The organism is Nonomuraea sp. NPDC049750 (assembly GCF_040659625.1).
In the GTDB taxonomy this organism is placed as follows: domain Bacteria; phylum Actinomycetota; class Actinomycetes; order Streptosporangiales; family Streptosporangiaceae; genus Nonomuraea.
Genome location: NZ_JBFANB010000050.1, coordinates 1 through 57,671 on the forward strand (window position 1 = coordinate 1; position 57,671 = coordinate 57,671).

Below are 57,671 nucleotides of genomic sequence, written 5' to 3' on the forward strand. Positions count from 1 at the left end.
CCGCGAAGTCTTCCCCATCATCACTGATGCACTCTCACCTGCGAAAACCTCGCCCACTGGAGCTTGACAAGCATAGGGGCGTCATCACGCTCGTCTTCCAGCTCGGCGCGTTCCTTCTCCCAGGCCGCCTTCTCCTTGGCGTGCTGCCGGGCGAGCTCAGCCTTCTCCCGCCGCAGCCGGGCCAGTTCCTCCTGCTCGGACTCCGTCAGCTTCCCGCTCCCACCGCCGTTGCCACCGACCTGGCCGCTGGCATGCCGATCCATCTGCATCCAGTTGTGCAGTGTGTACTCGTTGATACCAAGGTCCCGCGCGACATGCGAGACGGGCTTGCCGGTCTCCTTGACGATGCGCACCGCACCGGCTCGGAACTCCGGGTCAAACCGGCGCCTGGTCACTCCCACGACCCAACCTCACCTCAGGTTCGGTCTCCACGGTATGAGGGGAAGCGCACAAGCAAGGTCGGTGACCTGTGCAAAGCCATCGCCATCTTTCAAAACCAGAGCCTCGCACGGGCATCACGCGGACGAAAAGGGTCCGTGGCCGAACATGATGCTCCAGTACGGGGCGATTCAGGTTAAGGTCGGTAACCGTTTTCGGTCGCGTTGACAGCCATATTTTTCGTCAGTCCGTATATAAGCCTGCCATCTTCAATCTGAGCGATTGGAGAATCTGGGTGGATCGGTCCAGCGAGCCACCTAGCTGTGATGCGAGACGATTAGAGAGGAGGATGCTGGGTCTATAGCGGTTTTAATTAGCAGCGGAGTGTCCATAGCCAAGCTCGTGGCGACCCTCTATCTCTGCCGGCCGGTGGGACGCTGGCCTCGCCTTTCTTAGAGATCTGTCGCAAGTAAGACATGCCCAGGTTAAGATCATCCCCATCCCTGGTAACCGAGAGGCCCCCCATGCATGTGTCGGTCCGCGTCCCCTGGCATGATTCCGGCTGGAGCGGCACGGTCTGCCGTAAACCGCTCGACAACGCCTCATGCATCCTGTTGCCTAACATAGGCAAGAAACGCGACGATCAGTATGAAGTCGAGCACGCTGGCAAGTCACTGGACGAGCTGGACGCCCGCCGGATCGCCTGCGTGGGCGAGCGCGGGACCTTCCTGAGTTCCCGGCCGTACCCGGTCGTGCTGCAGCATCCGTACCGGCACAATCCAGCATTGCGCAACTTGCGGCCGACCACCATCGTCGTCCCTGCCTTCGGCGCGCAGGCGATCCCTTACTACTGGCTGCTCCGCGAGAGCATTGCAGAGGTAAGTCGCGAATACGATGTCGCGGACTTTGACGAGGAGCGAGAAGCGCTGGTCGATCGCGAGTTGGGATTCGCCCCCAACTGGGTGATCCACGGCGACAACCAGAAGGCATTGATCAGTCGGTTCTTCGACGATGTCGAGCCGAAGGAATCCCTGATCTTCTTCTACGCCAAACACTCACCGTTCGACGACCTCAAGACCGAGGGGCACCTACTGGTGGGCGCGGCCCGGATCACTAATCTCCAGCTGCCACGACCCTGGCAGACTGATGGCCCCACCCCATTTCCGAACTACATGTGGGAGACGGCCGTATCGCACACGCTACGCCCAGACGGCGCCGGAGGCATCCTGCTGCCGGTCACCGAACTGGCTGAACGACACGCACGGGGTGAGGACGTGCAGGACCTGCTGGCCTGGGCGCCGGAAAACGGTGGCCGCGAGTTCCGCTACGCGGCAGAACACGTCTCGCATGACAGCGCCATCGACGCGCTGGAGCGGCTCTTCCGCTCGGCCGAGCAGTGTCGGGAGGCTGGCATCGATGTGCCGCAAACCTCAATGGAGTGGGTGAGCGAATGCATCGGCGAGCTCTGGACCATGCGGGGCCCGGCTCCCGGCCTCGGCGCCGTCCTCGGAGCGCTCCAATTCCGCCACAGCAAGGTCCTGGCCAGGGAGATCGCCCGGGTCACTCCGGATGGCGCCGATCCATGGGAGGTCCTGACGGATGCGGTTTCCCATCCGCAGCGGTACTCGCGGGCCGTCTCCCGGCTGATCACTGACACGCATCGTAAGATCTGGCCCGGGTTCACGGCCGATAAGCTGCGGGTACTGCGGCTGCTCTCCCGGCTCCAGCTCACCAGCGATCAGGCAACCATCCTGTTCCGCAACCAGGGGATCAATCTGGAGCACGAGGACCTTCTGGCCGACCCCTATCTAGCTCACATCTGCACGGTGGGGACTGCCGCGCCGGTGCCGTTCGGCACCGTTGACCGCGGATGCTTCCCGCACGCGGACATCCGGGCACGGTTCCCCATGGCCGAGCCGACCGCCGTCACCGACCCCGACGATTCCCGACGGCTGCAGGCGCTGCTGGTGGAAACGCTGGAAGCGGCGGCACAAGAGGGTGACACCGTGATGCCGATGTCCGTCGCGATTCAGCGAATCGCGGACAGGCCACTGACGGAAGCATGCGGGATCACGGAGGAGAAGCTCAACGCACACGACCTCCACCCTGACAAGTTGACCTTCTCGATCGAATCGCCCTTTTGGCCGCCCCTGGTGGGTACCCGGCTGGCTGATGGTAGTCCCGCCTATAAGCTCGCCCGGCTGGAGCTTGTCGCGCACGTCATCCGCAGCGTGGTGGACGGTCAGTTCGCTCGGCCCCGACAGCCAGTTCCAAAGGATCTCGCAGATGCGCTCGACCGCGTGCTGGCCGAGTACGAATCGGAAACCGACCCCGAAGCCGAGGAGAGAGGACGCTCGGAGAAGAAGGCCGCGCTTGCTGAGCTCTTCTCAGCCCCGTTGAGCGTGCTGAACGGGCGGGCGGGAACTGGGAAGACCACCCTGATCAGGGCGTTGGCAGCGCATGAGAAGATCCGTTCCCGAGGCGTGCTGCTGCTGGCTCCGACCGGCAAGGCTCGCGTGCAGTTGCAGACCAAGGCCCGACACCCCGCGCAGACCATCGCCCAGTTTCTGACCAGGCATGGACGCTATCGCGATGACACCCGTTCCTATGTCCTGGCGCCGGACAAACCCAAGGCCCAGCTGTACGGGACTGTTGTCGTCGATGAGGCATCCATGCTCACGGAGGAGCAAATGGCGGCCCTGCTGGACGCGCTTCCCATTCCTGACCGGTTGATCCTAGTCGGGGATCCTCGCCAGCTTCCGCCCATCGGCGCCGGACGGCCCTTCGCCGATTTGATCCACCGTCTGGCGCCGCCTCCGGGCAGCGTCAGCTTCCCCCGCGTGGCACCTGGATATACCGAACTCACCGAGCTGCGCCGCCAGCGTGGGCAGGTCCGGGACGACCTCATGCTCGCCGCATGGTTCTCCGGCGATCCCATTCCTCCCGGTTTCGACGAGGTCTGGGAGCGTCTGCGTGCCGGGACACCGCTGGAAACCCTGGCGGCGGTCCCGTGGACCGCGTCGCGCGCTCTGGATGTCCTTGACCGCACACTGGCGGAGGAGCAGAGCATTGCTGATTCCAAGAGCTTCGAGATCTCCTATGGAGGCGAACTCAATGGGCCATGGGTCAACTTTCGCAAGGGCGCTGCGGCATCCTGTGAAAACTGGCAGATCCTCACACCGACGCGGGTGCACGGTTGGGGAACCGCTGAGATCAACCGGCATCTGAAGCAGGCCTTCCGCGACAAAGCCCTCAAGGATGCCTTGCGCCCGGTTCGGGAACGATGGGTTCCCAAACCCCTCGGGGCGGAGCAGGTCGTGCTCGGGGACAAGGTGCTCAACAACACCAACAGCCGGCGTAAGCCGTACCCCGAAGACACCGGACTGGGCTACGTGGCTAACGGCGAGATCGGCGTCGTGGTGGGGCAGGTGGGCAAGAAGGGAAGCAATCCCCGGCGAACGCAGGTCGAGTTCTCGTCGCAGGCGGGAACGGTCTACACCTATAAGGGTGCGGCGGAGGAGGACCCACCGCTGGAGCTGGCCTGGGCGATCACGATCCACAAGTCGCAGGGATCGGAGTTCCAGAAGGTCATAGTGGTGCTCCCGGGGACAGTGCGCAAGCTCTCTCGGGAGATGATCTACACCGCGTTGACGCGCCAGCAGGACAAGGTGATCCTGCTGCACGAATGCTCGATCGACGACCTGCGCGAGCTGACCGTCTCCACGAGCTCGGAAACCGCCCGGAGGCTGACCGACCTCTTCACGCCGCCTGCGCCACGCGAACTGTTCTTTCCAGATGGTGCATCTGCCGGCATCCTCGACGCAAAGAGAGTGCACATCACGGCACGGGGAGTGCTCGTCCGAAGTCACAGCGAGGTCATCATCGCAGACCTCCTGGATCGGATCGCTCCCAATCGATGGGGTTACGACCAGCCGCTCACCATCGACGGGGAGACCAAGCGCCCCGACTTCACGATCGTCGGGTCGGATGGACAGCTGATCCACTGGGAGCACCTGGAGATGTTCGGCAAGAAAGTCGATCACAGGTGGTGGGAAGAGCGCAAACGCTGGTACAGACAGGGTGACGTGCTGCCCCTCGCAGAGAGAGGCGGACTCGGTGACATCCTCCTCCGCACGGACGATAAGGACGGGGTGAACGAGCCCGCGTGGACCGAACTCGCGCGCCAGGCGATCGGGATCCTTCCCACCGGCCCGGTGATCCCCACTCCGGCGAAGGTTCGGCGCACTCCTCCCGGGAAGCGGGGGTGAAGGACGAGCTTGCTGCATGCGGCTTCGCGGTCATGGACGGCGAAGCCGTACCGGAGATTGCGGGGAGATGGGGGAACCCGCAGGCGATCGTCTCGCGGGAGCGAGACGACTCCTGGAGTCTGTCCGGGACGTACGGGCTGGAGGCGTTTCCGTGGCACACCGACGGGGCCATCTCGTCGCGGCCGCCCCGTTGGATCGTGCTTCGAGCCTTATCGATTCCCCAGACCACGCATACGGAGCTCCTCGATCCGGACCCGTCCCTGCTGGCCGGGCTGCGCCGCACCGTCCTGCGGGCTGTCGACAGTACAGGACGGGCGCGCCATTTGCCTGCGGCGGTGCCCGAGGAGGGGCGGTGGCGGGTGCGGTGGGATCCACGCGTCTGTGCCCCGCAGATCGGGCTGAGCCTGGATGAGGTGGACGCCCGAGCTCCCACGGCGATCATCGAATGGCGAGAAGGGCGTGTCGTGGTCCTCGACAATGCGCGCCTGCTGCATCGGCGTCCCGCCGTTCTAGCGGGCCGCGTCCTGGAGCGAACCTATGTGTGGAGCGAATGATGTGGGAGTACGACGGGTTCATTGCCAAGGCGCAGCTGTACTTCGCCAGGGCTGCTGACCATCGCACTGCAGAGAACGGCGTCCTCGCTCATTGGCTCCTCCTCGGACTAGAGTTCCTGCTACGCGCGCCACTCGCGAAGGTCCACCCGACGCTACTCGCTGACATGAACGGCGAGTCGATCATGGCTGCGGCCGGATATCCGAAACCCAACGGCCATCCGACATCTATTGCGCTCAAGACCGTCGTGGAACGGCTGGGAGTGATCGTTCCTGCATTCACGAAGGAGCGTGCGGCGGATGTCACCTATCTGGCGGGCTTGCGGAACGCGGAGGCACACAGCAGCTCGTCGCCATACGAGCAAGGGGTTGAACTGTGGTTGCCGCACTTCACGCGAGTAGTCGAGGTTGTGTGCGATCACCTCGAGTTGGAGCCGGCGGACATACTCGGCGACGCCCTGCTTGACCATGGACGAGCCTTGGTCGACGCTGCGGACAAGCGGCTGATCCACGAGGTGACGCAGCGGATCAAAGCAGCTGCCATGATCCGGAACAGCCTGTCCAACGAGGAGCTTATTGTCCGGCGGGCTCGTATCGGCACCATCTTTCGGGGACGGGCTGGACTCAACCTCATCGATGAGGCTGTGGAGCAGGTGCGATGCCCTGCCTGCGCCGAGGACATCCCATTGGAGCTAAGGTCCGTGCGCAGCACGAATGAGCGCATCGAGGACGACTGCATCTATCGCGACGTCGTCTACGTGGCGACGGGATTGTCCTGTCCGGTCTGCACTTTAAGGTTGGAAGGTACTGCCGAGATCCACGCAGCCGGGATTCAGCAACAGTACCTGCGTACCGAGCAGGAGTTGCTCGAGGATCGCTATGTAGGCTACGGCGAGCCCGAATACGGCAACGACTGACTAAGGTGCCGATCAGATTCCGGACAGTCAGCTACATAAGCTGACAGAAGTCTGGAAGAGGTAGGTGCGTGACGAGGCGCCATAGGCAGTTCTCGCCGGAGTTCAAGGAAGCCATCGGCATGGTGCTGGCGGGCGAGTGGACGGTCGCATCGGCGGCACACGAGTTCGGGGTCAATGCGAGCGCTCTGGGCAACTGGGTGAGCAGGCGTCATGGAGCGACCAGGCAGTCTATGGTGGCGTGAGCCCAGAGGCGGCGGCGCGGGCACTGGCTGAGATAGCGGACTGTCTCGGTGCGTCCATCGCGGAGTCGCCATCACGCACGGCCGAGGTCGTGCCGACCTCTATCGGCAGTGTCGTCGACGCAGATCGCTCGCGCGAGCCTTCTAGGCACTGGCGCTGATCACGGAGACCTGTCGTCTCAATCGACGCTTACAAACATTGGGCGCGTCGTGCAATATTGGGCCAAAAAACACTATATGTGATTGCTGCACCGTTCTTGATCCTAGATCTCGGCATCCTAGAGAGCCGGGTGCAATTACGGTCCTCAATGTCCGATTTCGATGGTGTGGAGAGAGTTCTCTTGGGGTACGCGTGAACCAGGGAATAGGGTTCACCGAATGCTGCCCGCGAGGTATCTTCGGTCCCATATGATGTTGATCACCCGATGAGGCGTGATGTGTCCGCACCCGGGGCGACGGGCAGGCGGCTGCGGATGACGGAGGGTGCGCCGATGGAGCCTTGGCAGCCTTTACAGGCCGGGGATCCGGACGAGTGTGGGGGGTTTCGCCTAACTCACCGCCTCGGGCAGGGTGGCTTCGGCGTGGTCTACCTCGGCTCCCGACGCGACATCGGGGATCCTGCAGCGGTGAAGATCTTCAAACCGGACTATGCGAAGTCTTCCATCTGGAGGCAGCGTTTTCTCCGTGAGATCGAGGCCATAAGAAAGATGGCAGGCGTGCACACTGCGGCGCTGCTTGATGCGGACGGCAGTGGCGACCCGGCCTGGCTCGCGACCAGGTACCTGCATGCCCCGTCCTTGGACCGTCTGATCGGCGGAGGTTTTGGCTATTTCGACGAACTCTGCGGGTGGTGGCTGGCGGCTGGACTCGGTGAGGCGCTGACGGAGATCCACGCGAAGGGCATACTGCATCGTGACCTCAAGCCGCAGAACATCCTGGTGGACCAGACTGGCCTGAAGATCATTGATTTCGGGATCTCGAAGTTCACCGAGGAACCCGGTATCACTATGGACGCGTCCTTCTTTGGATCGCGTCAGTTCACGGCCAACGAGCACATCCTTGATCCACGGAAGGCCACAGAGGAATCCGATGTGTTCTCGCTCGGCTCCGTGGTCGTATACGCGATGATCGGCCAGACTCCCTTTCATGGCATCGACGAGAGTCAGCGCATTCGCGGCTGTGAGCCGAACCTTGATGGACTCCCTGACGGGATGCGCTCATGGGTGAAGAAACTCCTGTCCAGCGAGCCGAAGGAGCGGCCAACGGCTATGACCGTGTTCCGCGAGGCGTTCGACAAGCTGGCAGATTACGCCGTGCCGCTCACTAGCGAATCGGGCCTGCCTCTACTGTCGGAGATCCGGGATTACATCGACCAATGGACCTTGCAACCAGTGCCCATGCCGGACCGGGCACTGGTCATGACGGGGAGCCCAAGCTCAGGAACAGACAGTTCCGGTAGTTCCCCCGGAGCCGGCAAGTCTCCTGGGGTTGAACCGCCGCCGGGAAGACCCCCGAAGCCTGAGTTCGGCGACGTTTGGCTGGCCAGATGGCACGAGGCTGCGGAGCACAGACGGGGCAGTTACGGCAGGTGAGACCTGCGAGGCGGTATAGATCGGCAGTAGGTCCTCGTTTTCCGAGAACGTGCACGTCATGGATTGGGTGAGTCGATGGACAGCGGTGAGTCGAAGGGTGAACAGCGGTTCGCCGCGGGGATGACCGTTCTCATCCGTGGTGAGGAGTGGTTGGTCACGGAGATCAAAGAGATCGAGGGAGAGCAAGTTGGGGGCTCGGAGATGGAGAAGCGGGTCACTCGACTGACCGTGATCGGCACGTCCCCGCTTGTTCGTGACCAGACCGCGGTGTTCTTCAACGCCGAGGGCCTCGACCGGGTCGAGCCTTTGCTCCCCGAGGACACCGAGCTCGTCACCGATCCCAGTCCAGGGTTCCGTCGATCCCGACTGTTCATCGAGGCTTTGCTTCGCAAGACCCCCCTCCCGCAGGGAGAGCAGCGGCTCGCCACCGTCAACACTCATCTCGTGGATGACCTGGTCTATCAGCGTGAGCCGTCACGACTGGCATTCGCAAACCTCCGCCCTAGGCTGCTGATCGCCGACGCGGTTGGGTTAGGCAAGACCCTGGAGATCGGCCTGCTGCTCTCAGAACTGATCCGCAGAGGTCGGGGCGACCGGATCTTGGTGGTTACCCCCCGGCACATCCTGGAGCAGTTCCAGCATGAACTGTGGACTCGGTTCGCGATCCCCCTGGTCGCGTTGGACTCAACTGGAATCGCCCGAATGCAGCAGCGTCTTCCAGCTGGGAGGAATCCCTTCGACTACTACAAGCGGGTCATCGCCTCGATCGACACCCTCAAGAGCGCTCGCTATCGCGAGCAGCTCCGCAGCGTCGAGTGGGATGCGGTTGTCATGGACGAGTCGCACAAGCTGATCAGCAAGACAGCGCTGAACAACCAGCTCGCTCGGGTCCTCGCGCCGACCACACACGCATTCGTCCTCGCCTCAGCAACCCCGCACAACGGCAACGACGAGTCCTTCAACGAGCTGATCAGCCTGATCGATCCGACAGCGATCGTAGACACGAAGCGACCCGCCACCCGGGAGGAACTCCAGCATCTCTACGTCCGGCGGCACAAGACGAGCCCTGATGTCGCTGCGCAGATCGGTGCAGAGTGGGCTGAGCGGGCTCACCCGATCTTCGTGGATTGTATGGCTACCGCCGTGGAGGAGAAGGTCCTCAACGAGCTGTACGCGACCTGGATCAAACCTGGAGAGGGGCGATCCGTTCCCATTATCGGACAGGGCAGCAGTCTATTCCCGATGACGCTACTCAAGGCGTTCCTCTCCTCCCATGAAGCGCTTCTCTCGACTGTCAGGGAGCGTGTCAAGAAGGTCAACAAGGAAATTGAGAAGAAGCCTCAGACAGCCGCAGAACACGCCCCTGAGCTGACAGCCCTCAGGCGGCTCCAGGAATTAGCCGAGCAGGTACGGACGGAGGACTCGGCGAAGCTCGGCGCGCTGGTGTGCGAGCTGAAGAAGATCGTTGTCGAGCCGAAGTCGCCATCTCGGGTGGTGGTCTTCTCCGAGCGGCAGGCGACCATCAACTGGCTTTACGAAGAGCTGCCTGCCCGGCTGGGCTTCAAGAAGCCCACTGCGGAGAAGATCGGAGAGAAGGGGATCACCGGTCCAATCAGAATCCTTCACGGCGGCCAGTCGGACACAGCTCAGCAGAGCATCGTGAAGGATTTCTCCATTGAGAGCAGCGATGTGCGGATCCTGCTGACCAGCGACATCGCCGCTGAGGGGGTGAACCTGCACCGCCAGTGCCACGACCTCATCCATTACGACATCCCCTGGTCGCTGATCACGATCGAGCAGCGCAACGGCCGAATCGACCGATATGGGCAGCGGGTCCCCCCCCAGATCCGGGTGCTGATCCACCGCTCGGCGGACAAGGACCATGACGCAGACGAGACCGTGTCAAGAGCGCTTGCGAAGAAGGAAGACTCGGCCCACCGCACACTCGGCGAGGCCGGAGCGCTGATGGGGCTTCGAGACGAACAGCTGGAGACGGACCGCATCGAGCAGGCCTACCTTGACGGCAGAGACCTCGATGAGGTCATCCCCGACGAGCCTGACGATGACGATCTCTTCATGACCGGCAGAGGGTTCGGCGACGACGAGGGGAACAGCGAGGACGAGGCCAAGACCGACCACAACGACGTGCTGCGTCAGCCTCGCTTGTTTGGATCGACCAAGGAGTTCATCAAGGAAGCCTTCGAGGAGGCGTACGGCAATCCGGCTGCGCGTATCGGTCTGACCTGGCGAGATCCGTCTGACTACCCCGACACTTTTACCTTCGAGCTGAACCGGGAGAGCTGCCGTTTGGCGGACCTGCAGCGTCGGCTCAGAGTGCTGCCGCAGTCCTACCTGGACGAGCGAGACGTCCTCAAGGAGCTGACGCTGACCTTTTCTCCAGAGGTCGCGCAAAAGCGCCTGGAACTGGCCCGGAAGTACAGCGGGGAGAAGACTAAACGGAAGACCATCAGCGTCAAGGGCCATACTTGCGAAGACCAGGCCGGCAAGAAGCCGCTGGTCAAGGAACGGGTCACCAGGGAGCAACGCTCCCAGGAATCCGGCTGGCCCGACATCTCTTATCTCACAGACCAACACCCGGTTACCGAGTGGCTGGTCGACAAGGTTCTGGCCCGCAGTGCGACCGAAAACACCACCACTCGCCGTCTGACCGCGCCGGTTATCACCGCCGACGTCACCGAACCGGTATTCCTGCTGAACGGCCGCTACTCCAACCGGCAGGGCAAGCCAACCATTATGGCTTGGCTGGCGTTCCGAATCCTGCCCACCGGCCCGGAACTCGATCCACGAGAGTTCGTCCAGGTGCTTCACGAGGCGCACGTCAACAAGGAGATGCACCAGCGCCCGGGCGGGGATCTTGCCGTGCTTCAGCCGATGATCCCCGAGGTGATTGAGGCGGCCCGCGTCGAGATGAGCAAACGTCGGATAGTCGAGGACGATCGGCTGATGGCTCCGTTAGAGGAATATGAGCGACGGCTCATCTTGTGGCAGAGGCAGCAGGAGACCCGTTTCGAACAGCTCACCCTGACCAACGTTCGCACCACCGCGCAGAAGCGCGTTCACAAGACGGCCACAGACATCGGCAGGCTGCTTAAGGAGCTGAGCACCGACGGGGAGCCGATGCTCCGCCTGGTCGCAGTGCTCGTCCCTGCACAGAAGGGGGCGTGACGACCACCATGGCGTTCAACTCGATCACCAACCAGGGTGAGTACATTTCCTCGCATTACCTGGCCGCGCTGATGAAGAACGACCTCGAAGGGCTGCGCAAGCGCTGGCGTCAGGCCGAGAAGACGGGCCTCAACACAGGTGGGACCGGGCCGTTCAGCTCGGCGCAGGGTCTCAAGGCGCTCGGCCAGCGGTTCTTCGCCCGGCGGGACCGGATCGTTGAGCAGCTCGGTGAGAACCCGTCATGGGAGGAGCTGACCGATCCGCAAATCACGGGCCGGGTTCGCGAGTTGAACGACGAGGTGCTCCGCGCTCTCGGTTACACCGGCCTGGGCGATGAAGAGGGGACCTGGCTGCGCCGCGCCGACCTCGACGTTGTTTTCCTCGACCAGCACCGGCAGGTTCCAGTCGCACTCGCGGTGACCGGATCGGGCGGGCTGGAGCTCGTCGCGCTGGACGCCACCTGGGCAGCCGGCCCTGACGGGATCGCCGACGAGGCCGGTCCTCTCCTGGCTCGACCAATCAAGCTTGACGGCAAGCAGATCATTGACAATGCGGGCAAGGCGATCGAGTTCCTCTTCGGCTGCGAGGAGGCCCCCCGCTATGTGCTGCTGCTAGCTGGCAACGTCGTGCTGCTTGCGGACGCCAAAGCCTGGCCGAAGGGTTTCATCGCGGTCGACCTGAGTCAGGCGCTGCATGCCCGCGACGATAAGCCCGGCGGCGAGCTGGAGACGATCGCTGCACTGTTTGGGGCCGAATCACTGATTAACCACGAGGGTCAGGCAGCACTCGCGGACCTGGTAGACAAGGGCCATAAGCACGCGGTCAGCGTCTCCAAGGAGCTGCGCGAAGCACTGCGCCAGTCCGTTGAGCTAGTTGCGCAGGAGATCCTCGACCGGGTCCATGAGCAGGGTGCCGATCACGAGGACCTCGGCGACGACCTGGCGCGGAGGCTCACCGAGCAGTCTCTGCGCTATCTCTACCGGATCCTCTTCCTCCTGTACGCCGAGGCACGGCCGGAGCTCGGTATTCTGCCGAGTAAGCACGAGGCCTACAAAGAGGGGTACGGCCTGGCCCGGCTCGGTGAGACGGTCAGCTATGACCTGCCCGAGGAGGCTGAGCAGGGACTGTATTTCCACAACTCACTCGGACTGCTGTTCACACTGGTCGATCAGGGGTATCGGCCGTCCGCTGCTACGCGGTCTGTCCTCGACGAGGAGGAAAACGAGATCGCTCTCGGCAGCGAGAACATCCGATTCGAGGCGCTGAAGTCCACCCTGTTCCGCCCTGACCGAACTCCGCTGATCGGCGAGCAGGTCAGAGTCGGGCCGAAGATCGTGGATACACGACTGCGGAACAAGTGTCTCTGGCAGGTGCTCAACCTGCTAATGATCAGCCCAGAGCAAGGCCGGGGCCGCGGCCGGAAGCAGGCGCAGCGCGGGTTCATCTCCTACGCCCAGCTCGGCATCAATCAGCTCGGCGCGGTCTACGAGGGCCTGATGTCCTACACTGGCTTCTTCGCTCCGGAGGACGTGCACGAGGTTGCTCAAACGGTCAAGAGCACGGGTCGCGGCGCGGACGGCGCAGAGAAGGAGAAGCCTGACCCGTCGAAGGGCACCTGGATTGTCCCGGTTACCCGATCCGGTGATTACGCGAAGTATCTTGTCCGGCGGACTGACCCGATCACCGGCGAGCAGAAGCCGATCATCCATGAGAAGGGCTCATTCGTCTATCGGCTCTCCGGACGGGAACGGCAGCGTTCCGCCTCTTACTACACGCCCGAAGTCCTCACCGCATGTACGGTCAAGCACGCCCTCGCTGAGCTGCTCACCGAGACGACGACGTCACGAGACATCCTCGATATCACCGTCTGCGAGCCTGCCCTGGGCTCCGGCGCGTTCCTCAACGAGGCGATCAACCAGCTCGCCGACAGATATATGGAGCTGGCCCAGCATGAGCGGGACGTCAAGCTCCTGCCGGAGCAGCTAGAGAAAGAGACCCAAAAGGTCAAGGCCTTCATCGCCCTGCACAACTGCTACGGCGTGGACCTCAACGCCACCGCCGTCGAGCTAGCCGAAGTTTCAGTCTGGCTCAACGTCATGCATGAGGGCCTCCAGGCACCCTGGTTCGGCCTACATCTACGCCGTGGGAACTCCCTGATCGGCGCCCGCCGCGCCGTATACCACGCCGACCAGCTCAAACTCGGTGCATGGCGTACCGCTCCGCCCACCGACCGGCCGCTCCTCTGCGACGGCGAGAACCGGGTAATCGACCAGCTCGACGAGAACGAAATCCACCACTTCCTGCTTCCCGCCCAGGGCTGGGGCGCAGTCGTCAACGCCCCGCAGGCCACAGAGCTAGCCAAAGAGGAACGGACGAAACTGATGGCCTGGCGGACGCAGATCCGCAAGTCCATCACCGACAAGGCTACTCAGAAGCGGCTCACCGCTCTGGGCCAACGCGTCGAGCGGCTCTGGGAGCTGACCCGCAAACGCATCGCGGCCTCCGAGACCGAGATACGCCGCCACATCGAGGTCTGGGGAGTCGATCCGACCCACCCACTGCCAGAACCCCCGGCGATCCCGACTTCCCAGGAGAAGATCGTCAACGAGCTGTACGAGGACGAGAAGTCACCCTACAACCGACTCAAAACGGTCATGGACGCCTGGTGCTCTCTCTGGTTCTGGCCGATAGGCCAGGGTACAGATATCGAGCCTCCGACCCTGAGCGAGTGGATCGACTTCTGCGAGGCCGTCCTGGGCATCGAACCGGAGAGGGCGAAGGCGGTAACTACTAAGGAGAAAAAACGCGGTAATCCGCACTTCGACGACCGCTACGGCCTGTTCGAGCCTGGCGCTGGTTTCGAGGCTAGGGCCGAGGACGACGCGAACGACCGGTTCATCGCACGATGTCTCCCAATGAGCCGGGTGGCGATCGACGAGCGCTTCGCCTGGTGGTCGGTCCTGACCGAGATCGCAAGGAACGAGGGCTTCTTCCACTGGGAGCTAGAGTTTGCCCAGGTCTTCGGCAATGGCGGCTTCGACCTCCAGGTCGGCAATCCACCCTGGCGCCGCCCTGAATGGAGTGAACCCCTGTTCCTTGCGGAGTACGAACCGCGGGCATCTCTGGAACTCTCCAAGAGTTCGCCCGAATTCGCACATTTGCGCACGAGTCTTTTGGGGAATGAAAATATTTGCAGAGAATTTCTGGCTGACCTGGGAAACAACGAAGCCGTCCGGGGCTTCTTGAATGATAAGAGCCTCTGGCCGAGCCTTGGAGGAGATCAGGCTAACCTCTATTTGTCTTTTATTGAGCTCACTTATTGGCACCGACGGCCGTCTGGAATCATCGGCCTGATTCACCAGGACGGCCACGTTGAAGGCATATCGACATCGACCTTTAGGAATACCTGTTATCGGCGACTCCGCAGGCATTTCGGCTTCGTAAATCAAGACTATCTATTCGAGGATCTTGGAAATACTGAAGAGTACTCTGTTAATGTGTATGGGGATTCCAGAAGTATCGGCTTCATTCATGTGTCCGGCATCCATCTGGTCGAGACCTTGGAAGGGTCCTTCTCCGACGCTGAGGGCATGGAAATCCCCGGCGTAAAACTCGTCAATGGAGACTGGGATCGGAGGCCTCACAGGAGTCGCCGCATCGTAGTCGATGAACAGCGGCTGTCCAATTGGGCGCGATTTCAAGGAATTGTTCAGCCTGGGCTATTTCCGGGACTTTTGCGTCCTGTTTCAACTTTTGATGCGCAGGTGATTGAACAATTCACGCGCCATGCGGGACGATGTGGCGATCTCGGGCTATCGGCAAGCAGTGGGTTCACTGAAACGTCGGCAAAAAATCGGAACTACATTCAGAAGCGCACTCATCGCCCGCAGAGTCTGGCGAAGGCAGTATTTCAGTCACCGTTTATTGGGATTGCGACTCCGTTTGCCAAGGAGCCCGGACCACTCGGCAAGAATCATCGCGACTATGCCCGGATTGACCTGAGCGTCATTACGCCGTCCTTCGTGCCTCGGACTAATTTCGAGGTACTAAATCGGGCTGCCGCCCGCCAAAGCCATGGGCCAGAAGATCGACCGGATATGTGGTGTAGTTGGCGTGTCTTGATCCGAGAATTCGTTGATGTAAACATGGAACGGACCCTCACTCCAGCCCTAATCCCGCCTCATGCGAGTCACGTGCACATGTGCCGGTCCCTTGCAGCATCGACTAATGAAAATACAGTTCTACTCGCCGGGCTTCTCTCCTCAATGCCGTACGACTTTGCCCTTCGGATTTCCGGCAGCGAGCATATAACAAAAGCGGATATTGCTCGACTGCCGCTCCCGGCGGATCTTAGGCTGGCTCTTCCTCTGAAGCTCAGATTGTTGCGGCTCAGTTGCCTGACGAAAGACTATGCCGAGCTTTGGGAAGAACTATTTAACCCAATTTGGGAAAATGATTCATGGACGCAAGTGAACAGCTCGAGTGCGGCTCTGGGCAACATTGGTCCTGCTTGGACACCTGATACGCCGCTCAGAATAGACTTTCTTCGGCGTCAAGCATGTCTAGAAATAGATGTTCTTGTCGCACTTATGATCGGCCTTGAGATAGATGATCTATGTGCGATGTATCGGACTCAATTCGGCCTTATGAGGCGCTACGAGAAAGGGATGCTGTTTGGTGAAGATGGCCACGCGATTGCGGCAGAGATATCTCCTTCGGGTGCTAGACAGACAGCGGACGAGGGAGAAATTGCTAAGAAATGGAAGGCTTTCCAGCTCGACAGCATGGACGAGCCGGTCGTCCCAGACGAGTGGGTCAAGCCCGATCGCGAGTCGGAGATGACGCGGGCGCATGTAGAGTTCCGACGGCGACTGGACGCGGGCGAATATCCCGAGGTGGTTGAGCCATGATTCCTTCGCTGGCAGTCGAGGACCTCAAGGGCAGCCTGGTTCAATACCTCACTACGGCTTTTGCACTCGCTGACGACGACGTCCAAGGAGAACTTAAAGAGTTTCTCAACGATGAAAAGACGGGCGTGTTCCGTGGGCCGTACCTACGGGTCCGGCCGGGGTTCAAGCCCGCGACCGGCGCGTACAAGCGGGCGCTCGGCTGGCATCCGGATGCGTTCACGCCGTTCCGGCACCAGGAGCGGGCCTGGCTGCGGCTCTCCTCAAAGGGCCAGGAACCCATGCCAACGATTGTGACAACCGGTACTGGTTCGGGCAAGACCGAGTCGTTCCTGATCCCGATCCTCGACCATTGCCAGCGCATGAAGCAGTCAGGCCAGAAAGGCGTCAAGGCGCTGCTGCTTTACCCAATGAACGCGCTCGCCGACGACCAAGCTCGTCGCCTGAACGACCTGCTGAATGCCTACGAAGGCCTCAAGGATGTGACCGCCGGGATCTACATCGGTGGCATCCCTGCGGATAAGCAGAGGGAGGGAGCTGGGCACCGTCAGGGGAGGATGGATCGGGAAGACAACCAAGACAGCCAAGGCGACGACGAGAGTCCCGGCTCCTACTCGCGGGACTACGGCTCGTCCAGCCTGATCGATGACGAGCGGATCAACCGGGTCGCCCGGGACCGGGACGATATCCGGGCGAACCCCCCGGATATCCTGCTCACCAATTACAAAATGCTGGACTTGTTGCTGCAGCGCGTCCCGGACGTGTCGCTCTGGCAGGGCGGCGGCCTACGGTATGTCGTGCTGGACGAGTTCCACACCTACGACGGCGCGCAGGGCACCGACGTCGCGATGCTGCTGCGCCGTCTCGGCGCAGCGACCCGGCTCAGTGAACCGGGTCGCCCGCTCGGCCCGATCACGCCAGTCGCCACCTCGGCAACGCTCGCCAGCGATCACGCGATAGACGTCGGACTAGCCGAGCAGGCCGCCGAACCGGACCGGGATAAGCTGCTGAAGTTCGCCAAAAACGTCTTCGGTGTGGCGTTCGGCCCGGATTCGTTGATCGGCGAGGACCGACTGACCTCGGCCGAGTTCTGTGGTGAGATCGACTTTGGGTTGCCGTTTCCCACGCCTGAGGAGCTGGCGGCGGTTGCCGATCCGCTCGGCAGGAAGGCTGACCTTGACGAGGCCGCGATGCTCACCGTCGGGATCGACACGCGTGACCCAGTAGAGCTTGGGAAGCTGCTCCGCTCGCACATCCTGGTAAAGGCACTGCTGGAATCAGCGTCCGACGCCCCGCTTACGATCGAGCAGATCGCGAAGCCGTTCGCGGTGCACGGCGGTGGCCCCGCTTGGGCGGCCCAGCGCAACGGCGTGCCGAAGCCATCCTTCGGCCCGGCGTTGATGCGCCTCCTCGCGCTGGTCTCGAAGGCCCGCAAACCCGACGGCTCCCCGCTGCTCAGGGTCGAGGCGCAGCTCTGGGTCCGGGAGGTCCGGCGAGTGATCCGCGCGGCCACTTATGAACCGCACTTCCGCTGGTTCGATGACGATGGCCCGACCGGAGACAGCAGGCCGAACCGGCTGAACCTGGCCGTATACCGGGCCAGGGAGCACGACGCAGCGGCAGAGGACACCGACGCCGACACTCAAGGGCCACCGCCGGCTTCGCTCCGCTGCCACTTGCCCGCGGTCTACTGCCGTCACTGCGGCCAGTCCGGCTGGGCCGCGCTCTCCAAGGACATGGACTGGCAGGAGCTCAAGACGCGGCCGTTGGAGATCTACCGGACGTCCGGGCGTCGGGACGGCAGGGTTCGCTGGATGCTACGGGCTTCCGATGACGAGCCGCAGGCACTCCACCTCGACGCCGAGGGCCGTAGGTTGCTCCGCAATCCCGGCGCGCGGACTGTCCCGGTCATCACCCATGACGGTCAGATCAAGCAGGTCGATGACGACACCTGCCCGTCCTGCGGTCTCGACGATGGCATGCGGTTCCTTGGCGCGGGGACTGCGACGCTCGCCTCGGTGACCACGACGCAGCTTTTCTCCCAGCGGCAATTGCAGCAGGACGAGCGGAAGTTGCTGGCTTTTACTGACTCGGTCCAGGACGCCACCCACCGGGCCGGGTTCATCGCGCATCGCTCGTTCGGCTTCACCTTCCGCGGACTGCTGACCTCTAATCTCCCCGAATCGGGCGCGGTAGCTGTACACGACCTGGCGCTGAACGCGGCGGAAGCCGCGGTCAAGGAGACGGCGAATGCCACCGGCAGAGAGCGGCTCGCCTCGCTGATCCCACCAGACCTGCGACAGCTCCCGGAGATGCTGCGGCTGCTTGACGGTGAGCCGTCGGAGGCCGCGATGGGCATGCTTCAGGATCGGTTGATCTTCGCGACGCAGTTGGAGTTCGGTCTCCGCTCCCGGCTTGGACGGACGCTGGAGCTGACCAGGACCGCTGCGGTCGAGATCCGCATCCCGGAGCCGGAAGAGCTCGCCGCGATGCTGAAGGAGGCGCATGGTCGGCTCTCCTCCGGGAAGGTCTCGCTCCTGGCGGACGACGAGGCGTATCTCACCTACGCCCGGGGTCTCCTGGAGAGGATGCGGATCCGCGGTGCGTTACACCATCCGTGGTTGGACGTGTACATCCAGCAGGCCGGCGCGCGACGCTGGCCGGTCTGGGGCGGTCGGAAGACCGGAATGCCCGCCTTCCCCCGTGGGCTCGCAGCCCCCGTCTTCCTCATCGACGGCACATACGGAACGACGAACTTCGACACGCTGGCGAAGGCTCGAACCGACACTTGGCTGACGGGCTGGGCGCAGCAGACGGTCACGGGGAGGGATGCCGACGAGGCAGCCCGGTTGAACCAGAGAGCGCTGAAGGTTCTCGCTCAACAAAAGATCGTCGAAGAGCATCGCTCGGATGGGGGAGCGAGTGTGTACGCACTCGCTCCCAGACATGTCCTGGTGCACTCGCTGGTTGGCAACGCGGCCGACGAGTGGGTGGAGATATGCGGGGTGCGCTGCTCAGTGTGCACCTGGCGGCAGACAGTTCCCCCTGGTCTCCTTGGCGCCTGGGTGAACATGCCCTGTCTGCGTTTCCGTTGTGAAGGCCGGTTCGAGGCTGACCCACGTCCGAAGGCACGGGACGACTTCTACCGGCGGCTCTATCACCGCGACCGACCGGGCGATGTTCTCACCGCCGAGCACACCGGCGCACTGTCCCGGAAAGACCGCGAGCGGGTCGAGACGGCTTTCAAGAACCGCAGTCACCCGTTCGATCCGAATGTGCTCACCTGTACCCCGACGCTTGAGCTCGGCATCGACATCGGCGACCTCTCTGCGGTGCTACTCACCTCGGTGCCGCCAGGACCAGCGCAGTACGCGCAGCGGATCGGCCGCGCCGGACGCGAGACAGGCAATGCGATGGTGGCTGCGTTTGTGCCCGGCGGCGCCCGGAACCAGTATTACCTGCAGCGGCCTACCGCGATGCTGGCCGGGCGAATCGTCCCACCAGCTTGTTATCTCGACGCGGTGGAGATCCTGCACCGACATTACCTGGCCTACTTGTTCGACCGCGCAGCAGACGGGGCGCTCTGGAAGGGCACTGCGATGCCATCGCGGCCGAGGCCCCGCTGGATCGGAGAGCTGTTCCAGAATGGCTGGCGAGAGGACCCCGGCGGATGGCTGCGCCGCTTGCTGGAGGTCTCCATCTCCCGACACAACGAGCTGTTTGCCGCATTCGTCGCGCTCTTCCCGGAGATGGACGCAGATTACCATAGGAGATTCCCGAAGAAGAGTAAGGAAGACGGTCCGGCACGGGAATCCCTGCGAAAGTTTGCGGCTGGCGGGATCGAGACCGCAGTTGGTAAGGCCGTACAGACTTGGCGACAGCAAAGGGAGGAACTGCAGGAGCGTCTCGCGTCGATCAACAAGGCGTTCGATGCCATCCCGCTCGACACTGCGGATGGTGACAAGCGTGAAGACCGGCGGGCGCTCTTCGCCGAGCTGCGTGCCGTGCGGCGACGCCTGGACACATTGGTCAAGGAGAACACGCTCAACGCGTTGGTCCGGCTTGGGCTACTGCCCAACTACACCTTGCATGACGAGGTGATGTGGCTCGACGCCGCTCTGTGGTGGAAGGACACGGACGGGGAGTTCAAGGAGGAGAAGTTCGAATACGGCCGTGGTGCTGGGCTTGCACTCACCGAACTCGCCCCCGGGAACACTTTCCACGCCGCCGGGTCGAAGTACATCGTCGATGGGCTGGACATCGGGACAGAACAGAGCGCGGCCTACACGGTCTGGCGCTTTTGCCGTGGCTGCGGATTTACACTCCCTGACGCGGCGGAATCCGTATTGGAGCGATGCCCGCGATGTGGCGACGGCGGTATCGCGGACGCGGCGGCATCCGGACTCAAAGTCCTGATGCCGGAGCGGACCCGAGCCAGGGAGCGACGCGAGGACGCACGCGTCGGCGACGACCGGGACGAACGCGAGCGGCGTCGCTATGAGACGCTCACCCTAGTCGACATCGACCCGACACAGCCGCAGGGGCTCCGCGCGTGGAAGGCGGGCAGGTTTTTCGGCGTCGAGTTCGCCAGGGAAGCAACGATCCGGAAGGTGAACTTCGGCCCGGAAAGTGTGCCAGGCACCGACTTTGAGGTCGCCGGCGCGACCGTCAAAATGCCGGGATTCGACACCTGCCCCAACTGCGGTTCAGTGCAAGGCGTCCATCCGCAAGCCTATGACCGCGATGCTCAGCGGGTCGGGACCCGGCATCTGCGCTGGTGCTCTCAGCGGGACAAGGGGGTGACTAAGGAGAGCACGGTTCGGCTGGTAACTGGGCACGAACTGCGCACGCAGGCGTTGCGGCTGCTGCTGCCCTTCTCTACCACGCTGGTGGAGAAGCGGCTCGTCTCGTTCAAGGCGGCGCTCAGGCTCGGCATCACCAAGCATTTCGGTGGCGAGCCGGACCATATCGATGTGGTGATGGCTAGCATGCCCGGGACCGACAAGGACGTTCCCCGACGGTTCCTGGTGCTCCACGACACGATGCCCGGTGGCACTGGTTACCTGGAGCATCTCGCGGAGAGAACCGTGATGGAGCGAGTGCTGAACCTTTCTTTGGCGCATATCCGGAGCTGCCCTTGCAGCAAGGAGGACAGGCAGCCGTGCCATCGCTGCCTGTTGCCGTTCGTCCGCTCGGGTGAGTACGAGCTGGCCTCCAAAGACACTGCCGCTGAGCTGCTCGCCGATATCATCGAGCACTGGGATGTCGTGGACGTTGACACCCTCGCAGACATTTCGCTCGATGCGCTGGCCGACAGCGAGCTGGAACGACTTTTCGTCGAGACACTGCGCACGAAGGCGGATAAAGCACAGGAGAATGAGGGGGAACGTGACCGGTTCTCTCTCATCCCCCGGGCAGGTTCGCGGGGGGTCGAGTTTGAGCTGAAGCTCAAGCCGCCGAGGGGCGAGGCGGTGCGTTGGCGGATGGAGAACCATCCGATCCACAATGTTGCGGTACGAAGCGAACCCGACTACCTGTTCACTTTGGAGGGCGGACAGAAGATCGCGGTTTTCCTCGACGGATACGCCTACCACGCGAGCAGGGTGAACAACGAGATTGCGATCGATGCGGCCAAACGCTCGGCCCTCCGCGACGCGGGAACCTGGGTCTGGCAGCTCACTTGGGAGGACGTCAAGACCTGGGCGAAAGCGGTAGAAGATGGCACGAAGGCACCGGAGGTCTCCTCTCAACTGCTCTCCGCCAAAGCTCTGGCCACGGCACGTGATCAGTACTTCAAGCAGACCTTAAAGAACGACCCTGAAGCTGGGCATCTGGACCTGGCCATGCTGAATCCGGTGGAGGCGCTGCTGGCCTTCATGGAGAACCCCGATCCAAAGGCTTGGGCACGCCGTGCTGTCGCCCTGCTCCACGGGTTGGGCTCAACGGGAAAAGCTGGTCCAATTGACCGGCAGGCCGTGGCCAGAGTCCTGGCAGGACTGATCTCGGGACAGACTCGGATGCCTGCTCCTGTTGAGGCTGCCGAAGCCAGCGGATTCACGGCGCTCACCCCTTCGGGTTGTCGCGTCGTTGGCTTCCGGGATGACCGGCCTGCCGCTGGTGGGAAGCGGGATCCGTTGGCCTGGTCCGTGTTCACCTGTCTCGACGACAGGATGGAGTCGATCGGGGAGCAGGGGCACCGGGCCCGCTGGGCCGAGTGGCTCGCCTGGTCCAACCTCCTGCAGTTCCTTTCCGGGCCGCGCCGTCACTTCGAGCAGACCGCGCTTTCCCAGGTCGGGATGGTGGACCCGCACCGGGTGCCGCTGCTGGCCGCCGCAGTGCAGCCAGATATCGAACCGGCGCTGCCAAAGGAATGGGCTCAAGCGATCGATCTCTCTGCGTCCGTGGTCGAAGGTGTGCTGCGTTCCCTCGCTGAGGCGAGGGCGCCGCTGCCCGATGTGGGCTACGAGCTCGGCGACGATGCCATGCTCGCCGAGCTGGCTTGGCCCGATGCACGTGTCGCAATTGTGGTGGATATCGATCCGGAGCGCGACGCCGCGTATGGGCTCGCTGGTTGGCGGCTCCACCATGCGGAGCCGGGCGGCGCTCCGGAGATGACATCGCTACTGGAAGAGTTGAGGTGCATCGGTGGCTAAGGCCAACGTCCTGTTCGCGGACAGTTTCGAGAAGGCATATCAGCACCTGGACGCGACGATTCAGCGTCGAGTCATCGACTTCATGCTGAAGCTCCGCAAGGACCCGGACAGTACCGGCCTGAACCTGAAGCAACCCCATGGAGCTAAGGACAAGAGGGTATGGACGGCCAGAGTTAACGACAACTTCCGGGCCGTCCTGCTCCGGCCGACCAGCGACACTTTCTACCTCGCGACCATCAAGTCGCACGACCACGCCTACGACTATGCGGCGCAGATCGTCTGGGATGTCAACAAGGTCACCGGCGGTCTCGACTTCTACAACTTGGGAGAGATCCGGGAGATCCTGGTGCGGACCGGCGACAGCGAGGTCGTGAGTGTCGGATTCTTCGACACGGTATCGGACTCGGACTTCGCCCACCTCGCTGTCGGCGCATCCCTGGTGCCCGTGCTGCGGGAAATTCGCAGCGAAGACGCACTGCTTGGCATTGCAGAGATCATCCCCAAGCTCGCTGGCCAGGTGATTCTCGCACTCGCCGATGGCAAGAGCGTCGACGACGTATGGAGCGAGATCGTCGCAGAGTCCGTGGCCGAGGATGAGGTCGATCCGAATGATCTCGATGCAGTCGCCAAACGACCGGCGACCCGGGAAACCTTCGCGGTGGTCACCGACGACTCCGAAGAGTTGGAGCGGATGCTGCTCAAGCCGATGTCCGAGTGGCGCGTATATCTCCACCCCGAGCAGCGCAAACTTGCCTACCGGGCAAAGCCGTACAACGGGCCGGCGCGGGTCTCTGGAGGACCCGGCACCGGCAAGACCGTCGTCGCGCTGCATCGTGTCAAAGCCCTGGCAGATCGGTACCTCCCAGGCTCCGGCAAGAAGATCCTTCTGACCACTTACACGAACGCGCTGTCCGAGCTGCTTGGACGGCTCCTCGACGATCTCGGTGGCCCCGAATTGACGGCCAAAGTCGAAGTGCTCAACATCGACAAAGTCGTACGCGAGGTGCTACGCGGAGATGCGGAGTCAGAGTGGTCCAGGGTCGAGGTTCTCGGCGACGCGGGGATCGCCTCCCGCTGGGACGACGTCGTCGCCTCCGCGACTCCCGGAAACCCATTCGACAAGCTCTTCCTTGTCGGGGAGTGGGAACAGGTCATCCTCGCGCAGAACGTTCGCACCCGAGATGAGTATTTTGCGGCGCGTCGTGCCGGGCGCGGTCGGCGGATCAACCGAGCCGAGCGCGACCAGGTGTGGAAATTGATCCAGGAGTTCGAGCGGCGGCTCGACCGGGACAAGGCCATGGGCTTCAAGCAGGCGGCGGCCCGGGCCAGCGACATCGCGGCGACATGGAGCGACGCAGAACGGCCATACCGGCACGTCGTCGTTGACGAGGCGCAAGACCTGCATGCCGCCCATTGGACCCTGCTGCGCGCGCTGGTCCCTGCCGGTCCAGATGACATGTTCATCGTCGGCGACGCTTTCCAACGAATCTACGACAACCGGGTGACCCTCGGAAAGCTCGGAGTCGATATACGTGGCAGGTCAAGCTGCCTAACTCTTAATTATCGGACCACTCGGCAAATCCTGCGGGACGCGTTGAAGATGATAGGAGAAGAGGTTCCAGACGACCTCGACGGCGGCTCGTCCACGTTGAAGGGCTACCGTTCGGTGTTGCGCGGGGGCAAGCCAGAGATGACGGGATTCCCGTCATCTGCTGCGGAGTTGTCCGCCCTTTCCGCACGAGTCCACGCCTGGAACAAGTCAGGGATAGCGCTCGATGAGATCGCAGTCTTTGCACGGACCACCGCCGCCGCCTCCGATGCAGTAGAGGTGCTAAAGGGGACGGGTATCGCGGCGTCCCTGGTGAAGTCCGGTACGACCCCGAAGCCGGAGTCGGGTGTGCAGGTGATGACGATGCACAGAGCTAAGGGCCTGGAGTTCCGCGCCGTCGCCATCGTCGACGCGGGATGTGTGCCGCTCGGTGTCGCGGTCACTCCCGAGACGGTTGACCACCTCGATCATCAGCGAGGTATTCAGCGCGAGCGATCACTGCTCTTCGTCTCGGTAACCCGCGCCCGCGAAGCCCTGTCGATTACCTGGTCTGGCCAACCTAGCCCGTTCCTCGCCGACGTGATCTCTTGACAACGGCCGACAAGTGGCGAGGTGAGCGATCGTCGCGGCCTTGATCACATCAAGACGAACAGGAGGCAGGCTGCCCGCGCCGACAGCTGCCTTCGCAGCGATTTTCCACCCCGTTCTCATCCACCGGGATATTGCGGTCTCCAGCGGAGCAGCCCTCCGTACTCGATCACTTCCTGTTCGACTCGCGCCCTCCCTATCTGGGTGCGCTGGCATCCCACGCAGGAGTGGGTGTTCCGCTGCAGCCGACGTGGCCGCGCCACCGCGTCTACCAGCTGCTAAAGCGTGTCCGCGCTCGGCAACTGCTTGAGATAACGGATAGATGTATGCGCAAGTCCGGCACCGGCAACTCTCCCGCGTAGCTACTGGGGAGCGCCCCTAGGCCATTTGGGGGGAAATCGGTGTCGCATTTGAAGCCAGAAGCTTCCTTCGGAGGCTTGGCTTTCAAGTTGTCGAGCAGCGCTCAGGATGACTTCAGAAGTCTTCATGGACTTCTTTAGAGTGTGTGCGTCGATGGGCGCTAGCGCGGTCTCGAACAGGCGATCTCCCCCTTTAGCCGCTGTCATCGTCGTTGCGTCTTGGTGTCTGGAAGTACGGCAAGAGAGTTGGAGGCATCATCGGCCGCTTATCTTTGAGCAATTCTTCGACGGTTATTATTTGAACTTTTGGATACTTCTTTCCGCCCAGGGGCCAAGTGTATATCCCCGCCCTCTGAGCGGTCTCGATCATTGTTTTGGTAGGCTTTCGCAGCGTAATGAAGACGCCCATTGCCGCTTTCTGTGAGATAACGGCTTTCACGAGATCTCGGACCTGCCACGGCGCGGCCATCTCTCCCTTCGCGGAAACAAGAATACGATCCGAACTGTCGCCGACATCAATGGGCACTCGAATCACGCCATCGACCTCCCCTTCGCCAACATTTCGATCATTCGGCCGGCCTTCCACCATCCTGACGCACCAACGCTTGAATTCGAACGGAGAGCGGGAGAGTAGGGCGCGGGCTCCAGCTATGTCCCGTGGGATGCCTAGTATCTCGTAGCTCGTTGTGATCCATTCACCATATGCGTGCCGGAGCCGCGCATCGATCAGATCAATAGCGAGAGTCGTGATGTCGACTCCAATCCATTTACGGCCAAGCTTCTGAGCAGCGTCAACGGCTGTACCGCACCCACAGAAAGGGTCCAGAATCAGATCGCCAGGATTGCTACTCGCCTCTAGGATGCGTTCTAAAAGCGCCAGTGGCTTCTGGGTGGGATAGCCCAGCCGCTCTCTTGCCTGTGAGTTGATGGGCGCTATGTCTGTCCATACATCCTGGAGTGGAACGCCCTCACCTTCGTTCAGATAACGTTTGAGGCGAGGAATGCAATCCCCAGACTTCCCCCAATCAAGCATTCCCTCCGCATCCAGTTCGTCAAGCTTACTGGGAGGGTAGCGCCAGTGCAATCCCTTCTCCGTTGGATTGATTCCTCTCCACATTCCCCCGGTGGCCCCTTTTCGGATTCCGGAGGGCATCAAAGTAACCGTTTGATACCGGCCGCGTTGATCCCAACGGCCGTACTTAGTCTTCAAATACTCCTCACGGTAACCGTGGAAGATGCGGTTCCAGGTGACGTCCGAAGAGGCAGAATAGTAGAGAATAACATCGTGGACTGGCGCATATCGCTTGGCTGCGCCATGAGCGCCCGTACGCTTCCAGATGACCTCACCGCGAAAATTAGCAGCGCCGAATAGTGAGTCGATTATGACCTTCAGATAATGGCTGGCCGTCGGATCGCAGTGTAGATACAAACTTCCTGTCATTTTCAAGACGCGGCGCAATTCAATGAGGCGAGCAGTCATCATCACCAAGTAGGCGAATACGTCATTATCGCCGAGCAGCTTCCGCATCGCCTCAAGGGCATCTTTTATCTTGTTTGGTGCGGAGCTTGCCGTCATCTCGGCGTACAGCACCTCAGCTTCGTGGCTCCATGTCCATGTGTCATCAAAGGCTTCAATTTGCGCAGGCGAATCTTCGCCTGACTTGTCCTTGAAGAGGACATTGTATGAGCGGTTCGAATTGAAGGGTGGGTCGAGATAAATTAAATCGGCGCTTTCGTCGGCGACGCACTCCCGCAGCACGTCTAAATTGTCCCCATAATAAAGTTTGTTCAACCACTCGCTGCTCGACTTCGCCATGATCGGAGCGTCACATAGATGTGAGCTGCTGTCAGGTCAGAATTTCACAGCCATGCTGCGTTCCTGCCCTATCGGTTTGGCGACATAGCCTAGATCTCCTGGCTCACCAAGGCTGTTCTTGCCGTTACGTGAGTACCAATTTGTGGCCTGCCGACCTGCCAGGACGCGTCAGCGTCAGCGGCGTCAGCATCACCTGCGACGACACTCAGATCAGCATCCAGGTCAGCGTCTGCTACCGGTCGCCGGCCGAGCGGTCCAGGTGCTCATCCGGCTGGCGAACGCGCTGGACAGCCGCATTCTTGCAAGTGCACGACCGCTGGCCGGGCCAGCGCGCCTTCTGGCTGACCGTGAACGGGATCGCCGCCGGGCTGCCTCGGCCGGGAGCTGAAGCTGATCTCCGGCATCGATGACCATTTGCGGTTCATCGTGATCGCGCAGCTGGTGAAGCGCGCGTCGGCGCGGGCGGTGTGTCGGGCCTTCGCCGGGGCGCTGCGGAGGTTCGGGGTGCCGGAGGAGGTGCTGAGCGACAACGGTAAGCAGTTCACCGGTCGGTTCACTCAGCCGCGGCCGAGTGAGGTGCTGTTCGAGCGGATCTGCCGGGAGAACGGCATCACCACACGAAGCACCAAGCCACGCTCGTCGACCGCCACCGGCAAGGTCGAACGCTGGCATCGCACGGTGCGAGAAGAGTTCCTGGACGTTCACCGACCATTCGACAGCCCGGAACAGGCGCAACTGGCACCTCGATGCCTGGATCGAGGACTACAACACGATGCGACCGTATCGGGCGCTGGACATGGCCACCCCGGCCAGCCAGTCACCGGCCGGGCAGTACAGGCCGACAAGCGCAGCAACGAAGAGCCGGCCTTGCGCCTGCCGGCCGACCTGGCGGCGCTGCCAGGCGCACCGGCCACGCCTGACCGCCCTGCTTGGGCACCGGAGGCGTCTGCCGGTCACGCCATGCCGACGGCAGCGGTGCCGGTAGCGGTGGAGTTCGAGCGCATAGTGCTGCCGAGCGGCAACCTGGGCGCGTGCGGGCGCCAGATCTGGCTCGGCCGGGCAAGGGCCGGGCAGCAGGTGACGATCTGGGCCAGCAGCACCACCATGCACGTCTTTGTCGGCGAGGAGCGGCTCAAGACACATCCGGTGACGCTCACCAGGGCCGATCTGGGCCGATTGATGGCCGACGGCGGGCGGGCGGGGCGGCCGTCTCCGGCGATGGCGCAGCCTGCCGGGCCATTGTCGGCCGATGTGGTAGTGGAGGTCGACCGGCAAGTCAACAACGCCGACTGCGTCGGGCTGGCGGGCGAACTGCTCAGCGTCGGCCTGCCGCTAGCCGGCAAGCGGGTGACGCTGCGCACCGACGCGCAGACCGTCCAGGTGATCGCCGATGGAGCGCTGGTGCGCACCAAAGCGAGCCCGCCAGCTCCGGCTTTGCGTGGCCGGCTGCACAGCGTCCGCTTGGCGAGCAAGCTCCCCGCAGCCCCCGATGACTTTCCGCAGGTGGAACGGGTGATGTCCAGTAATGGCAGCATCAAGGTGGTCGGCTGCAAGGTCCAGGTTGGCCAGGTGCACCGGGGCAAGGTCGTCACAGTCGTCCTGGTGAACACCCAGCTACGGGTGCTATTCGAGGGCGAGCTGCTGTCGGTGCACCCCCGCCCCATCATCAAGGAGGTCAACCGGCTGCAAGCGAGCGGCCACATCGACTACGAGATCTAGGCACCGTGTAAAGCATCAGGCCGATGCCAAACCGTCGAACATCAACAGAAGGTTGAGATCGATCATCGATCTTGTCCTGTCCCTATTGTCCTGTTCCAGGACATGCACGTCAGTCGTTCGCTGGCAGGCACAAGGAGGTGCATCGTAGCCTGAGAATGTCACCTTCCGGGAGGCAGGCTGTGGACGACGCCAACGGTTCCAGTGAACCGGTACGCACTATCGGCCAGCGCATTCAATATCTGCGTGAGCGTCGCGGCATGACCCGTGAAGTCCTCGCCGGCCTGGTCGGCAAGTCCGAGAGTTGGCTGAAGGCAGTCGAGCATGGCCGGCGTCAGCAGAATCCCCGGCTGCCGATCCTGCTGCAGCTCGCTGAGGCCTTGCGCGTTCGCGACCTGAGCGAGCTCACCGGCGACCAGTCCATACCTATGCGGATGTTCACCGGTTCCGGCCATCCGGCGCTGAGCGCTGTCCGGGAGGCCGTCAACGCCGTACCGATCCAGCCGCGCGGCACCGTGCAGCCGCTCACCAGCCTTCGGGCACGACTCGATGCGGCGTGGCGGATCAGGCATGCCTCTCCCGATCACCGCACTGCCCTCGGTGATTTGCTGCCCGACCTGATTCGCGATGCCCAGCTGGCCGCCTGGATGTACCGAGGTGAGCACCGGCGCACCGCTCAGGCGCTGCTCGCGGAGACCTATGGTCTGACTCAGATGTTCGTCGCTTACCAGCCCGCGTCGGACCTGTTGTGGCGGGTGGCCGACCGGGCGCTGGCCGCCGCGCGGGAGTCAGAGGATCCGCTGGCGTTGTCGTGTGCGTTGTGGTTCCTTGTTCAGGTGCATCGGGAGGCCGCCGATTTCGACACCGCGCATGAGATCAACAGGCAGGGAATGGCGGCCATCGGGTCGCACATGGACGACCCGGGCACGGACCTGCTCGCCATGTGGGGGGCGTTGTTGTTCGAGCTGGCGTTCACCGCGGCACGTACCGGCGACATTGGTGATGCGTGGCGGCATTGGGATGAGGCGGCGCGGGTCGCGGATCGGCTCCCTGACGATTATTACCAGCCGTGGACCTCGTTCTCACGGGTGATCATGCGTCCACACGCCGTCACCATCGCGGTTGAGCTCCATCAGGGTGGGGAGTCGGCGCGGCAGAGCGACCATGCCGAGTCCGTACCTATCCCGTCCCGTCCGCGACGTGGTCGGCATCTGATCGAGGTGGCCCGCGCCCACTTGCTGCAGCGAGATCACGCGGCGGTCCTCGGTACGCTGCAGCTCGCGCACCAAGCTGCACCGGAGACCATCCGCTACAACGGCTACGCGCGCCGGATGACCCTTGACCTGTGCGAGACGGGCCCGGCCGCTCTACGGCCGCAGGCACGGGAACTCGCGGACCATATCGGCCTGATGATCTGACAGGAGCGAAGGGATACAGAGTGTGTCTCTTCGCTTACGCTACGGTTTCTACGGTCGTCGCATGTCACCTGAACAGGGTTCTCACGAGCGCTACGACCTTGACGTTCTTCGAGCGGCGTTCCCGGCTTGGTCGCTGTTCTGTAGCGATGCGGGTGTGTTCTACGCGACCTTGCGTGGTGTCCGTCTCAGGGATGCCGATATCGACAGGGGTTTGCGGCAGACGGTGAGTGCGGACGATGCGGAGACTTTCGTGTCGTTGCTGCAGGATCAGACTCGGATGGCGGTGAGGTCATGAGCTGTCTGCCTCCGCAGTTTGACTATCACGGTCCGCATGTGGCGGCTCCGCAGGCAGGGGCCGTCGAAGTGGAGTGGACGCCGGTCCGGCCCCGCGCTGATCGCTTGCGGGTTCGCGGTCATACGTGCGCGTGTAGGTACCCGATGTTCGAGCTCTGCACGGCCGGCGGCCTGTGGTTCGTACGGCATTACCCGTTCGATGAGCCCGCGGACGTCCTTGAAAGTGCCTGGATGTCCGCTTGCGCTGCACGGACGCTGTGGATGCAGATCCTTACCGGTCAGGCACGGTGACTACGGGGTGGCCGCGCGCTGTTTGAAGAAGGTGCTGACAGTTTGCTCGGCGATCTCATGCGGGGTGGCCTTATCCGTGCGGAAGCGGCGGAAGAACAGGCCCTCGTCGTTGGCGCGGTGCTGCTGGCCTACTACGACGACCAGTGCCTTCATCACGTCATCGGTGACGACCTTCTCCGTGCGCTCGACCGAGAGCTCTTGCACAATCCTTAACTGCTCCCCGGCTTCTTTGAGCCGGTTGCTCGCGAACAGCACCCGGCCGAACACGTGGAGGGCCCGCAACTCGCTGCCGGCGTCGCCAATGCGCTTGGCGGTGGCCAGCACGGTCCGTGTGCCCTGATCGAACTCGGGGTGTGGGTGCCCGCGCCGACGACGCTGCTGCCGATTATCGAGATCAACCCCAAGCCATGTTGATCAAACTCAACATTTCAGCCGATGTCGCACGAAATCCGGATGAGTTTCGCCGACGTCGATGCCGTTCTCGTCGAGACTGTTGACGATCTGGAAGCGACTGCTATCGAAGACGAACTCCACGGCAACGGTGCCGTCCGCCAGGTCGAGGCTTGAAGGTCGCCACTCGAGCAGAGCGACCTGGGACAGTTCCTGACCGACGAACGACTCCAGTCGTTCGTCGGAGCACGACCACTCAGGCGTCAACTCCAGCCACTCCCAGCCTGTGATCGCCGCTGTGACGTCTATAGCGTCCCAGCCGATCGACAGCTCGTCGAGCTTCCAGTGGCAGATCTCTACCCGCATGCCGTCGAAGTCCAGGACGACCGGGCACTCGGCGAACCAATCCCCATCCTCGGCGAAACGTACGACCGCAAACCCTGTCAGACGACGCCCGGCAAGCGCAGCCAGCCGCGATCCGTGTTCTTCGCGGATCGCGGCGATCCCGACCAGGAAGGTCGGCTCGAAACCGTAGATGCCCATCCTCACGGCAGCCGATTCTCCCGATCTCTCGGTCTACTGGCCACCCGAAACTCGTCGGCGCGACTCCGTGCAGTTGCTGGACAAGGTCTACCACGTAGTGTGCGCGCCTGCCCGCGCCCCCGAGGCTTCGGGGCAGGAGGCTGATCCCATGGGTCAGGCCTGGTCGAGCCAGATCCAGTTGCCGCTGGGGTCACGGATCGCCGAGCAGCGGGGCATTCCTTCGGCGTCGTGCGGGGCAACGGCCTCGGTTGCGCCGGCGTCGATGGCGCGGGCGTGGTACGTGTCGATGTCCGCGGTCAGCAGCCCGAACGTCGACGTGCCGGGCTGGTCCATGCGCTCCTGGCCGGCGATGAGGTGTACCAGGAAGAAGTCGTCCTGACCGTATGTGCCGAACAGGAACGCGGAGTAATCCGCTTCCTGAGTGCGCCGAGCCACGTCGTAGCGGAAGTCGAACGCCTTGACGTAGAACGCGACCGCAGCGTCGAGGTCGTCAACGGCGATCTTGATCTGGACGGGCCGGCAACCGGCCTGGACTATGGGCATCGTGATTCCTTCCTGCAGGAAGCGGATGATGTCGCCGATCCTGGCGGTCAGCAGATCGTGCTGACGTTGCAGGCGGCGCTGGTGCCGGGCCAGGACTTGGCGGGTCGTGGCTCCGGTTGGGTCGTCGATGACCTGGCGGATCTCCTCGATCGGCAGGTCGTCCCATCGCAGCATGCGGATCTGCCGTGCCCGCTCGGCCTGCGCCATGCGGTACCGGCGGTACCCGGTGGCGGGATCCACCGATGCCGGCGACAGCAGGCCGACCTCGTCGTAGTGCCGCAGCGTGCCGACCGACAACCCGGTCAGCCGGGCGAACCGGCCGATTGTCATCAACTTGTCGTCGTCCACCACACCACCATCGGACCTCCGGTAACCCGAGAGTCAATCCGGTCCCTGGACGATCGTGATCGCGGGCCTACTTCGGCGGGATCGGTTCCTGGCCGTGGCGGTCAGTTGGGATGTTCCCGTCTCCTCCCCACCCCGAAGACAAGGCAAGCCCTGGCGGTCTAGATCGACGGCTCGGCTGACAGGAATACCGTTTCCGCCCGGCGGCATGACGCCGGGAATGGCGGCGTGGCAAAGTGAATCGGAGCGAATTTGAGACTTGAGGGGTGCGGCTTGCGTACCACTTCGGTGGGAGGTCTTCATGGCTACTCGTGCCGAGTTGATGAACGCGTTGCGCCGCGCGCAGGAAATTTCGGACCAGCACTGGCATTCCCTGGACCGGCCGCTGCTGCAAATGTCGAGCGGACGCACGTGGACGGGGCCGGTCGCCGACAGATTCGGCGCTGACCTGACTCATCAGCGTGCGGAGCTGTGGCGGGGGCTTCGCGGGGTCATCGAGCATCTCGACGAAACGATCTCCAATCTGACTGCGATGGGGCCGAGAGACGAATGACTTTCTCCTCGATTGACCCCAAAGAAATGCACCAGCTCGGATCCGGCGTACAAAATGCGGGAAAAGGTCTGGCCGAATGTGCCGCCCAGCTTCGGGCCATTCTGAACGAGGTCGAACTCACGCACCCCGGGGTGGCGGCGATCGGCCGGATAGGGCAGTGGCTGACCGAGCAGGCGCCCGACCTCTACCGGCGGCGCGATCTCGCGTACGAGGCCGAGAAGGTCGACGTAGACGTGTTCGGCAACCCGCTCCCCGGCGCGGTCGTCGCTCCTGGGCTGACCCGGATCGACGAGTCGAGAATGATCCCGGCCAAGGTACGTGCCGAGGCGGCGCTGGCGGCTCCACTGTTCGCCGCCACCGCACGCGGGGACGCGAGCGCGCTGCAGAAGCTCGCCGCTTACAAGTGGCGGCTGTCTGACCCGCAGTTCGCCACCGCCCTCATCGAGCAACTCGGCCCGCGGGGTCTCCTCACGATCCCCGCCGCCATGGGGACCCAGGTGCGCAAGGCGCTCAACGCCGATCGCGATTCGGCGGAGGCCATCCGGCGGCAGAACCGTGACGTCCTGTCCATGCTGAGCAAGGCGCTCGCCACAGCCACCGACGTGACCAAGAACGTGCATGTCGGCCGGAAATTTGCGGAGGAGCTGAAGCAGCAGGGACGCGCGGAGATAGCGGCTCCTGACATGGGCGGGCTAACGAACCCCGGATATTGGTCACTCGGCCAGATCCTCGCGGCGGCGCCGAAACAGGCCTACAGCGAGTGGTTCATGAAGACCATCGGCCAGGACATGATCCGCTGGGACCGCGATTACCTGAAAGAGCATCGCGCACGATTCCTGCCCAAGGACACCGACGCCTACAACCTGCCCGCTCCCATCGACACGCTGCCGTTCCAGGGCTCCACCGCCATCGGCGCCGCTGACCCAATCGCCGCGTTGATGACGGTCGCGAGCACGTCGCGTGAGCGCGCCCAGACCCTGCTCGACGACAAGGACTTGCTGAAGTACCTGATGAGCGACCGGCGCCCGCAGTGGGAGATGGGCGATCGCGGCGAATCGCTGGGTGAGGCCATGGAAGCCGCCATGAAGGGCACCGATGCCGACTCCAAGCGACTGGCCGCCAGAGCCACCCAAATACTCGCCGACGAGGTGAAGCCGCAGGTGTCGTTCAACGACGCCGGGGATATCGAGATTAAGAACCCGTCGGAACTCGATCGGCTCTCCGGCATCCGCGACAACATGGGCCGCATCCTGGCTGAGCACTCCGACGACGTCGTGTTCTCCTACTTCTGGAACCAGCAGCGGCCAGCCGACGACGAGCTCACGGGAAATGTCGAGGGGAAGAATACGGCGCGCTTCAGCCCGGCCGACCTCGATCTCGCCATGCTCGATGTGGCCTCCGACGACAAGGGTTACCAGGCCCTGCTTCGCGGGGAGATCGCGGACATGAGGGGCAAGGTCGATCAAGGGTTGGCCATGGGGGACGGGAAGAAGCTGAACAATGTGATTGCGCTCAACTCCACAGCGCTGGGGCATCTGGTGGAGGCACGCCGGATGGCACTCGTCGGCCGAGGCAAGGAGGCGGACGCCGCGGACGAGGAGTTGCGGAAGATGATCCAGGACGGGATCGGCCTCGTCCCAATCCCCTTCGCCGACAAAGTTGGCAAGGTGGGCCTCAAGGCGGCCAGCAGCATCTACGAGACCTTCGTCCAGGACGGCTACACGAAGGCCGGGGACTGGCTCGCGGAGCAGAGCGGCCATGCTGGTGGAAAGGCGGTCAAGGCCTTCGGTGATGCCGCCTCGAATGACATAGCCGCCCAAGAGTTGGTGAAACAGATGCTCGCATCGTCCGCTGTGGCTCATGGAGCTTATGACCACCAGGATCTCAAGGGATCCTTCGTGACCGGCGACCCGCCGCGGGTGAAGGATCCGCGCGACATGAACAAGGACGAATACGAAAGGTTCATGAGCTGGCTAACTGACAAAACCACGGTGCCGGCCAATTTCAAGGAAGCACAGCAGAGTGCCTCTATAGGGGCCAAGGAATTCCGTGACGATGTCAAGGCTGCGATCAAATGAGTAGGCGCCTAGTAGGGCTCTGCGCGGCTGTCGCCCTCACGGTGATCGCTGGGTGCACGCCGGACAAACCCGTGGCCTCTCCGACGCCTAATTCTCGGCCCGTACGGGGGTCCGTGGCCGACCAGCCTCCCTACCTCTGCTATTTCATCCCGCAGACGGCGGTGGCCGACTTGACGGGATACGCCGGTTCATACAAGACGAGTGGTGACAAACGCGACCCTGTCGCGTATGACTGCGGCATCTCGAACGAAGAGCAGAGCCTGTTCATCACACGTTACGAGGTCTCAGGCTCCCGGAGAACCATCGAGCAATACCTCGGATGGGCGGAGAAGAGCAATCCGAGCGAACTTCCCAAGGAACTGGGTAAGGGTTTGATCGCTGACTTCGAGGTGCGGGCCAATCCGTACCGGACGGTGGAAGCCTGGTTCCGCTGCGGATCCAACAACTCGCTCATCGCTATCACCGTCAAGAAGAATTCTGCACGAGATCAGGACCACGACCTCGTTCAGCTCATGGAAATCGCTCAGCGGCGGTTCGCCGAGATGTTCAAGTGCAAACCTGATGGCCCGCCATCCGGCAGATGACTCAGTCCGATGCCAGCGCTCGTGTCGATCAGCGTTAGCCGGGATCCTCAACACAAGCCCGACCCACATCGATGCCATCGTCCGAATGTGTCACAGACGATTCCAGTGTCTGGCTAGCCTTGCCTATAGCCGTAACAGTGAATCAGTTAGGTACATCCCTTGTAGACTTGGGTGCTGCGAGAAACACCTCATTCAGATGCCATTCCAGAAATTCCTGGCTGGGTCGGTCGGCTGCGTTGGTAAGCATGGTGACCGTGCTCCCTGCGTGCCGGTAGACCTCGTCGCCGACCCCGAACTCTTCGCGTAAACGCGGGCTGACCAGCAGCCGGTGGTCCGTATCGATCGCGAGATATCCCTGATCGAATAAGGTGTGCACGTCCGAACGCAGCAGAATGCCGTTGTCCAGACGGTGCTCGCCTCCGCGTGTGACCGGGCGAATATGGGCTGCTTGCAGCACCGGGCGGATCGTCGAGCCGGTGATGGCGCAGCGTCCCCCATAGGCGTTGAGGACCACAGCCCTGAAGGCGCGCTGGCCAAGACGCCGGGGGGCCAGGCGGGGATCCCCGAAGACGGGGCCCTCGCGCCGCCACGGCTGTGACACGTCGGCAGCGCCGTCTCCGAGCAGGCGGGCCACGAGGTCGGTGAAGTAGCCGGTATAGGAACCGGCGGACATGTCGTAGCCCTTGCCCTGAACGATGTTAGGGGCGAAGTCAGGAGGTGGGTCCGCTGGAGTATCGAAGAATCGAGTGTCCCGAAGCAGGACGCAGCCGATGACCGGGTCCTCGCTCGCGGCTATGGGGCGTTGACGATACTTGCTGATCCTCTCCTTCATCTGCTCCCGGCTGTCGGCGCCGTTGGCCTCACCGAAGATCTTCCACGCCTCGGACAGGGGAAGCGGCTCGAAGGACTCGAAAATGCCGCCGCCGATCACCCGGTCGTACGGGAAGTCTCCGACCGGGTGCCTGCTCGGATGATGAGTTTTGAAGAAGAACGGCTCGCCGGGACGCAGCGCGCGGAAGCTCGTGCTGCCCGAGGGACGCCAGAAGTTGGCCTCTGTAATCGCTGGGCGCGCCGCCAGGAAGCGATACCAGTCGCCGTCAGTGACTCCGACATATGCCTTCACGTACGGAATTGTGCAGCCCGAAGATCGTTTCTGCTAGTGGATATGCCCGAGGAAGGCTGGCGGATCGCCGCGTCGTACTGATGTCGGTTCTCAGGACGCCGAGCTCAGGCGCTGTGCGAACTCGTGCTGGCGAAGGCGGAGGCAGGTCATGGAGGCCGCATGGGGTGCACCGGAAGGCGTTGCGATGTCGAGTCGGTGCGTGACGGACAGAAGCAGTGGGTGGCGCCGAGGGGTCGCTGCGCTGCCAGGGATGGCATCGCTGCCCGCCGCGAAGTATCAGGGAGCAATAGTCACGGGAGGCCGTACCGACTGCGGTCTTGAGGGATGAGCGTAGGCAAGAGGAAACCGCTGGCCTGGTGCAAGAGCGACTCAGTGTCATCAGGCATTGTCCATGTGCGGATCGTGTTATCTCCAGCGATGAGGGTGATCCGTCGTTCGTCAGGAGACCAGGTGAGATCGAGAAAAACGCTCGCATTGGCGTCCAGAATCGCTAACGCCTTCCCTGTGGCCGGAGACCAAAGGCGAACCGTGGTGTCGGCTGCGGTTACGAGGAAAGCGCCTGTGGATGACCATGCGAGCAGTTCTACGGCAGATTCGTGACCGAGGCAGCTGTGCCTGAGGTCACCGGTCTGCGTGTCCCAGAGACGGGTCTGACCATCTTCAGCGCCGACGGCGAGCAGCCCACCGTGGGGCGACCATGCCAAGGCGGTTGCGCGCTGCGGCGCGCATTCGATCGATAGAGCGGTGTCGCCTGTGTGGGCGGCCCAGATGCGGACGGTATCGGCGCCGTCGCATCCTGCAATCCGTGAACCGTCCGGTGACCAGGTGACAGCACCGAAATGGGGGTCGGCCCGCGTCATCGTTGCCGCCGGTCGCCCAGTGTCCACGTCCCAGACCGTGACCTGACTGTCTTCTGCCAGCCACCAGTCATGACTCGAGGCCGCTAGGTATCGCCCGTCGGGGGACCAGGCCATTTCGCTCAACATTGACGGTTCATAGTTCAGGCGGCCCTCGCAGCGCCCGGTGTGGCTGTTCCAGATCTCGATGCTGTCTCGGGCCAGCGCCACCCTTTTGGAGTCGGAGGCCCAGGTGATCTGTCGGCGGTCGACGTCCCCGTCGCCGGCGAGTTGCTGCACGTCCAGGGAGTCTTGGTCGGGTGAGCCGGATGCGAGGTAGACCTGGCCTGGGTCGAGTCCCCACGCGACGATTGCTCGGGAGTGGTCGGGTGACCATGACGCTGCCCTTATCCGGGTGCTCAAGGTCGGGAAGATCTCGTCGTTGCCGATATCCCAGATGGCTGCCTTGCTTCCGAACTCCGTGCAGAACGCGAGGAGACGGCTATCGGGAGACCAGGAGAGAGACGTGAAGTGTTCATCCTCCATGGGCTTGCGCCGGAGGACGTTACCTTCGACGTCCCAGAGCTCAATGAAACCTTCCATGAGCTGACCGGGGTCGTCGTCGGACATGCGCTCGAGCTCCGCCATTGACAGGTTCATATGGCGTGGCTGTACGGCGACTGCGAGGAAGCAGCCGTCAGGTGACCACGCGACGGCGCTCGCGGGTTTGGACCACCACGAATGGACGTCGTGGCTGGTGTCCGCCGCGATGATCCTGACACGCATGTTGCGGCGCCTTTTGGGACGCTCGGCCACGAGAAGCGATCGGCTGTCTGGGCTCCATGCGACGATGTCGCAGGGCCGGTCCACGCTGACGCTCAGCGTTTCCTGGTCGGCCGAGGGATCGATCAACAGAAGTTGTTCGTCGCTGAGAATGGCGAGTCTTGACTGGTCTGGAGCCCAGGCGAGGCGCTGGGCGTATGGAGCCGGGATGGTCCGGCCCGGTAGCTTGCCGTCTTCGGGGGCGGTGGAGCGGACAGTCCAGATGAGGATGTCCTTGTACCCGACCTGACCGGCGAGGAGATTCCCATCAGGGGACCACTCACACTTCTCCAAGTCCATCGACGTGAGCGGGTCTAGTGCGCTATGACCGAGTTCGCGGATGCTCTCCATGTCCCAGAGCGACGAAGAATGGTCCTCAAGCTCCGTGATGGCCCGTGAGCCGTTCCTGGACAATTTGGCGTCTTGGAGCTGCCCGCCCGCTTTGTCGTGCGGAAGTGTGTCGTACTTGATGCGGTTTCCATGAAGGTCCCATGAGCAGATGGACGCGTCGCGAGAAATGGATATCAGCCCTGATCCGTCAGGAAGCCATGCGAGCGAGAGGATGCTGTCGCTGTGGCCGATCGGAATACGGGTGAGGGTGGGGCGGGCCATCAGGCCCCACAAGGCCAGCACTGCTTCCTCTGACGGGGACAACTCCTCCACGGCTGCCTTGGCCAGTGCGATGGCGAGCAAGCGGTCCTGGTCCCGAATGGCCTGAGCTCGTTCGGCGACGACGGTTGCCTGCAGAGATACGTCGATCTTCGCGTCGTCATGCGAGGCTTCGAGGTAATCCCGGACCGTTTTTGACTCAGGAAAGATGCTGAGGAGCTCGGTACTCTCGCTCAGCACTTGCCCGCGCAAGAGATAGTCCCGCGATCTTCCCGACGTCACCCACTCCTCTGCTCGCAGCCCGAGGATCTTCAAGCGTCGCAGCTCGTCAGCGGAGCCTGCGATGAGGCGCTGGAAATAGTCCCACTGCCGGATCAGGGCGTCGTGCGCTAGATCGAGGCGGCTGCCGTTGTCGACGTCCACGATCAGGCGGGCAGCGCGGAACTCCTCTGCCACGCGCTGGGAGGTCTCGCTGAGGTCTTGCCGTGCCACCGACTGGCGTACAGGCTCGCGGTCGCCCCAGATGACGAAGCGAAGCAATGTCCTGTCTATCTCCTCGTCGCTGTAGACGACACGTAGCCCTTGGTGTACCTCTTCGGCGTGCCTGGCTATGGCGCCAACCACTCGCCCGGCTCGGTTGAACGCATCGGCCGTGACGACACCGTCCTGCCCGCAATCTGTATGGAGTCGCTCAAGAAGATGGCTGAGCAGCGGCAGGGCGTCGCCTACCGTGGCCTCAGCGAGCATCTGATCGAGCACCTCATCCTCAATCACCAATCCGGCCGCCGCGGCCGGCTTGACGACGATTTCGCGGAGCTTCTGATCATCCAGTGGATTGATGCTGAAGGGCCGGACGAAGAGAGGGCCATGCTCGTGCTGGTCGAATTCCGAGAGGGCCTCCGGCCTGAGGGCTGCCACGATGTGAAGTGACAGGTCGGAGGACAAGGCCGCATAGAGCAGGCTCAAGAACAAGCTTCGCTCTGGCGGGGAAGTGAGCGTTACCAGCTCTTCGAACTGGTCGATCACAAGGAGGGTCCGGTCACCCCGATCGCGGGAGGCCGCGAGGGCAGAGAGCAGAGCGTCGAGCCGGGGCGCGGCTGTCAGCTCGGCGTCGAGCCGGCTTGCCTCTTCGCGTAGGAGCCGGGCCGTACGGGCGACAACCTGAGCGTGGGGAAGTCCAGGCGTGGGCTCTTTTCGTGTCAGGCATTCGGCGAGTGCTGTAAACGGGCTGGAGCCGGGGTGGATCGTCCCCAGGACGGACCAACGGGATGAAAGGCGCGGCAGGAGCCCTGCATGGATCAGGGAGGACTTTCCGCTGCCGGAAGGACCCACTAGCGGTATGAGCCGCCACGACGGATCTATGCCCGATCTGGTGAGTCTCGAAATAATCCGGGCAACCTCGATGTCGCGGCCGAAGAAGACCTTGGCACGATCAACCGTGAAAGGGGAAAGGCCGGCATATGGGCTGCCCGGCCCTTGCCACATGATGCGCCGCTTCTCCCGCAGACGCCCGATCGCTTCGTAGCCAAGAGCGGCAGAGACGCCGAGGACCAGCCACGCAGGCGCATAGCGGTCGACGAGTGGTAGTGGCTGCGGCCAGGTTTCCGGGTTGGCGGTCACTAAGTTCGTGCCAAATCCGAAGACCAGCCCAAGGAGGAGGGATCGTATCTCTAGTCGCGTACGTGACTTCCCGCCCACGGTGTCCTCACTGCCTTCGCGCATGTTCAACGTACCAGCTCAGTTTCGCCCAGGCCCATGCTCGTGGCGGCCTATGTTCTATCCCGCTTCTTATTGGCCGAGCCTCTCCCACACGGGCGGGACACTTGCTGGCAGCGTGGTGAGGATGAATTCGCGCGGTGGTGTTGAACTGTGCAACTTCATCCGTAGGCGAGGATGGGATGGACGCGATGCCTCTTGAGGGCGAGTACGAGCCGAGTCCGGCGCAGTGGGTGCGCGAACAGGTCGAGCTGTATGAGAGCTCGGACGGCACGCAGGGGACGACGCTCTGGGACACGGGACTGCCCGTCGTCATTCTCACGACGCGCGGCGCGAAGAGCGGCAAGATCCGCAAGATCCCGCTGATGCGTGTGGAGCAAGAGGGACGGTACGCGGCCGTGGCCTCGAAGGGCGGTTTCCCGAGTCACCCGGTCTGGTACTTCAACCTCAAGGCCGACCCGCACGTGGAACTCCAGGACGGGTCCGTATGTCAGGACATGACGACCCGTGAGATCACTGGAGACGAGAAGGCCGAGTGGTGGGAGCGCGCGGTCGCCGCGTATCCGCCGTACGCCGAATACCAGGAGAAGACCGATCGCGTGATCCCCGTCTTCGTGCTGGAGACGGCGGCCGGGGATTGATCGGCTACTAGGACGGGAGCCGGCCGTACCTGTACCTGTGGGTGCATAGCATCGGCACCCGCCGTATTAAGATCGACGGCCAGGTGGTGCGGGAGGTGAAGAGCAGCGGCCCGTACGGCGCGTGCCAGGTGACGGTCGACAAGCCCTGAGCAGCGCTGCCCCAAAGGCCGCAACCGTCGGGCAGCGCCCCGCTATGCCGATGCCGCCTCCGCGCAACAAACCGTGAACCTGTGAGGGCCTTCTAAAGATCAGAGGTCGAACTCGCCGTGGGCCGCTCCGTGTAGGAACGCAGCCCACTCATCGCGCGTGAAGATCAAGGAAGGCCCGGTGGGGTTCTTGCTGTCGCGCACCGCTACGACGTTGGGCAGATTGGTTGCCACTTCAACGCATTGGCCGTTGTCGCCGCTGGCGGTCGCCTTGCGCCACTCCGCCTTGTCAAGGTTCAGTTCGCCCATTTCTTTATCGCATCCTCTATAGCCTGTTGCGACACTGTATGTGGAAGTGCGTCCGCTCTGATGTTGTCATATCTCACCTTGAGTTGCGCGACTGCATCGTGATCGCCGGTGACATGGCCAGACAGGACCGAGTCGGCTGAGACAACCTCAGAGCCGTCGCGGAGACGTGCCAGCGCGAACGCGCTCATCGTGCCAGCCACGCAACCAGCAGCGGTAGGCACTAGCTGGACAGTGATTCGTGGATGCCGTGAGAGCTCTTGCAGGTGGCGAAGCTGGTTCAAGAGGATCTCTGACCCTCCGATCGGACGATGCAGCACGCTGTCTTCGATCAATGCCAGGAAGACCGGCGGGGTGGGACTGTCGAAGATCTGCATGCGTCGCGTACGAGCCTGAACCCGTTCCTCTGCCCGGTCGGGAGGGGACGTCGTGGAGAAGATCGCTCGCGCGTACTCCGGGGTCTGGAGTAGTCCGGGTACCAGGAGCGGATCCCACGACTGAAGGATGACCGCCTGCGGCTCTATCTCCTCCACCCAGCGTGCAAACCAACCGAGGGCGGGTGAATGGGTTATTTGCCTATATAGCTTTGCGAAATGCCCGTCAAGGTCGAAAGCCTGATCGGCCGCTTCGGCGAACTCCAGTGTCGGCGTACGGCGCCCTCGTTCGACATGGCTGATAAGAGAGGTATGACATCGCATCCGGACGCTTAGTGATATTTGAGAAAGCTTCGCCTTCTTCCGGTAGCGCTCCAGGTCGGAAGCGAAGCGCGCCCGAGGTGACATCTGATCGCTGTTGTCGGTATCCACCCTGCCCTCCGATCATCATGCCAGTCGCCCATGGAATATCCCGGGCTGCAGTAATAGAACGACAGGTGCGTGACAGATAATACAGGCTTTGCGCCTCCTTTTGTCGTCCAGTTTCGTGAGGTGGAGGCTCTGCTGTTCGCCGATATTGCTCATGCTTGGGTTCCACGCAGCAACGAAAGACAGGGCTTCCGTCGCGTGCGGTGAACGGATTTCCAGTCCCATGCGGAGGTGGTCGGCGAGATGGACGCGCACTGCTCAGCTCGTAGAGAGGTCGCCCGGCTCGTACATCCGGAGCTTGATCGGCAGGCGGAAGGCGGTGCGGGGCATGAACGGGACATACAGGCATCGCCGGCCTCAGCGGGTGTGGATTCACGCGGCCGTTGTCGAGGTCACGATATTAATGGGGCGGCGAAGAAAGGTGCGAATCAACACAACTGCATTGAGCTGCCGGCTTTTCCGGTATCTGTGTCGATCGCGCGTAGGTATGTCGCGCTGGTACTGGAGAGCTGGGGATGCGAGGAGCTGATCGACGACGCCCGGCTCATCGGTAGCGAGCTGGTGACCAATGGCATAAAAGCCGTCGAACTATGCGAAATTGCTCCGGAAGCAGAGATCGAGACGTTCGGGATGCTCGCCGGGTGTGATCGGCACGTGTGGATCGCCCTCCACCGGACGGCCAATGACGTGGTCATAGAGGTGTGGGATCCCAGCCTTAAGCCGCCGAGAATCGGTCATCCCAGCGCCTCGGAGGTGGGCGGACGAGGGCTGCAGGTGGTCGACAAGACAGCCGCAGAGTGGGGTTGTCGATGGCCGAGCACCGGCGGGAAGATCGTCTGGGCCCTGCTGAAGATCGGGCAGCAGCCTGGAGGACTGGATGAGGCGCGTTGAGGCCATGGCGGACTCGATGCGAGCGGCTGACGTCCTGGCCCCACCCACAAGTCTGGTGACGAAGACATGGCCGTGCCCTGGACTCGCTCCGCACCCACCTCACCGGACAGACGGCCCGAAGACTCTCCTGGAGTGGACCACGGACAACCCGTCCCGCTCTCGGATCCTCGAATACACCTGCTCGTGCACCACGATCGTTTACGAGCTCCTGGCCTGCGGCGGCGTCTATCGAATCCGCCGCAGGGACCAGGCGTCGTCTCCTCGCGAGTCATACGCCGGCCCGTGGCGCCGCGAGGTGGCCGAACGTATGTGGGTGCTGATCATCTCGGGCGAGGCCAGCTTATGTTCGTGCCTCACCTCGGCCGCGACTGTTGGGTTCGTCGCAGGAGACTCGTGGCTGAGAGATCCGACAACTCCGATCGTCGGCTGAGCACGTGTTATGAGTCAGTACAAACTGCGGTGGTACGTCAGATACTGCGGATCGACGTCGTGCCCGGGAACGGTGCGCAAGCGGCCCCTCGACTCGCCGGTGAGCCGGTTGATCACCGTGAGGTCGTCCTGGACGATGATTGCGCCCTGGTCGAAGAGCACATGGTCGTTGGGGCAGAGGCAGAGGAGATTGCCGATCACGTCGTAGCCGTCGTGCGGGCTGCCGAGCGGGCGGATATGCGCACCCTCGGCGTACGGTCCGTTAGGGAGCAGCAGCCGGACCCCGCACATCTGGCAGGTCTGATCGTGCAGCGTCTTGATCAGCAGTGAGAGCGCGCTGTCCCGGACGATCCTCTTGACCGTGGCCGGGCGGCGTTCCGGCGTACGTAGGTCGTCGTGCGGCGGGAGTGGCTCATTGTCGAGGTCGCTCAGACCGACGCGTACGAGCAACGCGTTCTGATCCACGTCTGGGAAGTACGTGCTCAAGAGGTACGCGCTCGCTTGAGACCGTACCGCCTGGTCCTTTCTCACCAGGTCGTACACCCACTCGCGTAGACCGGAGACCGGCTGGGTTCGGCTCATCCACGCCAGCGGTGGGCTGCCGCTGGGGCGAGGCGGTTCCGGGTGGTCGGGCAGCGTCCATAACCCGAAGTGCGTGAGCTTCAAGACCGGGTATTCAGGAGTGGGGCGGTCGCCCGGCAGGCCGAACTCTCTGATGAGTGCGCTGATCTCGGCGCGTGTGGCATCCCAAGGGACAAGACGTTCCGCTCGGTGTGCGGCGCGGCCGAGGGCCCACAGCAAGGTGAGCGGCTGGTGCCGTTTAGGGCGGCCGTTCGAGACGGCGGTGTCGAGATTTCTGAGCATTTCGAGGAATGCCGAGGCAGGCGACGCGTCTTCGCGCGAAGTGACGAGGAATCCCAGGTGGCCGAGGGCCCTGCCGACCGTTGCGGCCCCTCCGGAGAACTCCGAAGCGCGAAGCGGATGCCCGTCGACACCGCGGTGTGCCACGCCGGCGATGGCCTTGGAGTCGTAGCGGCGGCCGTTGCGGATGATGAAGTAGTCGCGTGCTTCTCGGTAGCCGTACCGCTGCAGGAAGGCGTCGCGGCCCAGCTGGTCGTACTCCTCGATAGCCGCCAGGACCATCTCGCGATCGAGATCGGATAAAGCCATTGGATCACGATATGTCCGGGGACCGACGGCCGCGTGGATGCTGGGCCTCCCTCTGGCCCTCGAGCACGGGCTGGACTGGCGTGCCACCGGACGCGGCGCCAAGTAGACGATTCAGGCTTGTCCCGGTTAATCAAAGGGCGTCGAACGGAGCGATCACCAAGGTGGCGCCGCCCGTGAGAACCCGCCGCAAGAGGCACGCACGAGTCCCGCCGCGAGGACGAGCGCGGCGGGACTCACAGGTGCTGGTGGACGCGGTGGCACGCGTCCAGTGGGGCAGGCTTTCCCTGCGGTCAGACTTCGACCGGCTCCAGCACGAACACCGGGATCTCCCGATCCGTCTTCTTCTGGTAGTCGGCATACGGCGGATACGCCGCCACCGCACGCTGCCACCACTCGGCCTTCTCCGCGCCAGTCACTTCACGGGCCCTCATGTCCTGCTTGACCGGGCCGTCCTGAAGCTCCACACGGGGCTCGGCCTTGAGGTTGAAGTACCAGACGGGGTGCTTGGGAGCGCCGCCCTGCGAGGCGACCACGGCGTATCGGCCTTCGTGTTCGACACGCATCAGTGGCGTCTTGCGGATCTTGCCGCTCGCGGCGCCCAGGTTGGTCAGCACAACGACGGGCAATCCCGTGTCCATCAAGGTCGTGCCCTTGGTACCGCCGGAGCTCTCGTACAGCTCCACTTGCTCACGCACCCACTGCGAGGTGCTGGGTTCGTACTCACCCTCAAGAGGCATGGCATCCGTCCCTAGGTCGGCCGACTCGCGTGCGAAGGGTTCAACATCCGCACCGTGCGGGTTTCATCCATGCCTGGTCTCGGTCGCTTGCGGTGACGGCGCCGGCAGCCTTCCGGGGGCGGGCCGCAGTGGCGCCGACGCGCTCGGTGATGATCCGGCAGACGACACTATGCGTTCGTGGCCCTCGTGCCGCAGTCGGACCTCGTCACCGACCCGGACGGCGTGCGAGGGTCTGACGCCTACCCCGTTGCCCCAGACGTGTCCGGCCCGGCAGGCGTTGGACGCGATCGAACGAGTGATGCGCACCCTGCCCCTCCAGACAGGCCGCGGATCACACACGCCCAGCTCACGGTCTTACAACATGAGAACGCTTCGGCCCTGCCCCGTGCGGACAACGTGAATGCTTACCCGAAGTGCTATAGCCCCTTGTTTATCCTGTGGACGGCCTGATGGTGGCCTTGGTCGGCGCCGTCCGACGGCGTTGCCATCATTTGCGTCATCGCAATTCAGCTGCCGGGGAAGTGACAAATATATCCCCCGAGCCATCTCAAGGTGGCAATCTGAGTACTATTCCTGAGGTCGCATCGCCCCGTATCAGAGTAACTATCGACAAGTGCAGATCGAAGTCGGACGGCCGATATCCTCATTAGGGTGGTGTCACATGGTCATCTTTGACGGGACTCTCGATTGCCCTTTCTGCGTCCTGTTGGCGGAGGGGCGATCGCCCGTTTGGGAGCATTTGTTTCACGCCGAAAATGGCGATGAGGTCATCTTCCGAACTGAATCGTTCTCAGTCGTTCTCGACACCGCGCCGCTCGCGGAAGGGCACCTGCTCATCGTCACCGATCGCCATATGCCCTCACTTGCGGGCCTCTCGAAAGCCGAACGCGACGAACTCCAAGTGGTCAAACGTGACGCTGAATCGAAACTCAGGGATGTGTACGGTACGATCACCTACTTCGAGCATGGCGCGGAGAGTTTCGCGCGGCATGCGGGAGCGTGCATCGACCACGCCCACCTGCACTTGGTCCCGGGAGGCGTCGACATCTTCCCACTCGTCGCTCACGACTACCCGAATGTCGAGTCGTTCACTTCATATGAGGACGCGCTCGAAAGCCTGGCCGGCCGTGCCTACCTCATGTTCGGCCGGGATGCAGGTCCTGCTTATGGAGTGCACGCCCCCGCCTGTGTCACGCAATACCTCCGACGTTTGGTCTCCCAAGTGGCCGGGTCCAAGGCTGTATGGAACTGGCGTGATTCCGTTCGTTGGGCCGATGCCCTCTCGGTCCGGGACCAATTGCTCAATGCCAGGAAAAAACTGCGTTCTTAGCCTTGCGAGCGGCGTGCGAAGCCTTGCACGACGCTGGCGCGATGATTGTAGATGAGCTCGTCGCGTAGCATGAGGCTGTCAATCGTGAAGCTCTCCTCGGCCAGGACGCGCCGGGTGTATTCTTCGCTGAAGAAATGCCTGACCTGGCCCTCGCTTCGAAAGAGGTCAGGGCCGAGCTCATCGCCTTCGCCATAGAGCGGGTCGTCGGTGGACCTGCAGGTGAACAGAATTCTTCCGTCCGGGCGTAGCACACGGTGTATCTCGCGGAAGATGTTCCGGGTGACCGTGTCGGAGAAATAATGCAAGGAAAGTCGTGCGTAGACCGCGTCAAACGCACTGTCCGGAAAAGCCAAGGGCGCTCGCAGGTCTTGGACAAAAAAGCTGACTCCGGACGCACCCTGAAAGCGCATGTTCTCATCGATGGCGAACTCTGAGAAGTCTGTCGCGATGACCGTGTGTCCCTGTTCCTGCAGGAAGACGGCATCTCTCCCGCTGCCACACCCCAGTTCGAGAATCCGTTGGCCGCGGCCGAGGCTGTCGGCGAGAAGGCGGGCGAGCGGAGCCGGACTCATTCGTTCATCGTTGTTCCAGTATTTACGATGATGCCCATTCCACAGTTGCAACTGATCGACATCATCAACCGATGAGACTGGTGTCCCATTCGATGCGACGATGTCGTCGATGCCCTGAATGCCTGCCGCTTGGTCCTTGATCAGGTAGGCCATAACTGACCATATCAAGGCGAGCCAAGTCCAAGCGAGGCTGGGCGTTGATTTTCTGTTCCGCTTTACACATACCGGTCGGTTGCTACACTCAAGGCTGAATGTGCCGCAGGCTGGTCGTGAGGCGTGAAGGCTGAGGGCGACGCATGTCTAGCGAACCAACGGCGATGTGGAGTCCCGTCGAGCATGAGTGGCTGTTTCGCGTGCCAGGCCGTCGCAATCTGGAGCCGCAGGCCGATATCCGCCCCCATGCCGACTTAAATGCCAAATGTCCATTCTGCCCCAGCGGGGAAGACGTGGCAATGGCGAGCGGCCCCCGCCTGCTGCCGAGCAAGCATCCCATGATTGCCCTGGAAGAGCCGCATTCCCCTGAGCAGGAGCAGTTGCATTGGGTGCTCGTGTACGGCAACTCCCATTCCCAGAGGCTGGGCGATCTCCCGGCCGAGGTCACCCGGGAGTTCCTGGAGCTGATCTCCATCAAGACCTCGCGGCTTTTTGACCGTTCTTCGGTGAAGGCGGTCTTCGCTTTCGAGTCCGTGGGGGACCACTTCGGTCCGACGGTCGCTCATCCGCACGGTCAGCTCATCGGACTCCCTTTCGTTCCGAGGCGCCTGACTCTCGCGCCGGCCGCTGATTCGTGTGCTGTGTGCGAATCCGTCACTAGGCGAGACCTGACGGTGATGATCACGAACCATGTCCTCGTTCAGGTGCCTCCGTGGTCGCGGCTGCCCTTCGAGATGATCATCATGCCGAGGGCGCATCGGCCGGATCTGGCGTCGCTGTCTGCCAAGGAGATCACGTCGATGGCCGACTGCCTGCATACCGGCCTGCAGCTGTGTCGGTTGACCCACGATGGCGAGATGCCGCCTTATCTGATCAACGTGATGCAGGCCCCCAAGGGCGACACTTCTCACCACCTGCGGGTGGAGCTCGTCCCGCTGCACAAGGACGAGAGAACGCTCAAGCGGCCGGGTGGCATGGAGTTGGGCCTGGGGATCTACCTCAACCCGCTGCTTCCGGAGGTCGCTGCCGGGATTCTCCGCGAGGTGTTGCCGGACGTACGGAGGTGCTCGATATGAGGCGTGTCCAGATCGTCGGGACCCAGCGCTCCGGATCCAACCTGCTTCGCCTGCTGTTGGGGTCACTCCCGGGCGTCTTCGCGCCGCCTTCGGCGCACAAGCTGAGGGACTTCCAAAGCCTGACCAGCCGGTACGGCTCGTTGCACGTGCCTTCGAACCAGGGGCGCCTGGCTGAGGACATGGGCCGGCTTGTCGATATGAATGCTCTCGCGTGGCCACGTATACCGGATCGGAGACGGGCTGTTTTAGCAGAGATGGGCGGATCTACACTGGCTAACGCAGTTTTAGCCTTTTACGATGCGCACGCCCGATACTTCGGCAAGCAGGTGTGGGTCAGCAAGTGTCTGGAGAATGTCCACTTCATTGATCAGCTCATCGACTCCGGCCTGCCCATTCTTTATCTGCACCTCGTAAGAGATCCACGCGACGTGGCCGCCTCGTTTTCCCGGGCCCCGATAGGTCCGAAGGAGCCAAGAGCTATCGCTTTGCGCTGGTTGGAGGACCAGGAAGCGGCCATGACAGCACGCGAGATTGTCGGCGAAGATCATTGGCTCACCTTGCGTTACGAAGATCTGGTCACGGATCCGGAGGCTGCTCTGGCGCCGCTGTGCGATCGCACAGAATTGAGGTGGTCGGCTACCGCCCTCGAGTTTTACCGCCGAGAAGAGGCCCGATCGGCTGCGTCGATATCCGAGCTGTGGAACAATCTCGACCGACCGATTCGGCGCGATCGCGTGTCCGCGTACAAGAGATCGGCGAATATTGAGCTGGTGACGGCTGTCGAGGGCATCACGTGTGATCTGATGTCCGCATTTGACTATGCCGCTGAATATATATCGGTGCCGACCGGAATCAGCGCCGGCGAGAACGAGGACATTCTGAATCGTGATCGTGAGATGCGTGCCGAATTGGCGGCCGCTCGCGATCCGGAGGCAGAGGCCGTGCACCTCAGGAGGGTGAGTTTCCTGGAGGACCTCAAGGCCACGAGACCACCCATGGGTTTTGCGGAGGATCTGATGTACGTGCAGTTCGCACAGAAAGCCGTGATCGAGTGGCAAGGAAGGCTGCTCCTGATCAGGAAGGGTCAGGATGACCCGCACCAGCCAGGGAGATGGGAGTTGCCGGGCGGGCGTATGAAGCCTGATGAATCGCCGGATGACGCGCTTGTTCGCGAGGTACGCGAGGAGGTGGGCTTGGATGTGTCACCTGGGCGTCCGCTGGCCCTGTGGTCATGGCGGCTGGGCAACGAACAGGACGCCCCGACGGTCATAGCCGTGGCCCGGCTCTGTGAGACGAGCGCTGGGGATGTGGACATGAGCCGGAACGACGAGGATGATTTCATCGAGAAGTACGGCTGGTTCGAGAGAGACGAGGTTCTCGATCTAGATCTCATTCCAAGCGCCAGAGGCCCCATCGAGACGGTTCTCGCAAACCTCTAGCAATTCGGTTCAAACGGATGAGTCGCCTACGAGTGTGTGTGAATCAAGGACGAGCTAGTTGCTGACGCGCCAGATCCTGACGGACGCTCAGTTAGAGATCGAGCGGCGGATCGAGTTGCGTCTACAAGTCGAGGCCGGGCGGCTGCCGGACTACGCCCTGGCTTCGGGGCAGTATCTCGACCATCCTCGCTACGAACAGCGCGGGCTCTACGGCACAGCGGCCACGATCCACGTCCTCGCCCGTCGCGCCACAACGGATCCCGCCGTCAAGGAGCAGGTGGCGAGGTTGATCTATTACGTCGTCAACCGCAGCCAGGTGGAAAAGGCCTCGGTAAGCTCTGCCGTGTACCGGGACCTGGTTGCGCGCAGAATCCGGCTGCAGAAGTCGGACATCTTTCGGATGGCCGATATCGGCTTCGCCCTCTCCTACGTGAGCCCCGCCATCGCGCTGAAATCCGAGGCGCTGACGCTGGTGCAGAAAGCTTTCGAGGGCGCACAGGCCGACCCGGCGGGATATGCGGTGGGTAACGAAGGCGGAGAGCCGGATCCGCTGGCCACGGCGCATGCCGTGCGCTGTCTGGCGGCGAATAATCTGCCCATCAGGCCGGAGGACTGGCGCTATCTTCGCGAGTACCTGAGTAGCGGTGACAATGACTTCGTTCGCTGCTTCGTGCTTCTCGTGCTCACTGCCTATGACTCCCAGATGGAGCGGAGGCAGCTGCAGGTCTCCTGGAAGGATCTCTTCTCGGCGCTTTCAGCTGCGTTCGGCGGCCAGTCGGAGGCGAACCACGAGTACACCCGGTCCGGCGCGCAAGACTACGTCCGGATACCCTGGCAGATCTACCTGGTCCAATCGTGTGCCAAGCTGTTCCCTCTGACGAGATTCAACGGGTTCACGATCCAGCGGAAGATGCTGGATGTGGTTCAGCAGATCTGCGCTCCGACCGGGTTCAAGTACGAAGCGTCAGGTTGCTATCTCTCCACGCGCACCTATGCGTGCGTTTGGCAGGCGATGGAGGAGATCTTAGCCTTCAACTTCAGGCAGCCTATTCCACGCGTCGTCGTCCGCACGGTGACCGGGGCAACGCGTCTGCTGTCCAGTCGGCTCGTCGGGGTACTCACGTATCTGCTGCTCGTCACCGTTGCGGCCGGATCGCTGGTCGAGTGGCTCAACAGCCCTCACCGCTTCATCGGTGACCTGGCGCCCAATCTGCTGGCCGAGGTCATGCTCATCATCGCTGCGAGGCTCGAGCTCCAGGTGAGGCGGGCGAAGTATCGTCGCTAAGCCGTCGAGGGCACTCGTGAACAGCCCATGACAAGCCCTTGCCATCATCCGGTCACCTTGGCGTCCCAGTTGATCCGGTAGTCGAAGATCCAGGTCATCTTCTCGGGCTTCCCCAGCTTGCCGAAGATCCGGATCGCGTAGGCGTTGACGACGCGGCCGACCGGCCCCGCCGCCTTGCTGGCGTTCTTGCGGGTCGTCTCCTTGATGACCCGCTCGACCCGGGGACGGCGCTCGGCCTCATAGGCGGCGAACGCCTCGCCGTAGGGGAGGTCGCGTAGGCAGCGGGCGAGCTGGATCGCGCTCTCGATCGACAGGGACGCGCCCTGCCCCGAACTGGACGACGGCGCGTGCACCGCGTCGCCGACCAGCACGATTCGGCCCCGGCTCCACGTGACGGTTGTGGGTGGCATGTTCTCCATCGGGCCGACGATCACCACGTCCGATGGGTCGGTCCGTTCGATCAGGTCCCGTGCCGGGGTGCCGTCGGCGGCGAACTTCTCCGCCAAGATCGGCAGCCACTCGGCGGCCGGGGTCGCCTGGACCTCGGCGGCGGTCATCGGCTCGGGGTGCGGGAGGTTCACGAACCAGACGGCGTCGTCGGCGCCGAAGACCTGGTAACCGAAGAATGCCTTCTTGCCGAAGGTCATCGGCATCTTGCCCTCGGTCGAGGGGATCCCCGGGGCCCGGACGCGGGCGCCGAAGCTGATCAGACCCGCGTACTGCGGTCCTGGGGCCGCCGGGTCGATGAGGGAGCGGACGGTCGAGCGGATGCCGTCGCAGCCGATGAGGATGTCGGCGGTGGCCTGGGTGCCGTCCGCGAAGTGCGCGGTCACGCCGTCGGCGGTCTCCTCCGCCCGGACGAGGCGCTTGCCGTGCTCGGTTCTGACGCCGCGCCGCGCGGCCTCGTCGTGCAGCGCCCGGTAGAGCTCGTCGCGCCAGACGAACTGCATCGACCGGATCCCGGGCGGGTTCCCGAACTCGGCGAGCGGACGGCCCTTCCAGTCCTGGAGCACGATGCCGGTCATCGGCGCGCCGAGCGGCCGGATCAGGTCGGCGCAGTCGATCGCGTCCAGCGCGTCGACTCCGTTGGGGGCGATGCTCATACCACCGCCGACCCCGTCGGCGGTCTTCTCGTACGCCTCGTAGACGGCGGCGTCGATGCCCGCCTTCTGCAGGGCCATCGCGGTGACCGGCCCGGCGATCCCGCCGCCGATGACGAGTGCTGTCTTCACGGTGTTCTGCTGCATGATGGGATAGTTGCATTGCAACTAGTCTCTCGTCAACTAGTAGTTTTCGGAGTAGTGTCGGTGACATGAGTACTGCGTTCCGGGGTTCGCCGCTGGCCCTCACCGTCCTGGCGCTGCTGCACTACAAGCCCCTGCATCCGTACGGGATCCAGCGGCTGATCAAGGACTGGGGGAAGGATCTGGTCGTCAACGTCGAGCAGCGGACGAGCCTCTACCGGACGATCGACCGGCTCGCGGAGGCCGGCCTGGTGGCGGTGCTGGACACCGAGCGGGACCACGCCTACCCCGAGCGGACCGTCTACGAGGTCACCGACGCGGGCCGTGAGGCCGCCCGTGAATGGCTGGTGGACCTGCTCACGGTTCCGAAACGGGAGTTCCCGCAGTTTCCGGCGGCGCTGTCCCACCTGCTGCTGCTTTCGCCCGAGGAGATCCCCGACCTACTGGAGCACAGGCGGACGGCCGTCACGGCGTCGGTGGCGGAACTGCAGACCGCGCTGACCGGTCAGGCCGAGGGGGGTCTGCACCGGGCCAGCCTGCTCGAACTCGAATACCTGCACGCGGTGGCCGTCGCCGAGGAGCGCTGGCTGACCGGCCTGATCGACGACCTCCGCTCCGGCCGGCTGACCTGGTCCCCAGCCGACTTCGCCGACCCGCAAGCCGACTCGCAATAGGTACGGGCAGCAGACCGTACAGGTCGGTTGGGTGAGGCATGAGGGCCTTTCGATGAACGGCAGAACGGGTGCCCGGCACGGCCCGGGCACCTGTTTCGCAGGGCTGCTATCTGGCGCAGACACGCTGCACGGAGCCGGGTGCTGGGTCACCCTGGCCCGGTGAAATGGGCTTCGGCGTATTTGCGGAAGGCCGTGACGAGGCGGCTGCGGTCGTCGGCTCGGGTGGCCAGTACGACGTGGCTGGGCTCGATGCCCTCCAGGGGGATCGTGGTGAGGTCGGGGCGCAGGTCACCGATGCGGGCGGTGGCGGGGACGATGGCAACGGCCTGCCCGCCGGCGACGAGTTCGAGCTTGTCCTCGCCCGCCTCTATGAGGGGACCGTCGGGCGCCCGGGTTCCGTCGGGCCGGGGGTCGGCGCGCCAGAAGGCGTTCCAGACTGGGTCGAGCGCCCGGGGCAGGGGCTCGTCGGCGATGTCGTCGAGGGTGACTGATTCCTTGCCCGCCAGATGATGATCCACGGGCACCAGCAGCGCCCGGGGTTCGTCATAGAGCACCGTGACGTGCAGCCCGTCGGTGGGGAACGGCAGCCGGGCCACCGCCGCGTCCACCCGGTGGTCGAGGAGCGCGGCGCGTGGTTCGTCCCAGTCCAGGTGGATGATCCGTACCTGGGCGCCGGGATGCCGCTGGCGTAGCTCGCGTACGGCCGGGGTGACGACGAGGTTGCCGATGTAGCCGATCGCGATCCGGCTGGGCTGGGCGGCGGCCCGGGCGCGCGCGGCGGCGCGGGTGGCGGAGCGCAGCAGCGCGAGGGCGAGCGGGAGGAAGACCTCTCCGGCGTCCGTGAGCCGGTTGCCCTGCGGGGTGCGGTCCAGCAGGCGGGCGCCCACCTGCTGTTCGAGCCGGGCGATCTGCCGGCTCAGCGAGGACTGGGTGAGATGGAGGGCGGCGGCCGCGCGACCGAAGTGCCGGTGCTCGGCGACGGTGGTGAACGAGCGCACCAGCCGCAGGTCCAGGTCCACCGGAGGGAGTGGCGAGTCGGCCATGCGCCCAGCGTAGCTCTCACCTCTCTAGCTGCGGTGATGCGCGAATCGGGATGCGCCTTGCGAAACATTCATTGGACCCTGAATGGGCTGCGGTCCCAAGCTGATGACGCAAGTTGAGCAGCCCAAGGAGCATTCTCATGAGGACCACCACTGTGGTCGACGCGGCCCGCCAGGCGTTGGGGCCGGTCGGCTTGACGCTGCCGGTCTCGTTCACCAGCGCCCTGTCCATCGACCTGCAGCGCGAGGCCGTCGAGCGGCTGGAACGCGCCGGCTACCACGCCGTCTGGACCAACGAGGTCGTCGGCGGAAAGGACGCCCTCGTACAGCTGGCAGTGCTGCTGGCCGCCACGCGGCGGATGGTGTTCGGCACCGGCATCGCCAACGTCTGGGCCCGGTCACCGCAGACCATGCATGGTGCGGCGGCCGTGCTGGCCCAGGCGTATCCCGGTCGGTTCGTGCTCGGGCTGGGGGTCGGATATCCGCAGCAGGCAGCCGACACCGGTCGGGAGTTCGGCAGCCCGCTGACCACGATGCGCGACTACCGCGAGCGGATGGACAGCCCGACCTCGCCACCCGCACCCGACGTGACCTATCCGCGGATCATCGCCGCGAACGGCCCGAAGATGCTCGCGTTGGCCGGCGAGATCGCCGATGGGGCAATGCCCGCCGGAGGGCCTCCCGAGTTCACCGCGCAGGTGCGTCAGGTGCTTGGCCCGGACAAATTGCTGGTCATCGGGCTCTCCGTGGTCCCGGGCGGCGACCGCGACCGGGCGCGGGCGATCGCACGGGAGTGGGTGTCGGGCAGCCTCCGCCAGACCTGGTACGCGGCCGCCCTGGCCCGGTTCGGCTACTCGGACCAGGAGATCGCCGAGGTGAGTGACCGGGTGGTGGACGCGATCATCGCCCACGGCGACCCTGCCGACATCGCCGCCAAGGTACGCGAGCACCTGGCCGCCGGCGCGGATCACGTGACGCTCATGCAGCCGATCGGTACCGACTTCTCGGTCGGCGTGGACCAATTTGAGCGGCTCGCCCCGGCACTGCGTGACGTCACCGCCCACCTGGACCGGCGCGCCGGCGGCTGACCAACGCCGGTAGAACGACAGTGTGCCGGTGTCGGCGGATCAGTAGCGTGGATTTTTCCGGTAAATCATATTATCGGGGCTATCAGGTTCTATGGCGTGGTCAAGTTTGATTTTTGGTTGAGTGTCCTCATGTGGACACATGGCGGTGGGCAATTGCCGGGAGGACGTGCCCGGCTTACGCTTCAAAAGCCATCCTTTCTGCTGAATACCGTCCCCAATTCGGCGTGGATCCGGCAATTCGCCACCGCGTCTCTCCCGAAAGGGGCCCGCCATGATTCCCGCCCAACCGTCCCCCGACAGCGGCATGCGCGGAGACCGTTCCAAGACGAACCGCGACCCCGGCGCGGCCGCACCGGTCCCCTTCGAGCTGCTGCTGACGCGTCTGGAGGACCACGTCAAGGAGGCCGGCATCACGCAGGACATGGTGTGCAACGGCGCGGTCACGGATTTCCTCGCGGCGGTTCCGGATCCCCAGCTCGCCAATCTCGGCGCGCCCGCGCTGGGCATACTGAACAATCACATCGACGCGGCGATGCACGAGTGCTCGCTCATGGCCGCCAAGTCCTCGGTCGTGTCCTACGCGTCCATGGTCACCTTCAAGGCGGCCAACACCTACGCGTCGGCCAACAACGTCGCCGCCAACGAGCATGAGGTCGCGCGGGTGGGCGTGGCAGTACGCGCTCGCATCGACACGTACGTCGTCGCGTGCGAGCGGCAGCTCTACCTGAACCATGCGGACGTCCCCGCCGACCTGAAGCTCCTCATCCAGCACCACGCCGTTGGCTCGGTCAAGGACCCCTTGGTGGAGGCCGCCGACCAGATTCTCCAGGCGGTGCACACGCCCAACGATCCCACCCAGAACGAGAGCGCCGCGCTGGTTCAGGCCCTGGAGGCCCTCCCGGTGGTTCAGGCCATGTATACGGGCAAGCTCTCCGTCGGCTTCGGCGCCGAGAGCGGCACCCTGCCCAGCATCGTGGTCACCAACGCGTGCAAAGCCCAGAAGCACTTCAGCGGGTACGTCGAGCAGTTCTACAAGAACGCGCCGACAGGCATGATCATCTACGCCGCCCTGGTGCAGCCGTCGCGCAGGCCCCCCGCGAAGCACGTGTCGAACATCGAGGTCACCGAGGACACCGTCGAGCCTGGCATGTTCTGGCTCGGTAGCCGGGTGACGCAGTTCCGGTCAAACGCCGCACGGGTGGGTAACAAGGTGCGCCTTTCGGTGATGGACGACGTCTCGACGGTGGTGCACGAGATCGGGCACCAGGTCGAGTTCTACCTTCCCGCGGTCGAATGGCTGCGCCTGCACCTGATTATCAGAATGCGAATGAACGGCACGCAGCTCGTCAATATCTATCCCAATGCAAGTAAACCTGAACCCGCCTTCGACGTCAGCACCATGCCGGCGTTCGAGGCGTACTACACGAAGAAGGAACAGCAGAGAAGCGGAAAGTATTATGCCGCCAAGCTCTATACCTCGGGTGACACCGAACTGCTGTCCATGACCGTGCAGTTCTTCAGCCAGCCCGATACCGCCATCCTCATGATCCAGCGCGACCCGGTGCTCGCGTCGACCGTCCTGCGCGCCATCCGCCCCGACGACTTCACGAACTTCCCCGTCGCCCTGCTGGCCTTGCTGCCCACCTGAGCCCCTCCGCGCAGCAATTAAGAGGACGGGCCGAGTACGAGTGTGGGGGCGACGTAATGTTCCCCCGGGGTGCGGTCGTCGGCGAGGACGTTCGCGGCGGAGTCTCGTTTGAGATTTGGCAGATCGCTGGTTCTT

Annotated in this window: 38 protein-coding genes; 24 read left to right on the forward strand and 14 right to left on the reverse strand. The window is 63.2% G+C overall.

Features of this window, described 5'->3' with window-relative positions; translation table 11 throughout:
- Window positions 1–20 precede the first annotated feature (20 nt).
- Window positions 21–401 carry a transposase gene (locus AB0J16_RS56155; protein WP_358556510.1) on the reverse strand — a complete coding sequence of 127 codons (381 nt, stop codon included), beginning with the start codon at window positions 399–401 and terminating at the stop codon, window positions 21–23.
- Window positions 402–902: 501 nt separating this feature from the next.
- On the opposite strand from AB0J16_RS56155, the gene AB0J16_RS56160 reads away from it, so the two are divergent.
- The 9 genes from AB0J16_RS56160 (at window position 903) to AB0J16_RS56200 (ending at window position 24,831) form a co-directional block, all read left to right on the forward strand.
- Window positions 903–4,646, forward strand: a complete 3,744-nt coding sequence (locus AB0J16_RS56160; RefSeq protein WP_358556513.1) for an AAA family ATPase — start codon at window positions 903–905, stop codon at window positions 4,644–4,646.
- A complete protein-coding gene (locus AB0J16_RS56165; RefSeq protein WP_358556516.1) occupies window positions 4,643–5,200 on the forward strand; it encodes a hypothetical protein in 558 nt (185 codons plus the stop codon). Before AB0J16_RS56160 ends, AB0J16_RS56165 begins: the two co-directional genes overlap by 4 nt.
- On the forward strand, window positions 5,188–6,114 hold the full coding sequence (locus AB0J16_RS56170; protein WP_358556519.1) for a hypothetical protein: 927 nt from the start codon (window positions 5,188–5,190) through the stop codon (window positions 6,112–6,114). The genes AB0J16_RS56165 and AB0J16_RS56170 overlap by 13 nt, the downstream gene beginning before the upstream one ends.
- A 68-nt stretch (window positions 6,115–6,182) precedes the next feature.
- On the forward strand, window positions 6,183–6,356 hold the full coding sequence (locus tag AB0J16_RS56175) for a transposase (RefSeq protein WP_358556522.1): 174 nt from the start codon (window positions 6,183–6,185) through the stop codon (window positions 6,354–6,356).
- Between the two features lie 488 nt (window positions 6,357–6,844).
- Window positions 6,845–7,945, forward strand: a complete 1,101-nt coding sequence (locus AB0J16_RS56180; protein ID WP_358556525.1) for a serine/threonine-protein kinase — start codon at window positions 6,845–6,847, stop codon at window positions 7,943–7,945.
- Window positions 7,946–8,020: 75 nt separating this feature from the next.
- A complete protein-coding gene (locus AB0J16_RS56185; protein ID WP_358556528.1) occupies window positions 8,021–11,131 on the forward strand; it encodes a helicase-related protein in 3,111 nt (1,036 codons plus the stop codon).
- Window positions 11,128–16,041, forward strand: coding sequence for a DNA methyltransferase (locus AB0J16_RS56190; protein ID WP_358556531.1), 4,914 nt, complete (start codon window positions 11,128–11,130; stop codon window positions 16,039–16,041). Before AB0J16_RS56185 ends, AB0J16_RS56190 begins: the two co-directional genes overlap by 4 nt.
- Entirely contained in the window at window positions 16,038–22,691 is a 6,654-nt protein-coding gene (locus AB0J16_RS56195; protein ID WP_358556534.1) for a DEAD/DEAH box helicase, read from the forward strand. Before AB0J16_RS56190 ends, AB0J16_RS56195 begins: the two co-directional genes overlap by 4 nt.
- Window positions 22,684–24,831 (forward strand): UvrD-helicase domain-containing protein, encoded by a 2,148-nt coding sequence (locus AB0J16_RS56200; RefSeq protein WP_358556537.1) that lies wholly within the window; start codon window positions 22,684–22,686, stop codon window positions 24,829–24,831. Before AB0J16_RS56195 ends, AB0J16_RS56200 begins: the two co-directional genes overlap by 8 nt.
- A 549-nt stretch (window positions 24,832–25,380) precedes the next feature.
- Here AB0J16_RS56200 and AB0J16_RS56205 read toward each other — a convergent pair.
- Window positions 25,381–27,003 (reverse strand): DNA methyltransferase, encoded by a 1,623-nt coding sequence (locus tag AB0J16_RS56205; protein WP_358556540.1) that lies wholly within the window; start codon window positions 27,001–27,003, stop codon window positions 25,381–25,383.
- Window positions 27,004–27,396: 393 nt separating this feature from the next.
- On the opposite strand from AB0J16_RS56205, the gene AB0J16_RS56210 reads away from it, so the two are divergent.
- The 3 genes from AB0J16_RS56210 to AB0J16_RS56220 all read left to right on the forward strand — a co-directional run bounded on the left by AB0J16_RS56210 (window position 27,397) and on the right by AB0J16_RS56220 (window position 30,432).
- The gene (locus AB0J16_RS56210; RefSeq protein ID WP_358556628.1) at window positions 27,397–28,722 is read left to right on the forward strand and encodes a DDE-type integrase/transposase/recombinase; all 1,326 of its coding nucleotides are present in this window, start codon (window positions 27,397–27,399) and stop codon (window positions 28,720–28,722) included.
- Window positions 28,723–28,901: 179 nt separating this feature from the next.
- Window positions 28,902–30,137 (forward strand): helix-turn-helix domain-containing protein, encoded by a 1,236-nt coding sequence (locus AB0J16_RS56215; RefSeq protein ID WP_358556543.1) that lies wholly within the window; start codon window positions 28,902–28,904, stop codon window positions 30,135–30,137.
- Between the two features lie 61 nt (window positions 30,138–30,198).
- The gene (locus AB0J16_RS56220) at window positions 30,199–30,432 is read left to right on the forward strand and encodes a hypothetical protein (RefSeq protein WP_358556546.1); all 234 of its coding nucleotides are present in this window, start codon (window positions 30,199–30,201) and stop codon (window positions 30,430–30,432) included.
- 290 nt (window positions 30,433–30,722) lie between these two features.
- Here AB0J16_RS56220 and AB0J16_RS56225 read toward each other — a convergent pair whose 3' ends face one another.
- From AB0J16_RS56225 to AB0J16_RS56235, 3 genes are all read right to left on the reverse strand, one after another.
- Window positions 30,723–31,046 (reverse strand): hypothetical protein, encoded by a 324-nt coding sequence (locus AB0J16_RS56225; protein WP_358556549.1) that lies wholly within the window; start codon window positions 31,044–31,046, stop codon window positions 30,723–30,725.
- A 96-nt stretch (window positions 31,047–31,142) separates the two neighbouring features.
- The gene (locus AB0J16_RS56230) at window positions 31,143–31,661 is read right to left on the reverse strand and encodes a hypothetical protein (RefSeq protein ID WP_358556552.1); all 519 of its coding nucleotides are present in this window, start codon (window positions 31,659–31,661) and stop codon (window positions 31,143–31,145) included.
- A 147-nt stretch (window positions 31,662–31,808) separates the two neighbouring features.
- Window positions 31,809–32,546, reverse strand: a complete 738-nt coding sequence (locus AB0J16_RS56235) for a MerR family transcriptional regulator (RefSeq protein ID WP_358556555.1) — start codon at window positions 32,544–32,546, stop codon at window positions 31,809–31,811.
- A 298-nt stretch (window positions 32,547–32,844) separates the two neighbouring features.
- Between AB0J16_RS56235 and AB0J16_RS56240 the strand changes: the two genes are divergently transcribed.
- The 3 genes from AB0J16_RS56240 (at window position 32,845) to AB0J16_RS56250 (ending at window position 35,758) form a co-directional block, all read left to right on the forward strand.
- Window positions 32,845–33,096, forward strand: a complete 252-nt coding sequence (locus AB0J16_RS56240) for a hypothetical protein (protein ID WP_358556558.1) — start codon at window positions 32,845–32,847, stop codon at window positions 33,094–33,096.
- Window positions 33,093–35,174: a hypothetical protein gene (locus tag AB0J16_RS56245; RefSeq protein WP_358556561.1), complete on the forward strand. Its 2,082-nt coding sequence runs from the start codon at window positions 33,093–33,095 to the stop codon at window positions 35,172–35,174. Before AB0J16_RS56240 ends, AB0J16_RS56245 begins: the two co-directional genes overlap by 4 nt.
- Before the next feature lie 113 nt (window positions 35,175–35,287).
- The gene (locus AB0J16_RS56250; RefSeq protein ID WP_358556564.1) at window positions 35,288–35,758 is read left to right on the forward strand and encodes a hypothetical protein; all 471 of its coding nucleotides are present in this window, start codon (window positions 35,288–35,290) and stop codon (window positions 35,756–35,758) included.
- A 142-nt stretch (window positions 35,759–35,900) separates the two neighbouring features.
- On the opposite strand, the gene AB0J16_RS56255 is transcribed toward AB0J16_RS56250, so the two are convergent.
- Together AB0J16_RS56255 and AB0J16_RS56260 are read right to left on the reverse strand one after the other, a co-directional pair.
- Window positions 35,901–36,881 (reverse strand): HNH endonuclease, encoded by a 981-nt coding sequence (locus tag AB0J16_RS56255; protein WP_358556567.1) that lies wholly within the window; start codon window positions 36,879–36,881, stop codon window positions 35,901–35,903.
- 290 nt (window positions 36,882–37,171) lie between these two features.
- Window positions 37,172–40,768 carry an AAA family ATPase gene (locus AB0J16_RS56260; protein WP_358556570.1) on the reverse strand — a complete coding sequence of 1,199 codons (3,597 nt, stop codon included), beginning with the start codon at window positions 40,766–40,768 and terminating at the stop codon, window positions 37,172–37,174.
- A gap of 287 nt (window positions 40,769–41,055) precedes the next feature.
- On the opposite strand from AB0J16_RS56260, the gene AB0J16_RS56265 reads away from it, so the two are divergent.
- On the forward strand, window positions 41,056–41,505 hold the full coding sequence (locus AB0J16_RS56265) for a nitroreductase family deazaflavin-dependent oxidoreductase (protein ID WP_358556631.1): 450 nt from the start codon (window positions 41,056–41,058) through the stop codon (window positions 41,503–41,505).
- A gap of 248 nt (window positions 41,506–41,753) precedes the next feature.
- Here the strand turns inward: AB0J16_RS56265 and AB0J16_RS56270 are convergent, their stop codons facing one another.
- Entirely contained in the window at window positions 41,754–41,960 is a 207-nt protein-coding gene (locus AB0J16_RS56270; RefSeq protein WP_358556573.1) for a DUF397 domain-containing protein, read from the reverse strand.
- Window positions 41,948–42,763, reverse strand: a complete 816-nt coding sequence (locus tag AB0J16_RS56275; RefSeq protein ID WP_358556576.1) for a helix-turn-helix transcriptional regulator — start codon at window positions 42,761–42,763, stop codon at window positions 41,948–41,950. Before AB0J16_RS56275 ends, AB0J16_RS56270 begins: the two co-directional genes overlap by 13 nt.
- Before the next feature lie 228 nt (window positions 42,764–42,991).
- On the opposite strand from AB0J16_RS56275, the gene AB0J16_RS56280 reads away from it, so the two are divergent.
- On the forward strand, window positions 42,992–43,651 hold the full coding sequence (locus AB0J16_RS56280; protein WP_358556579.1) for an ATP-binding protein: 660 nt from the start codon (window positions 42,992–42,994) through the stop codon (window positions 43,649–43,651).
- Between the two features lie 444 nt (window positions 43,652–44,095).
- Here AB0J16_RS56280 and AB0J16_RS56285 read toward each other — a convergent pair whose 3' ends face one another.
- The gene (locus tag AB0J16_RS56285; protein ID WP_358556581.1) at window positions 44,096–45,250 is read right to left on the reverse strand and encodes an HNH endonuclease; all 1,155 of its coding nucleotides are present in this window, start codon (window positions 45,248–45,250) and stop codon (window positions 44,096–44,098) included.
- Between the two features lie 290 nt (window positions 45,251–45,540).
- On the reverse strand, window positions 45,541–45,987 hold the full coding sequence (locus tag AB0J16_RS56290) for a nitroreductase family deazaflavin-dependent oxidoreductase (RefSeq protein WP_358556584.1): 447 nt from the start codon (window positions 45,985–45,987) through the stop codon (window positions 45,541–45,543).
- Between the two features lie 661 nt (window positions 45,988–46,648).
- Between AB0J16_RS56290 and AB0J16_RS56295 the strand changes: the two genes are divergently transcribed.
- Window positions 46,649–47,317: an HIT family protein gene (locus tag AB0J16_RS56295; protein WP_358556587.1), complete on the forward strand. Its 669-nt coding sequence runs from the start codon at window positions 46,649–46,651 to the stop codon at window positions 47,315–47,317.
- On the opposite strand, the gene AB0J16_RS56300 is transcribed toward AB0J16_RS56295, so the two are convergent.
- Window positions 47,314–48,042, reverse strand: coding sequence for a class I SAM-dependent methyltransferase (locus AB0J16_RS56300; RefSeq protein WP_358556592.1), 729 nt, complete (start codon window positions 48,040–48,042; stop codon window positions 47,314–47,316). The genes AB0J16_RS56295 and AB0J16_RS56300 overlap by 4 nt on opposite strands.
- Window positions 48,043–48,185: 143 nt before the next feature.
- Between AB0J16_RS56300 and AB0J16_RS56305 the strand changes: the two genes are divergently transcribed.
- The 3 genes from AB0J16_RS56305 to AB0J16_RS56315 are packed head-to-tail and all read left to right on the forward strand — an operon-like array spanning window position 48,186 to window position 51,842.
- The gene (locus tag AB0J16_RS56305) at window positions 48,186–49,118 is read left to right on the forward strand and encodes a hypothetical protein (protein WP_358556596.1); all 933 of its coding nucleotides are present in this window, start codon (window positions 48,186–48,188) and stop codon (window positions 49,116–49,118) included.
- A complete protein-coding gene (locus tag AB0J16_RS56310) occupies window positions 49,115–50,557 on the forward strand; it encodes a sulfotransferase (RefSeq protein WP_358556599.1) in 1,443 nt (480 codons plus the stop codon). The genes AB0J16_RS56305 and AB0J16_RS56310 overlap by 4 nt, the downstream gene beginning before the upstream one ends.
- A gap of 58 nt (window positions 50,558–50,615) precedes the next feature.
- Window positions 50,616–51,842 (forward strand): hypothetical protein, encoded by a 1,227-nt coding sequence (locus AB0J16_RS56315; RefSeq protein WP_358556602.1) that lies wholly within the window; start codon window positions 50,616–50,618, stop codon window positions 51,840–51,842.
- A 44-nt stretch (window positions 51,843–51,886) separates the two neighbouring features.
- On the opposite strand, the gene AB0J16_RS56320 is transcribed toward AB0J16_RS56315, so the two are convergent.
- A complete protein-coding gene (locus AB0J16_RS56320) occupies window positions 51,887–53,089 on the reverse strand; it encodes an NAD(P)/FAD-dependent oxidoreductase (protein WP_358556605.1) in 1,203 nt (400 codons plus the stop codon).
- Between the two features lie 65 nt (window positions 53,090–53,154).
- On the opposite strand from AB0J16_RS56320, the gene AB0J16_RS56325 reads away from it, so the two are divergent.
- Window positions 53,155–53,760, forward strand: a complete 606-nt coding sequence (locus AB0J16_RS56325) for a PadR family transcriptional regulator (protein ID WP_358178723.1) — start codon at window positions 53,155–53,157, stop codon at window positions 53,758–53,760.
- A gap of 146 nt (window positions 53,761–53,906) precedes the next feature.
- Here AB0J16_RS56325 and AB0J16_RS56330 read toward each other — a convergent pair whose 3' ends face one another.
- Entirely contained in the window at window positions 53,907–54,803 is an 897-nt protein-coding gene (locus AB0J16_RS56330; protein WP_358556608.1) for a LysR family transcriptional regulator, read from the reverse strand.
- Window positions 54,804–54,940: 137 nt separating this feature from the next.
- On the opposite strand from AB0J16_RS56330, the gene AB0J16_RS56335 reads away from it, so the two are divergent.
- On the forward strand, window positions 54,941–55,888 hold the full coding sequence (locus AB0J16_RS56335; protein ID WP_358556611.1) for a TIGR03620 family F420-dependent LLM class oxidoreductase: 948 nt from the start codon (window positions 54,941–54,943) through the stop codon (window positions 55,886–55,888).
- 271 nt (window positions 55,889–56,159) lie between these two features.
- The gene (locus tag AB0J16_RS56340; RefSeq protein WP_358556614.1) at window positions 56,160–57,536 is read left to right on the forward strand and encodes a hypothetical protein; all 1,377 of its coding nucleotides are present in this window, start codon (window positions 56,160–56,162) and stop codon (window positions 57,534–57,536) included.
- Window positions 57,537–57,671: the final 135 nt, after the last annotated feature.

Coding starts and splice junctions, on each gene's coding strand:
- AB0J16_RS56160 (WP_358556513.1), top strand. CDS start 903: ATGCATGTGTCGGTCCGCGTCCCCTGGCATGATTCCGGCTGGAGCGGC.
- AB0J16_RS56180 (WP_358556525.1), top strand. CDS start 6,845: ATGGAGCCTTGGCAGCCTTTACAGGCCGGGGATCCGGACGAGTGTGGG.
- AB0J16_RS56185 (WP_358556528.1), top strand. CDS start 8,021: ATGGACAGCGGTGAGTCGAAGGGTGAACAGCGGTTCGCCGCGGGGATG.
- AB0J16_RS56195 (WP_358556534.1), top strand. CDS start 16,038: ATGATTCCTTCGCTGGCAGTCGAGGACCTCAAGGGCAGCCTGGTTCAA.
- AB0J16_RS56205 (WP_358556540.1), bottom strand. CDS start 27,003: ATGGCGAAGTCGAGCAGCGAGTGGTTGAACAAACTTTATTATGGGGAC.
- AB0J16_RS56220 (WP_358556546.1), top strand. CDS start 30,199: ATGTCACCTGAACAGGGTTCTCACGAGCGCTACGACCTTGACGTTCTT.
- AB0J16_RS56240 (WP_358556558.1), top strand. CDS start 32,845: ATGGCTACTCGTGCCGAGTTGATGAACGCGTTGCGCCGCGCGCAGGAA.
- AB0J16_RS56245 (WP_358556561.1), top strand. CDS start 33,093: ATGACTTTCTCCTCGATTGACCCCAAAGAAATGCACCAGCTCGGATCC.
- AB0J16_RS56265 (WP_358556631.1), top strand. CDS start 41,056: ATGCCTCTTGAGGGCGAGTACGAGCCGAGTCCGGCGCAGTGGGTGCGC.
- AB0J16_RS56270 (WP_358556573.1), bottom strand. CDS start 41,960: ATGGGCGAACTGAACCTTGACAAGGCGGAGTGGCGCAAGGCGACCGCC.
- AB0J16_RS56285 (WP_358556581.1), bottom strand. CDS start 45,250: ATGGCTTTATCCGATCTCGATCGCGAGATGGTCCTGGCGGCTATCGAG.
- AB0J16_RS56290 (WP_358556584.1), bottom strand. CDS start 45,987: ATGCCTCTTGAGGGTGAGTACGAACCCAGCACCTCGCAGTGGGTGCGT.
- AB0J16_RS56295 (WP_358556587.1), top strand. CDS start 46,649: ATGGTCATCTTTGACGGGACTCTCGATTGCCCTTTCTGCGTCCTGTTG.
- AB0J16_RS56300 (WP_358556592.1), bottom strand. CDS start 48,042: ATGGCCTACCTGATCAAGGACCAAGCGGCAGGCATTCAGGGCATCGAC.
- AB0J16_RS56305 (WP_358556596.1), top strand. CDS start 48,186: ATGTCTAGCGAACCAACGGCGATGTGGAGTCCCGTCGAGCATGAGTGG.
- AB0J16_RS56310 (WP_358556599.1), top strand. CDS start 49,115: ATGAGGCGTGTCCAGATCGTCGGGACCCAGCGCTCCGGATCCAACCTG.
- AB0J16_RS56320 (WP_358556605.1), bottom strand. CDS start 53,089: ATGCAGCAGAACACCGTGAAGACAGCACTCGTCATCGGCGGCGGGATC.
- AB0J16_RS56325 (WP_358178723.1), top strand. CDS start 53,155: ATGAGTACTGCGTTCCGGGGTTCGCCGCTGGCCCTCACCGTCCTGGCG.
- AB0J16_RS56330 (WP_358556608.1), bottom strand. CDS start 54,803: ATGGCCGACTCGCCACTCCCTCCGGTGGACCTGGACCTGCGGCTGGTG.
- AB0J16_RS56335 (WP_358556611.1), top strand. CDS start 54,941: ATGAGGACCACCACTGTGGTCGACGCGGCCCGCCAGGCGTTGGGGCCG.
- AB0J16_RS56340 (WP_358556614.1), top strand. CDS start 56,160: ATGATTCCCGCCCAACCGTCCCCCGACAGCGGCATGCGCGGAGACCGT.